Source organism: Mycobacterium sp. ACS1612, assembly GCF_001667505.1.
Classification (GTDB): domain Bacteria; phylum Actinomycetota; class Actinomycetes; order Mycobacteriales; family Mycobacteriaceae; genus Mycobacterium.
The window spans coordinates 1-52,532 of the sequence record NZ_LZHZ01000026.1 but is presented as its reverse complement, the minus strand read 5'-3'; the positions used below and the strand labels follow the sequence as shown (position 1 = coordinate 52,532).

The window sequence follows — 52,532 nt, the reverse complement described above, 5'->3', positions numbered from 1 at the left end:
AGGTGTAAAGCATCAGCCGAAACACTGTCAGCCATCAACCGGAGCCGAAACGTCAAGCATCAACCGACGTCATACAGATAAGGTGGTGCGCCGTCAGGGTTTCGAACCCCGGACCCGCTGATTAAGAGTCAGCTGCTCTACCAACTGAGCTAACGGCGCTGCGTGTGCGACAATAACAGGCCTTGCGGCAAGGGAGAAATCAAGCCCGCGGGCCGCCGCTGGGAGCGACGCCGGCGTTGCGCCCCCGGCAAAATTTGCCCTTAGACTATTGCCAAGAATCCTCAGTGTATGGGTCATGGGTGGGAAGTGGAGCAAAGTATGTGGCAGGTCGGAAGGGCGGCCCGTCCGCGGCGGTGGGGTGCTCGGCTGGTGGCCGCAGCCTTGATCCCCGCCATGGTGCTCACTCTGGACGCATGCGGCAGTAAGCCCACCGCCCCTGCGCAGCCTCAGGTCATCGCGGACAAGGGCACGCCCTACGGCGATCTGCTGGTGCCCAAGCTCTCGGCGTCGGTGAAGGACGGCGCCGTCGGCGTGAGCGTCGAATCACCCGTCACGGTCAGCGCCGAAGACGGCGTGCTGGGCGCGGTGTCGATGGTCAACGAAAGCGACGGCACCCCGGTCGCAGGCCAGTTGAGCCGCGACGGACTGGTGTGGTCGACGGTCGACCCGCTGGACTACAACGAGCGCTACACGGTGCGCGCGCAGTCGCTGGGTTTGGGCGGGGCCACCAGTCAGCAGATGACCTTCGAGACGCATTCGCCGGAGAACCTGACGATGCCCTACGTGCTGCCCAACGACGGCGAGGTGGTCGGCGTCGGCCAGCCTGTCGCGGTCCGGTTCGACGAGAACATCTCCAATCGGGCGGCGGCCGAGAAGGCGATCAAGGTCAAGACCAACCCTCCGGTGGAGGGCGCGTTCTACTGGCTCAACAACAACGAAGTGCGTTGGCGCCCAGCCAGCTACTGGAAGCCCGGCACCGCCGTCGACGTCGCGGTGAACACTTACGGCGTCGACCTCGGCGACGGTCTGTTTGGCCAGGAGAACGTCACCACCCGCTTCACCATCGGCGACGAGGTCATCACGACCGTCGACGACAACTCCAAGACGCTGACCGTGACGCGCAACGGTGAAGTGATCAAGACCATGCCGGTGTCGATGGGCAAGAACAGCACGCCGACCAACAACGGCACCTACATCGTCGGCGACAAGTTCAGCCACATGGTGATGGACTCGTCCACCTATGGCGTGCCGGTCAACTCGCCCAACGGCTACCGAACCGAGGTGGACTACGCCACCCAGATCTCTTACAGCGGCATATTCGTGCACGCCGCCCCGTGGTCGGTGGGCAGCCAGGGCTACAGCAATGTCAGCCACGGTTGCATCAACGTCTCGACGAGCAATGCGCAGTGGTTCTATCAGAACGCCAAACGCGGAGACGTCGTCGAAATCGTGAACACGGTGGGCTCGGTGCTGCCGGGAACCGACGGGTTGGGCGACTGGAACATCCCCTGGGAACAGTGGAAGGCCGGCAACGCCACCATCTGACGTCCGACGGCCGAAGTCTCTTCGCCCGGTTCATGGGCTTTTCTGAGCCATAGCGTCGGGCTGTGGCGGCGTGTAGGCACGGGCACCCGAAGCGAAGGATTAATTTGCCCGTCCGACAATTACTAATTGTCGCCGGCAAATGGTAGACGCATCAAAAAACTAGTGTAGGCAACTAGGTTTTATTTTGCTGAGCGTCTCCTATCCTAAGACTCGGGCCCGCTCAGTCGGTGTAGCGGGGATAGGGAGGGTTTGCAATGAGCAAGAATGCGAAGCAGTCGAGTCGACGCATGGCGAAGACAGCGGGAGTCGGTCTTATCGCCGTTGGACTGTTGCTGGGCGCGCCAGCCGCCATTGCGTCGGCCGACGATCCGGTCAGCGATGCCGGCGCCCAACTCTCGGAGACCGTGCAAAAAGCGGTCGTGGCCGGCTCACAGACGTACCAGCAGGGCGTTGTCGCAGGGTCGCAGACGTACCAGCAGGCTGCGGTGGCCGGCTCGCAGACGGTTCAGAAGGCGGCAACCGCGACGTCCTCGACGCTGAGCGGCGCGCTCAAGGGGCTCTTCAGCTTCGGTAAGTAACGATCCGACGCAAAAGGCCGGAGGGCGGGATACGCCCTCCGGCCGACCGGGGTGGCTGACGGGACTCGAACCCGCGACAGCCAGGATCACAACCTGGTGCTCTACCAACTGAACTACAGCCACCATCGCCGCAAACCGCGCGGCGCCGTTGATATTAGCCGCTGGGGCGCTCTGCGGCCGAATCCATATCCTCCGCCGCGCCGTTGGGGGGCCCCAGTTCGGCGGCGACCTCCGCGATCTCGCTGGTCGACGGTCCAGGCGGCGGCACGAAGGCGGTGCGGCGGTAGTACTGCAGTTCACGGATCGACTCGTGGATGTCCGCCAATGCGCGGTGTGCCAGCCCTTTCTCGGGTTGGCCGAAGTAGATGCGCGGATACCACCGCCTGCACAGCTCCTTGATCGAGCTGACGTCGATCATCCGGTAGTGCAGGAAGTCGTCGAGCTTGGGCATGTCGCGGGCGATGAACCCGCGGTCGGTGGCGATCGAGTTCCCGGCCAGGGGAGCGGTCTTGGCCTGCTTGACGTGGCTACGGATGTAGTCCAGGACCAGTTCCTCGGCGGCTGCCACGTCGACCGTGGACGCGCGCACCTCCTCGATCAGTCCCGAGCGCGTGTGCATATCGGTCACCACCGGGATCATCGACGACAGCGCCGCGTCGTCGGCGTGAATCACCACGTCGATGCCGTCGCCGAGGATGTTCAGCTCCGCATCGGTCACCAGCACCGCGATCTCGATGAGGAAGTCGGTCTTGAGATCAAGGCCGGTCATCTCGCAGTCGATCCACACCAATTCGTCGCGCACAGGGGCAACAGTAAGCCGTCCGGCGACAACCAGCCGCCCACACGCGCCCGAGCGCGCCGAAGCTTAGTAGGGTTCGAGCCATGACGACGGAGTCGGCAGCCACCCCCGCAGAGCAGATCGCCGCAGGTTACGCCACAGAAGGGGCAGCGCTCGAGCTCGGTGCCGTCGTCGTGGACGGGGTTTGCGATGCCGCCGCGCAGGTGCGGATTCCGCTGGCCACCGTCAACCGCCACGGCCTGGTCGCGGGCGCTACCGGCACCGGCAAGACGAAATCGCTGCAGGTGATCGCCGAACAGCTGTCGGCGGCGGGCGTGCCGGTGGTGATGGCCGATATCAAGGGCGACCTGTCCGGCTTGTCGCAGCCGGGTCAGCCGGGCGACAAGATCGAGCAGCGTAACAAGGACACCGGCGATTCGTGGGCGCCGACGGCGTTCCCAGTGGAGTTCCTGTCCCTCGGCACATCGGGTGTCGGCGTGCCGGTACGCGCGGCGATGACCAGCTTCGGGCCGATCCTGCTGTCAAAGGTGCTGGGGCTCAATCCAACTCAGGAGTCCACTCTCGGGCTGATCTTCCACTGGGCCGACCAGAAGGGGCTGGCGCTGCTCGACCTGAAGGACCTGCGCGCCGTCATCCAGTTCCTCACCAGCGACGAGGGCAAGGGCGAGCTCAAGGCCATCGGCGCGGTGTCCGCGTCGACCGCCGGGGTAATCCTGCGGGCGCTGATCAACCTCGAGGCAGAGGGCGCCGACACGTTCTTCGGCGAGCCGGAACTCGAGCCCAGCGACCTGATGCGCACCGATGCGCAGGGCCGCGGCGTCATCACGCTGCTCGAACTCGGCGATCAGGCGGCGCGCCCGGTGATGTTCTCGACGTTCCTGATGTGGGTGCTGGCCGATCTGTTCACCGCCCTGCCCGAGGTCGGCGACGTCGACAAGCCGAAGCTGGTCTTCATCTTCGACGAGGCACACCTGCTGTTCAGCGACGCGTCCAAGGCCTTCCTCGAGCAGGTCGAGCAGACGGTCAAGCTGATCCGGTCAAAGGGCGTCGGCGTGTTCTTCTGCACCCAACTGCCCACCGACGTGCCGAACGACGTGCTGAGCCAACTGGGCGCGCGCATCCAGCACGCGCTGCGCGCGTTCACGCCCGACGATCAGAAGGCGTTGACCAAGACGGTGCGCACGTACCCCAAGACCGACGTCTACGACCTCGAAAAGGCGCTGACGTCGCTGGGCATCGGCGAGGCGATCGTGACGGTGCTCTCCGAGAAGGGTGCGCCGACGCCGGTGGCGTGGACCAGGATGCGCTCGCCACGGTCGCTGATGGGCGCGATCGGCACCGACGCGATCGCCGCCGCCGCGAAAGCCAGTCCGCTGCAGGCGAAGTACGGCCAAACGATCGACCCCCAGTCGGCCTACGAGATCTTGCAGAAAAAGGTGGCGCCGCCACCTGCCGATGCGCCCGCGCCGCCGCCGGTCGAGCCGCCGCCAGCTGCCAGCGCCGAAGGCGAGGCGAAGAGCCGCGACGCGGTCGAGGGCAGCATGGTGGCTGAGGTGCTGCAGAGCTCGGCGTTCAAGAGCTTCCTGCGGTCGGCCGCCACGGTCGCAGGCCGCGAGATCACCCGCAGCATCTTCGGCACCGGCCGCCGCCGGCGCTAGCCGCCGCCGAGTTTCTTGTAGACCGCGCCGACGATCGGCGTCACGATGGCGCGCGGGGTGTAGCCCGACGCCACCGACATCGCCTTCGACGTCACACCCGGCACGACGCGCATTCTGTTGCGCTCCAAGCCATCCAGCGACAGCTTGGCGGTGTACTCCGTCGAGATCCACAAGAAGTCCGGGATCAGCTTCTCCACCAGCGACTGCTCGGTCTCGGCGGGCAGCGTCTCGCGCACCGGGCCGGGCGCCAGCAGCGTGACGTGCACGCCGGCTTTCTTGAGTTCGCCGCGTAGCGACTCGCTGAAGGTGTTCGCGAAGGCCTTGGTGGCCGCGTACGTCGCGTTGTTCGGGATCGGCGAATTGCCTGCTGCGGAACCGGAAATCAGGATCCCGCCCGCTCCGCGCTTCACCATGCCGGGCAACACCGCCAGCGTAAGGTCGTGCACGCCAAGCACATTCAACTGCACCTGGGCCTTTTCGCCCGCCGCGTCCAGCGACGCCACCGGCCCGAACGTAGCCGTACCCGCGTTGGCGCACAGGATCGAGATCTCGCGGCCGGCCAGCTCGTCGCAGAGCTTGGTCCGCTGCTCCGGATCGGCCAGGTCCACCGGCCGCACCTCGACGGTCACGCCGAACTGCTGGGTGATCCGGTCTGCCAACGCGCGCAGGACGTCCTCCCGACGCGCGGTGATGATCAGGTGATGGCCGCGGGCGGCGAGTTCGAGGGCCAGCGCCTCGCCGATGTTCTGCGAGGCGCCGGTGACGACGGCACGGGCATCGGCGCTAGGACCGGGTACTGGCATGGGCCGGACTATATCTTGACGTGCATGAGCCGGTTGCGAGTGCTCGCGTGGGCGTTGTGGGACTGCGGCTCCACAGGCGTCGGCGCGATCGTCGTGACCTTCGTCTTCTCCGTATACCTCACCCGCAACGTCGGCGACGACCTGCCCGGCGACACCAGCCCGGCGAGCTTGCTCGGCTGGGCCTTGTTCGCCTCCGGCGTCGTCGTCGCCCTCCTGGCGCCCCTCATCGGGGTGTGGGTGGACGGACCGCACCGGCGGCGTCAGACCCTGGGACTGCTCACCGCCATGGTGGTGGCGCTGACGGCGTCGATGAGTTTGATCCGCGACGACGTCGACTACCTGTTGGCCGGGCTACTGCTGCTCGGCTTCACCGCGGCCTGCAATGACCTCGCCACCGTGCCGTACAACGCCATGCTGCGCCAGCTCACCACATCCGAAACGTCGGGGCGGGTGTCCGGATTCGGTTGGGCAGCTGGCTATCTCGGCAGCATGACTCTGCTGGCCATCGTCTATGCGGGCTTCATGTCACAGGGCAGTCAGAACGTGCCCGCCGCCATGCTGCTCACGGCCGCATGGATGGCGGTGTTCGCGCTGCCGGTGCTCATCGCGGCCCCGCCGTCGGTCGATCTGGTGCGGGCGTCGCAGTCCGCGGTGGGGGTGCTCGGCGCCTACCGCAAGCTGTGGGCCGACCTGGTCGGCGAGTGGCGGCGCGACCGCAACTTCGTCTACTACCTGCTCGCCAGCGCGGTGTTTCGGGACGGTCTGGCCGGCGTCTTCACCTTCGGCGCGGTGCTGGGCGTCAACGTCTATGGCATCTCAGAAGCCGACGTGCTGCTGTTCGGCATCCTCGCCAACGTGGTGGCCGCCACAGGGGCGGTGGTAGGTGGACTGTTCGACGACCGTGTCGGATCCAAGACCGTCATCCTGACCTCGCTGGCGTCCACGATCGCCGTCGGGACCGCGCTACTGGCATCGTCGGGCGCCGCCGCCTTCTGGGTGTGCGGGCTGCTGCTGTGCCTGTTCATCGGGCCGACTCAGGCGTCGGCGCGCACCCTGCTGCTGCGCATGACCAGCGACGGCAAAGAGGGCGTCGCGTTCGGGCTGTACACGATGACCGGCCGCGCCGTCGCGCCGCTGGCGCCGTTCATGTTCTCGACGTTCGTCGCCCTCTTCGGAGCCGACCGCGCCGGCATCGCGGGCCTGATGCTGGTGCTGGCAATCGGTTTCGCCGCGATGGTCGTCGTACAGGTGCCGCGCAGACACGCCGTCGTCTAACCCACCGCGGTGCAGATGGTCAGCCCTGCGCCGGTGCGCTGCTGGACCTGAACCCCGTCGACGGTGATCGAGCAACTCACTTCCCGCCCGACGTTGATGATGCTGACGCTCGCGGAGTCCTCGGCAGGGTCTGCCAGTTCGACCTCCTTGCTCCACGGCAGCATCACGTTGAACTCGGTCTGCAACACACCACCCGTGTCCACGTAGGTGATGTTGATGGCGCGTCCGTCGCCCGACACGTTGTAGACGACCGTCGAGGTGGCGCCGGGAGTGGACGGACTGGTGGGCGACGGGGTGCTCGGCACCGTCGGCAGCGGGAAGACGGGGATGGTCGGCCGCGGTTGCGTGGTGGGGGTCGGCCGGGTGGTGGTCGGCTCTTGGATCGAGGGCAGCGGCGCCACCACGGTGTCCTGCTTGGAGCTGTTGACGATCACCAGGGCGATCACCAGTCCGATCACCGTGACGATCGCGACGCCCGCGACGATCCACAGCCATCGCGGCGACTTCGGTCCCTCCGGCTCCGGCGGCGGCGGTGCGCCTGGCGGATACTGCCCGCCATATTGGCCGGTGGCGTAGGGGTCGTAGCCGTAGGGCGGGTACCCGGGCAGCCGCTCAGTCGGCGCCGGGTTTACCGGCGCCTGGTAGGTGGGGCCGTAGGGCGCCTGGCTGGCATACGCCGGATCGCTGTATCCGGGATAGCTGTTAGGAAAGGGCTCCGGCCCGTCACGGCGTGGTGAATCGGTCATTCCCACCTCATGGCTGCAGGGTACCTGTGCAGCCGCTCAGTCGATCAAGCACCGGCGCTCACCTCGGACTTCGCGATGTGCCGCCGTCGCGCAGTCCGCCACCGTGCAGAATCGAAACAATGGGAGCGCAGGTCCGTCGCCTCTATGGGGCATCGATGTCGCCCGATGCGACCGCGTTCGCCCATCTGGTCGATGACGGCGGCTTCCCCCGCGCGGTCCAGCGCTTCCTTCGCGGCTGGCGGGCCAGCTCGTCGCGCGACGTCGAACTGCCCGTCGAGGGCGCCGTCACCCGCGTCCTTCATTCCGCCGACGGCCATTGGCTGGCATGTGAGGTGGCGCCCGACGGCGCGACCCGCAGCCAGATCTGGATCGTCACAACTGATCCCGACGATCGCGCGGCGCGGCGCATCGACAACTGGCCTGCAGGTGCCCAGGAAGGCACCGCGGAGCTGATCGCATGGGACGGCACCAAGGTCGCCGCGATCCTCACCGGTGAGGACGGCGTCGGCAGCTCGTGTCTCATCGATCCGTCCGACGGCACCACCGTGGTGCTCGACCGCCGCTCTGGCGGCAGGCTGGTCGACGCGTGGGCGGGGGCATCACTGGTGCGGGTCGGTCCGCGCGGCTACCGCGACCTGATCCTGCTGCGCGGGCTGACCGAAATAGCTTTGTTGCCATACGATCCCGGCTCCACCACCGATGCGGGCATCATCCTCGACGACCACAGCCCGCGGCGGCTGCGGGCGGGGCTGGAGGGCGAACTGACACGGCTCTACCAGCCCGCGAAAGCGTACGGGGTCAACAGCACCGAAGGCTATGTGCGCGCGCTGATCCGCAGCGAGAACGGCGCCGAACACGCCAGGCTGCTCGAGGTCACGGCGACGCCGGACGGGGTGTCCTATCAGGTGGTCGCCGAACGACCGGGTTTCGAACTCGACGAATTCACCGTCAGTGACGACCTGTCGACGGTGGCGATGCTGTGGAACATCTACGGCGCCAGCGAATTACAGATTCTCGAGCTCGCCGATAACACGCTGCACGAGCCAATCCCGTTGCCCGGCATGGTGGCCAGCGAGTTGAGCATCAGCGCCGGCGGCTCGATGCTGGCGATGACGGTCGAAGGTCCGTCGCTGCCGCCGGTGGTCGAGTTGGTCAATCCGCGTACCCGCGAGTGGGAACTGGTCGACAGGGAACCGAGCAGCGGGCCCGTCACCGCGGACCCCACGCTGGAGAGGATCACCGCGCGCGACGGACTCGAGTTCACCGGATGGCTGTTCCGCCCGCCCGACGGCGTCGAATCCATCGGCGCGATGATCTTCCTACACGGCGGCCCTGAGGGGCAGGGCAGGCCGGGCTACAACGAGTTCTTCCCGCCGCTGCTGGAAGCGGGGATCGCGGTGTTCCTTCCGAATGTCCGGGGGTCGGGTGGATTCGGCCGTTCGTTCATGCACGCCGACGACCGGGAACGGCGGTTTGCCGCCATCGACGATGTCGCCGACGCCGTGTGTTATCTCGTCGACCACGGGTTCGCGCCGCGAGACCGCATTGCGTGCTGCGGATGGTCTTACGGCGGATACCTGACCCAGGCCGCGCTCACCTTTCATCCGCAGCTGTTCGCCGCGGGCATCAGCATCTGCGGGATGAGCGATCTGAACACCTGGTACCGCACGACAGAACCGTGGATCGCCGCCGCCGCCCATCCGAAATACGGCCATCCGATCAGCGACCGTGAACTGCTTGACGATTTGTCGCCCCTGCTGCGCGCGCACGCACTGACTGCGCCGCTGCTGCTGGTGCACGGTCTCAACGACACCAACGTGCCACCCACCGAATCGCAGCAAATGTACGACGCATTGCGTGAACTGGGCCGCACGGTCGAACTGTTGACGTTCGACGACGACGGTCATGAGATCGTCCGCCGGGAGAACCGCGCTGTGCTGGTGACCGCCATGAGTGACTGGCTCACCGCGGCGTTCGCGGGCGCCTCGATTTCGTGATCAATCCGTAGCTGACCTGAGGTTTGGACAAATTAGCCGCCGGGTAAACGGTCGCTGCGCGTCAGTCGCTGGCGCGACAACGGATGGAGGCAGACATGCGAGGCGGCGGAATTCTCGGCGTCATTGTGCTCGTCTGGTTGCTGATCGGGGTGGTCGCGGCCTATCAGCGCGACTACTTCAAGAACTCCGAAAACAATTGTGCGACAGCGGGGTCCATCGCTCTGACGGTGGTCGCGGGTCCGCTGAATTACGCGGGAGTCAACCCCAAGGTGACCAACTGCAACATTCCTGAGCCCAGCCAGTAGTCAACTGGCGGTTAACAATTCACTAGAAATGGAGTAACCATGATTGTCCTGGGAGCCATCCTGCTCATTCTCGGGCTGATCTTTGGCATATCGATCCTCACCTACATCGGCGTCGTACTGCTCGTCGTCGGTGCCGTCTTCTGGATCCTCGGCTCCGTCGGTCGCCCGGTCGGCGGCAGGAGAGTTTGGTACTAGCGCTGTCAACGACCGGCCGAGGCCAGTGCAGCGACCGTCATCGCCCGCAGGACGGATCGCGAACTGGCCTCGGCCGTTTTTGCGGTATGGGGCTTGACGCTGTGTGGCGTCGAATTCAACAACCCGAACGCCGCGTGTGCCATTAGGCGGGCGTCCTCCTCGCTCAGCGAGTCGTTCAACTGCCGCAGCACACCCACCCAGATCTCGACGTATTGCCGCTGCGCTTTCCGCACTTGACGCTTGGCCGTCGGCGGTAAGTGCTGAAGGTCGCGGTCCTGGATGCGGATCAGATCCGATTCTCCCAGTGCGAAGTCCAGATGAAAGTCGATGAGCCCGTCCAACGCATCTGCGGCACTGTCGGCCTGGTCGACGACGCTGGTGGCCCCGGCCAGCAGGCGGGCACTGATGCCGACCAGAAGCTCCGCGAGAAGCGCTTCCTTGTTGGGGAAGTGCCGGTATATCGCGGGGCCGCTGACACCGGCGGCCGCCCCGATGTCCTCCAGCCGCACCGCCAGATAGCCCCGTTCGGCGACCAGGCGTTCTGCCGCGGCGATGAGCTGGCTGCGGCGGTCGGATTTGGCCCGGCTGCGTCGCGTCGGGGAACGCGTCGACGTGGCCATTTGCGCCTCCGGCTCGCTAGTGGACAACTCGGTTAATCGTGACTAACATACCACAAAGTTAGTCGTCATTAACTCAAACGAACGGTTCTTATGAGGGCACCGCAGGGCAGTCACCGCGACGAGCATCTCGCGCTGGTCGAACAGTTGCGTGCGAAGTTGGCCGCGGCGGCGCTCGGCGGCCCGGAACGCGCGCGCGAACGTCATGTCAGCCGCGGAAAGCTGCTGCCGCGCGACCGCGTCGACGGTCTGCTCGATCCCGGTAGCGCGTTCCTCGAACTGGCCCCGCTGGCGGCCGACGGGATGTACGACGACGAATGTCCAGGCGCCGGAATGATCGCGGGCATCGGCCGGGTCTCCGGCCGGGAGTGCATGATCGTGGCCAACGACGCGACGGTCAAGGGTGGCACCTACTACCCGATCACCGTCAAGAAGCACCTGCGCGCGCAGGAGATCGCCGGCCAGAACAGGCTGCCCTGCATCTACCTCGTCGACTCCGGCGGTGCGTTCCTGCCCCGCCAGGACGAGGTGTTCCCAGACCGCGAACACTTCGGCCGCATCTTCTACAACCAGGCGAACCTGTCGGCCGAAGGAGTCCCGCAGATAGCCGCGGTGTTGGGGTCGTGCACTGCGGGCGGTGCATATGTGCCCGCGATGAGCGACGAGGCGGTGATCGTGCGCAACCAGGGCACCATCTTCCTCGGCGGCCCGCCCTTGGTGAAGGCTGCAACCGGAGAAGTGGTGACGGCCGAGGAACTCGGCGGCGGTGACCTGCACTCGAAAACCTCCGGTGTCACAGACCATTTGGCGCACGACGACCGTGATGCGTTGCGGATCGTCCGCCGCATCGTCGCGACGCTCGGTCCCCGGACACCGGTGCCGTGGGACGTGTTGCCTACCGTCGACGCCGTCGCGGATCAGACCGAGCTTTACGACGTCGTGCCCGTCGACCCTCGGGTCCCCTACGACGTGCACGAGGTGATCACCCGGATCGTGGACGGCGGTGAGTTCGCGGAATTCAAGGCCGACTACGGCAGCACGCTGGTCACCGGCTTCGCCCGCATCCACGGTCACCCGGTCGGCATTGTCGCCAACAACGGTGTGTTGTTCAGTGAATCCGCGCTCAAGGGCGCGCATTTCATCGAACTGTGCGACAAGCGGAACACGCCGCTGCTGTTCCTGCAGAACATCTCGGGGTTCATGGTGGGCCGTGACTATGAGGCAGGCGGCATCGCCAAGCACGGCGCCAAGATGGTGACCGCGGTTGCCTGCGCCAGGGTGCCCAAACTGACCGTGGTGATCGGCGGATCGTACGGCGCAGGCAACTACTCGATGTGTGGCCGCGCCTACTCGCCGCGGTTCCTGTGGATGTGGCCCAATGCGCGGATCTCGGTGATGGGCGGTGAGCAGGCCGCCTCGGTGCTCGCGACGGTGCGCGGCGAGATGACGCCGGAAGAAGAAGAGAAGTTCAAGGCGCCGATCCGCCAGCAGTACGAGGACCAGGGCAACCCGTATTACTCGACGGCCAGGCTGTGGGACGATGGCGTGATCGACCCGGCGGACACCAGAACCGTACTGGGGCTGGCTCTTTCGATCGTCGCGCAAGCACCGCTGGAAGCGGTTTCCTACGGCGTGTTCAGGATGTGACGATGCACTTCAACACCGTTCTGGTAGCCAACCGCGGGGAGATCGCGGTGCGGGTGATCCGCACGCTGCGCGCGATGGGGATACGTTCGGTCGCGGTGTTCAGCGACGCCGACGCCAACGCCCGCCACGTTGCCGAGGCCGATGTCGCCGTCGGCATCGGGCCCGCGCCTGCGCGGCAGAGTTATCTGGACATCGACGCGGTGGTGGAGGCGGCGCAGCGCACCGGCGCCCAAGCCGTGCATCCTGGCTACGGATTCCTCTCGGAGAACGCACAATTCGCGGCGGCGCTGCAAGCCGCCGGGATCGTCTTCATCGGGCCGCCGGCCGCCGCCATCGAGACCATGGGCGACAAGATCGCGGCGAAGGCGGCCGTATCGGCGTTCGGTGTTCCGGTGGTGCCGGGGGTGTCCCGGCCCGGCCTGACCGATGCCGACCTGATCGCAGGGGGCGACGGGGTCGGCTTCCCGGTGTTGGTCAAGCCGTCGGCGGGCGGCGGCGGTAAAGGCATGCGGGTGGTGCACGACCCGTCGGAACTGGCCGCGGCGCTGGCCAGCGCCCGTCGCGAGGCGGCGTCGGCGTTCGGCGACGACACGCTGTTCCTCGAGCGATTCGTGTTGAACCCCAGGCATATCGAGGTACAGGTGCTCGCCGACGGATACGGCAACGTCGTGCATTTCGGCGAGCGCGAATGCAGCCTGCAGCGGCGTCACCAGAAGGTGATCGAGGAGGCGCCGTCGCCTCTGCTCGACCCGGCGACGCGGGCACGCATCGGCGCGGCGGCCTGTGACACCGCCCGCAGCGTCGACTACACCGGCGCAGGCACTGTCGAATTCATCGTGTCCGCCGACCGGCCCGACGAGTTCTTCTTCATGGAGATGAACACCCGCCTTCAGGTGGAACACCCCGTCACCGAGATGGTCACCGGTGTCGACCTGGTCGAACTCCAGGTTCGCATCGCAGCGGGGGAGAAGCTGCCGATTAGTCAGGACGACATCGTGATGCGCGGTCACGCCGTCGAGGCCCGGGTTTATGCGGAGGATCCTGCGCGCGGGTTCCTGCCCACCGGTGGTGACGTGCTGGGCCTCGCCGAACCCGATGGGCCCGGTGTGCGCGTCGATTCCGGCCTCGCTGTCGGCACCGTCGTGGGCAGTGACTACGACCCGATGCTGGCCAAGGTCATCGCCTACGCCGACGACCGGCCCGCCGCACTACGCCTGCTCGACCGTGCGCTGGCCGACACCGCGGTGCTCGGGATCACCACCAACATCGACTTCCTGCGCTTCCTGCTCGCCGACGACGATGTCGCCGCAGGCCGGTTGGACACCGGACTTCTGGACCGCAGAACGCCGGACTTTGTGGCGGCGCAATGCGGTGACGACGAATTGATCGCCGCGGCAGCATTCAAGTGGCTGCGGTGTTGGCCCGCACCCGCGGGTGACCTGTGGGCGGTGCCGTCGGGGTGGCGGATGGGGCAGCGGGCACCCACGACGTTCCGGCTGCGTGCGGGTGACCGCACCGACCATGTCCATCTCACCGGCACCCCGCATGCCGCCACAGCGCGCGTCGAAAACGGCGAAACACGTTCACTGGCAGCATCTCTCGACGGTGAGCGGCTGAGCGTCACGCTGGACGGCCTGCGCACCGAATACCTGGTGGCCGCCACCGATGGCCAGATCTGGCTGTCTGGCGGCGGTCGCACCGCCTGGGTCGAGGAAGTGCGGGAAGCGCCGGTGCGGCCCGACGACGAACACAGCGGTGACGCCGAGCTGACCAGTCCGATGCCCGGCGCGGTAGTGGCAGTCGGCGTCGGGGACGGCGACAGCGTCGCCACCGGCACCGTCGTCGTCACCGTCGAAGCCATGAAGATGGAGCACGCGCTGACCGCGCCGGTCGACGGCACGGTCGAGCTTCTCGTCGCCGTCGGCGACCAGGTCAAGGTGCGCCAGCCGGTGGCCAGGATCATCACAAGTGAGGAAGACGAATCATGAGCGACTTTTTGGCCACCGGAATGCTGCCGGACCATTACGAACAACTCGCCAAGACGGTCCGCGACTTCGCGCAGACCGTCGTCGCGCCCGTCGCCGCCAAACACGACGAGGAACATTCGTTCCCGTATGAGGTGGTGTCGGGGATGGCCGATATGGGCTTGTTCGGCCTGCCGTTCCCCGAGGAGTACGGCGGCATGGGCGGCGACTACTTCGCGCTCTGCCTGGCGCTCGAGGAACTCGGCAAGGTCGACCAGAGCGTGGCGATCACGCTCGAGGCCGGCGTGTCGCTTGGCGCGATGCCGGTGTACCGCTTCGGAAACGAACAACAGAAGCAGGAATGGTTGCCGCTGTTGGCAAGTGGCAAGGCGCTCGGCGCGTTCGGCCTGACCGAGGCCGGTGGCGGCACCGACGCGGGTGCCACCAGAACCACCGCCAAGCTCGACGACGGGCACTGGATCATCAACGGCTCCAAGCAGTTCATCACCAACTCCGGCACCGACATCACCAAATTGGTCACCGTGACCGCGGTGACCGGCGAAAGCGGTGGAAAGAAAGAGATCTCGTCGATCCTGGTGCCGCTGCCCACCGAGGGATTCACCGCTGAACCCGCGTACAACAAGGTCGGCTGGAATGCCTCGGACACCCACCCGCTGTCGTTCGACGACGTCCGGGTGCCCGCGGAGAACCTGCTCGGCGAGCGCGGCCGCGGCTACGCCAACTTCCTTCGCATCCTCGACGAGGGCCGGATCGCCATCGCGGCGCTGTCGGTCGGCGCCGCCCAGGGCTGCGTCGACGAGTGCGTGAAGTACGCCAAGGAACGTGAGGCGTTCGGCGCGCGCATCGGCACCTTCCAGGCGGTGGCGTTCAAGATCGCACGCATGGAGGCGCGCGCACACGCCGCCCGCACCGCGTACTACGACGCCGCCGCACTGATGTTGGCGGGCAAGCCGTTCAAGAAGGCGGCGGCCATCGCCAAGATGGTGGCCAGCGAGGCCGCGATGGACAACGCTCGCGACGCCACCCAGGTGTTCGGCGGGTACGGATTCATGAACGAATACGCCGTCGCGCGGCACTACCGCGACAGCAAGATCCTCGAAATCGGTGAGGGCACAACGGAAGTGCAGCTGATGCTGATCGCGCGCGAGGCTGGGCTGTGAGCGGAGCGAACGATCCAACAGAAGTGAGCGGTAAGCGGGTAGTCGTCCAACGCGGGCTGTGGTTCGAGGAGTTCGAGACGGGGGTGCTGTACCAGCACCGCCCGGGCCGCACCATCACCGAGGCCGACAACGTGCTGTTCACCACGCTGACGATGAACACCCAGGCGCTGCACCTGGACGCCGCGTTCTCGGATGCGTTGCCGCCGTTCAACCAACGCCTGGTGAATTCGATGTTCACGCTCTCGACGCTGGTCGGGCTTTCGGTGGCTCAACTGACGCAGGGCACCATCGTCGGCAACCTCGGCTTCGGTGAGGTGGCGTTCCCCAAGCCGCTGTTCCACGGTGACACGCTGTACGCCGAAACCGAGGTGACCGACAAGCGGGAATCCAAGAGCCGACCCGGCGAGGGGATCGTGACGTTCGCCCACACCGGCCGCAACCAGCACGGCGACATCGTCGCGACCGCGTCGCGCAAGACCATGGTGCGCATGCGACCCGAGGGAGAGAGTTAGTGGCACTCAGCCAGACGGGACCGGCGTGGTTGTTCTGCCCGGCCGACCGACCCGAACGGTTCGAAAAGGCCGCAGCGGCAGCCGATGTGGTGATCCTCGACCTCGAGGACGGCGTTGCGGCCAAGGACCGCGGGGCGGCCCGCAAAGCACTGATCGAAACGCCTCTCGATCCGAACCGCACCGTCGTGCGCGTCAATCCGAGCGGGACCGCCGACCATCAACTCGACCTCGAGGCGCTGTCCGGTACGGCCTACACCACCGTGATGTTGGCGAAGACCGAAGAGCCGCAGCAGGTTCGGGATCTGGCGCCGCTGGACGTGGTGGTGTTGATCGAGACGCCGTTGGGTGCGCTGGCGGTCAACGAACTGGCGCGGATGGACAACTCGATGGCGCTGATGTGGGGCGCCGAGGACCTGTTCGCGGTGCTGGGCGGCACCGCCAACCGCTACCCGGACGGCAGCTACCGCGAGGTTGCGCGGCATGTGCGGTCGCAGACCCTGCTCGCCGCGAAGGCATACGGACGGATGGCGCTGGATTCGGTGTATCTGGACATCAAGGACTTCGACGGCCTCGGCAAGGAGGTCGACGACGCGGTGGCGGTCGGCTTCGACGCCAAGGTCGCCATCCATCCGTCGCAAGTGGCGGTCATCCGCGCCGGCTATGCGCCGACCCCGGAGCAGGTCGAGTGGGCGCAGGCGGTGCTCACCGCCGCTGCCAGCGAACGCGGTGTGTTCCAGTTCGACGGCCTGATGGTCGACGCTCCGGTGCTTCGCCGGGCGGAGCGGATCGTCGCGTCGGCGCCGCACGATCGTGGCTAGCAGCCATCCTGTACATGCGGGTCGTCCCGCGGAGTTTGGCGGTTTGGGCGACGTCGGTCGGCGTGAATCGGCACACCGCCTAGTACTGCTTTCGGAGGAAACGTCGGCGCGTTTATCAGACCGACGTTCAGGTCTTCCTCGGCAGTGATGGCGTTGAGCGCCAACGAAACTGGATCATTGACAGTCTCTCGGCGATGGCGTGCGCCGAGAGGCTCACTTGGTCACCTCCTGGCCCTTGCCGACGACAGTCACACCGCCGTCTGAGACGACGAATCCGCGCGCCCGATCGTGATCTTTGTCCACCCCCACCTGCGCCCCCTCGGGTACCACCACGTCCTTGTCGATGATTGCGTTCCGTACCACGGCGTTGGCAGCGACAACGGTGTTGTCCATGATCACTGAGCGTTCCACGATGGCGTAGTCCTCTATCCGCGCGCCGGGAGACAGTACTGACTCGCGGACCAGCGCCCCAGAGACGATGACGCCGTTGGCGACCACGCTGTTGACCGCATGGCCGACCCGCTCGCCGTCCTCGTGCACGAACTTCGCCGGTGGGTGCGGCGGGATGTGGGTGAGAATCGGCCACTCGCTGTTGTACAGGTTGAATAACGGCACGACAGCGCACAGGTCCATGTGCGCGTCGTAGTAGGAGTCCAACGTTCCAACGTCCCGCCAGTAGCCGGCGTCGGCGGGGTCCGCACCGGGTACCTCGTTGCGCTGAAAGTCGTAAACCTGTGCCATGCCCCGGTCCACCATCATCGGCATGATGTTGCCGCCCATGTCGTGCTTGCTGGACTCGTCGGCGGCGTCCTTGCGCAGCGCCTCGACCAGCGCGTCGGCCGAGAACAGGTAGTTCCCCATCGATGCGAACGTCTCGTCGGGCCGACCTGGCAGCCCCGGCGGGTCGGGCGGTTTCTCCAGGAACGCCTCGACCCCGAGCCCGTCGGAGGCGGTCTTGATCACCCCGAAGGCGCTGGCCTCCTTCCGTGGCACCGGAATGCCGGCCACCGTGGCGCCCGCGCCACTGTCGAGGTGCTGCGCAATCATCTGCCTCGGGTCCATGCGGTAGACGTGGTCGGCGCCGAACACGATGACCAGATCCGGCTTCTCGTCGTTGATCAGGTTCAGTGACTGGTAGATCGCATCGGCGGAGCCGGTGTACCACTGCGGGCCAAGGCGCTGCTGGGCGGGCACCGGTGTCACGTAGTTGGCGAGCAGGCTGCTCATCCGCCAGGTCGTGGTGATGTGGCGGTCCAGGCTGTGGCTCTTGTACTGCGTGAGCACCGCGATCCGCAGCACCCCGGCGTTGACCAGGTTCGACAACGCGAAATCGATCAACCGATACAGCCCGCCGAACGGAACGGCTGGCTTAGCCCGGTCAAGGGTCAATGGTAAGAGGCGCTTGCCCTCACCACCTGCGAGCACGATGCCGAGCACCTTCGGATCGGCCATTTGACGTCTCCTTCTGTTTCGACGCTTCAATTGGCGCTGTCAGCTTGCCGTGGAGTCCAGAATCTCCTGCAGCGTCGCTCTTGCGCCGTGCTCGGCCAGAGCCGTGCGATAGCCCTCGAAGCTGGCGACGAAGTCCGCGTGCTCCACGACACCGCTCGCTAGCAGCGGCTCGATCCGCAGCGCTTCGGACGGATCGCCCGATACCAGGTGCCGACGCGCTTCATCGTCGAGGCGCGGCTCGGTTGTCTCGAAGGCATTGCCGCTGTCGTCCTGGCCCTGTAGCACGCGGCTCCAGGCGGCAAGGGTAAAGGCGGGGATGCGGTGGTCGATGCCGGCCGCAAGCATCTCCCTGAGCGTGCTGGTGAAATACACGGGCACCTTGGACGCGCTGTCCGAGGCGATGCGCGTCAGCTGGTCGTGCATCGCCTCGTTGGAGAAGCGTTCGAGCACGGTGTTCTTGTAGTCCACGAGGTTCACGTCCCGCGGCTCCTCGAGCAGCGGCAGCACGATCTTGTCGAGGAAGCGTTCTAGCAGCACCGGCACCTGCGGGTCGCGCATCGCCTCGGCCACCTCGTGGTAGCCGAGCAGCAGGGCCGGGTAAGCCAGGGTGAGGTGGCCGGCGTTGAGCACGCGCACCTTCACCTGCTCCCACAGCTTCACTTCATCGCTGAGTTGCACGCCCACTTTTTCGAGCGTGGGGCGACCGTCGGTGAAGCGGTCCTCGATTACCCATTGGGTGAAGTCCTCGGCCACTAGCGGGATTCGGTCGTGCAGTCCGCTGGCCGCGTTGAGACGCGTGGCGTCTTCCGCAGACACCGACGGCGTGATGCGGTCAACCAGCGAGTTGGGAAAGGCGACGCTGGCATCGATCCAGGCGCCGAGTTGTGCGTCACGCGCGCTGGCAAAGCCGACGAAGGCGGCCCGCGCCACTTCGCCGTTGTGTCGCAGGTTGTCGCACGACACGACCGTGAACGGCTTGATGCCGGCCGCGCGTCGCCGCGCCAAGGCTTCGGTGACGAAGCCGAAGACCGTGTGTGGCGCGCCATTGCCGGCGAGGTCGTGGGCCACGTCCGGGTGCTCGGTGACGAAAGCATCCGACTGCGGATCGACGTGATAGCCGCCCTCGGTGATGGTCAGCGAAACGATGCGCAAGTCTGGGCTGGTCAACAGGGCGAGCACTTCATCCGGCTGATCTGGCCCGAGTAGGTAGTCGACCAGCGCACCGATCACGCGCACGTCCGGTTCGCTTTTTGGCGGCGCGATGGTGAGCGAGTACAGGCAGTCCTGGGCAAGGAACTGCGCGGCCTTCTGCCGGCCCCGCTCGCCGCCGCCCAGGCCGATGCCGACGATGCCCCAGTCCTCCTGGCCAGGCAGGGCGAGACAGCGGTCGATGTAGAACGCTTGATGCGCGCGATGGAAATTGCCAACGCCGAAATGCGCGATGCCGCGCTTGAGCCGGCTGCGATCGTAGGGCGGCCCCGTCACCTTGGGAGGCAACTGCGAGAGCGTACTGGCGTTGAGTTCGGTCATGCTGGACTCTCCTTAACAAGCCGACTACGGGTCCGAGTCCCGTCACCGGCTCCAGATCGTCGCTTCGGAAACGCGGTCGTTCGCTTCGCGGTTTCCTATTTCTCGTCAAGCAGGCGGAGGTCGGACGGCTCGCGCAGGAGACCTTCGAGAATCTTGTTGCCCTCGGTGTTGTAGGGCTGGCGCATGTGCTCGTCCCATGCGGCGCGCGAACGGAACATCTCGAGCATCACCCACGTGTCCCGATCGTCCTGGGGCTGGACGAGGTGCATGAACACGCAGCCCGGCTCCTTGAGGGTGTTTTGCCGCATCGACTGCAGCTGCGCCTCAGCTTCGTTGAGCCGGTCGAGCCGAGGCTTGATGGTGACAACCAGGAACAGCGGTTTGTCCTGACTAACCTGGTGGCTCATGAGCCATTCCTTCCGCTGGCGGACCGTAAAGGGACGTCATCGCCCCCCCGGAATCGGGACGGCGATGGAATTTTGCAGCGTGTCGATGAACGACTTCGAATTCTTACTTTGCACGAATGCCGCCACCGCGTCGTAGAGCGCCTGCTGGAAGGCGGATGGCATAAGCTCGCCGTGCGTCATCGATAACAGAATTTTGTCGTGCCACAACGCCTCGGACGCCTGACGCTGATAGGCGGGTAGCGAGGACACATCGACGTCGTTTCGTATCGGCACGGAGCCCTTCACCTTGTTGAAAGCGAGCGACGTCTTGGGATCAGCGATCGTCTCGAGGAACTTGATGGCATTTAGCCCGTCTTTGGCCTGAGCCGACACGACGAAGGTATCCACAATCGCCAGATAGGCGCCCGCAGTCCCGGGATAGGGCACGTATCCGAAGTCCTTGCCTTCGGCGGCGCCGTTCGCAACGAGCTCCCCATAAACGGAATCGTTCATCGACAGGAAAGCGCAATCGCCGGACGCCAACTTCTTCGCCGCTTGATCCCACGTCAGGGCACCGGCACTTGGATCGGCGCGGGACACGACGTCGCCGAATCGGGTCAGCGCGTCTTTGAGCTGCGGACCCGTCCAGTCGAATGAGTCGTCACGAATCTTGGCCCAGCCATCGCGGCCGATGACGCCGAGCAGAGTGTTCTCGAAAAGCTCTGTGGCAGTGAAGCGATCTTTACCGCCCAAGCACAACGGTGTTCGTCCGGCTGCCGCTACTTTGGCCAGGTCACTGGCGAAATTCTCCGAGGTGTAGCCGGCGGCCGGAACAGCGATGCCGGCGTCATGCAGCACGCGCAGGTTGAACCAAAGGTTATTGCCGCGGTGTGACCCGGTGGGCACGCCCCAGGCCTTGACACGATAAGTGGCCGCGTCGAGCAATGTCGCTGGCATGGTGTGGTCCAGGCCCGTGCGTTCGTACACGGCGGACACGTCTGCGATCCGGCCGGCGTCGACCCAAGCGCGAAGCGAACTGCCCAGGAATGTCTGCCACACATCGGGCGGATCACCAGCCCGCAGGCGTGCGGCGAGCGCGACCTGCACATTGCTCCCACCACCACCGGCGATTGCACCATCGATCACATTCACTTTCGGATTGGCTGACCTGAAGGCGTTCAGCAATACCTCGAAAGCCGGATGCTCGGACGGCGACACCCACCACGAGACAACCTCAAGTCGGTCAGTTGCATCTTTGAAGTTGGCCGCTTGTCCGCCACCGCCGCATGCCGCGACGACCAATGCCAGCGCAAGGATCCAGTAGCGTTTCATGCGCGTTCTCCAACCGGGTTCGGTTCCGCCTTCAGATCGAAGAGAGCAAAGCTAGTCACGACTGCGAAGCAGAAAGCAGGTACCACGAACGAGATCGCGGGACTCGTCGCGTCGAGCAGTCGGCCCTGGACCAAAGGCATGATCGCCCCACCCACGATTGCCATCACCAGGCCCGCGGCGCCGAATTTTGTCGCGGGTCCCAGTCCCTTGAGAGCCACCCCGTAGATCGTCGGAAACATGAGCGATAAGCAGAAGGACACTGCGACGAGAGCCACAACGCCGGCCACGTTGGGAGAGAACATCGCAAAAATGCAGAGTAATACCGCGAGCGCCCCGAGAACTGAGAGAACAGCCGTCGCGCGAATCCGCCCGATCACCCAGGTCATGATGAATCGCGAGATAAGGAACACGATCAGGCTCACCTGTAGCAGGAATCCGCCCAACTGCAGCGATCCACCCAGCGCCTGTTGTGAGTACTGGATGAGGTATGTCCATGTGCAGACCTGGGCCGCGACGTTGAAGAATTGCGCTATTACGCCGAACACATAGCGCTTATTCGACACCAGAATCTTCAATGGTGATTTTCCTTCCAGGTCGCCCGACGGGTATTCTTCGACGATTTTCGGGGACTTCTGGAACGCAAAAACAAACGCTATGGCAATCAATACAAATCCAAGACCGAGATAGGGGCCCATCACCGCGCCGAGTTCACCCGCGCGGATCGTCCGTACCTCCGCAGGCGACAGATTCGCCATATTCACCGGCTCGTCCAACTTGGGCAGGATCAGGGTGGCGGCCAGCAGGACACCGATGTTTGTGCCCACAGGGTTGAAGGCTTGCGCGAAGTTGAGCCGCCGTGTCGCGGTTTTTTCCGGCCCCAGCGAAAGGACGTAAGGGTTGGCAGAAGTCTCAAGTATCGAGCAGCCCGCGGCTATGGCGAACAACGCGACCAGGAAGGCTTCGTACGTCATGAGCTTGCTCGCCGGATAGAACGCAAACGCGCCCATCGCGGCAAGCAGAAGGCCTGTCAGAAGACCTGCCTTGTATCCGAACCGCTGATTGATGAACGCGGCCGGAATTGCTAGCAAGAAGTACGCCCCGAAGTACGCCAGCTGAACCAGCGAGGCCTGGAACGTGCTCATATCGAAGATGCGCTTGAAGCCCGCCACCATTGGAGTGGTGAGGTCCGCCGCCACCCCCCACGCAGTAAAACAGCAGATGAGGACGCCGAACAGCACCCACATCTTCGGGTAGACCAAGGCTGGTTTCGCCTTGGTGGTCGGCAATTCGGCGGGTTGATCGGCGTGCTCAGTGGTCGTCATATTCGGCGTCCCCCTCGTCATCGAGAGCCGTTCAGATCCCCCCAGACCTGTGATCTAAATCACGCTACTCAGGTCGTGCTCTTGGGGGAATGGTTCCGGGAGCAGGAGCATCCCGACCGTTCAGTTCCCGTGAGCCGATTCGCCGCCCGCGCAGTGGCCCGTCCGGCCAGCGCGGCGCGCGCGGTGCGACGGTCAGCGCCGCGGACAGCGGCACGTCTGCACTGATGCCGCGCAGTTGCAGAGCAGGCCAAGGTCCCTGCAACGGGACGCCGCATAAGCGTGTTAGAAAACACACACTCAACGGCAACGGCATAATGGAGGTTGCCCCAGTGCTGCGGCGAGCAGAGCGCATCGTCCGGCTAGCTCCACACCCCGGTAGCTAGTGGGATAGCCCCTTACCAGGGATTTTGCTCTGAACGCCTCCGCGCTGAGCACCGCACGGTCTAACGGCGAAACATGCCGCGACTGGGACCTGAAGGAGGCGGTATGGCCGAAGTGTCTGCGGATGCGGAGAGCGTCGATCTCTCCCCGATCCGGCTGGTGGACCCCGATGGGACACCGACAGCCGAGGATCGTTACAGCCGCGATCTCCCACCGGAAACGCTGAGCTGGCTCTACGAGCTGATGGTTGTCACGCGCGACCTCGACAGCGAATTCGTCAACCTGCAACGGCAGGGCGAACTGGCGTTGTTCGCGTCGTGCCGCGGTCAGGAAGCCGCGCAAATCGGTGCAGCGGCCTGCCTGCGCAAGACCGACTGGCTGTTTCCGCAGTACCGCGAGATCGGCGCCTTCCTGCTGCGCGGCATCACGCCGGCTCAGATGGGTGCCGTGTGGCGGGGCAAATGGCACGGCGGACTCGGCTTCACCGACAAGTGTGTCGCCCCGATCGCCATCCCGATCGGCACCCACGGCCTGCACGCGGTTGGCGCGGCGATGGGCGCCCAGCGGTTGGGCGAGGATTCGGTCACGCTCGCATTCCTCGGCGACGGCGCCACCAGCGAGGGCGACGCGCACGAGGCGCTGAACTTCGCCGCCGTGTTCGGTGTGCCGTGTGTCTTCTTCATCCAGAACAACCAGTGGGCCATCTCGGTGCCGGTGGCCCATCAGATGGCTGGGCCGTCGATCGCGCACAGAGCGATCGGGTATGGCATGCCCGGCGTCCGCGTCGACGGCAACGACGTGTTGGCGTGCTACGCCGTGGTCGCCGAGGCGGCACAGCGTGCCCGCGACGGCGGCGGGCCAACGCTGATCGAAGCCGTCACCTACCGGATGGGCCCGCACACCACCTCCGACGATCCGACGCGATACCGGTCGCAGCAGGAGGTCGACCACTGGGCGGCGCTGGACCCGATCGCTCGCTACCGCACCTACTTACAGACCGTCGGCGTGTGGACCGATCGACTGGAGGCACGCGTCGACGCCAAGTCGAAGCGACTGCGAACCGAACTACGCGAATCCATCGTCGGCGCTGAGGACTTCGACGTCGGCGAGATGTTCGACACGGTCTACCACGACATCACCCCGGATCTGGTACGCCAGCGGCAGCAACTGCTGGCCGAGTTGGCGAAGGAGGCCTGACGTGACACAGATCATCGAACGACCCCCGATGCGCGGCGACGACGTACCGGAACCGCGGGGACCGCTGCTCACGTCCGTGCCGACCGTGCCGACGCTGACCATGGCGCAGGCGATCAACCGCGCCCTGCACGATGCGATGGCGGCCGACGACCGGGTGCTGGTGTTCGGCGAGGACGTCGCCACGTTGGGCGGCGTCTTCCGAGTCACCGAGGGGTTGACCGAAACCTTTGGGGAGCGGCGGTGTTTCGACACCCCGCTGGCCGAGTCAGGCATCGTCGGCATCGCCATCGGGTTGGCGATCCGCGGCCTGGTGCCGGTTCCGGAAATCCAGTTCGACGGCTTCGCTGCGCCCGCCTTCGACCAGATGGTCAGCCACCTGGCGAAGTACCGCATGCGCACGCACGGTGATGTCGATATGCCGGTGACCATCCGCATCCCGTCGTTCGGCGGCATCGGCGCGGTGGAGCATCACTCGGAGTCCACTGAGAGCTACTGGCTCCACACCGCCGGCCTCAAGGTCGTGGTGCCGTCGACGCCGTCGGACGCGTATTGGCTACTGCGGCAATCGATTGCCAGCCGGGATCCGGTCATCTATCTGGAGCCGAAGCGGCGCTACTGGACCCGCGAGGCCGTCGACACCGACGCGCCTCCGGTGCCGTTCGGTAAGGCCGCGGTGCGACGGGACGGTGCGGATGTCACCGTGGTGACGTACGGGTCGCTGGTCGCCACCGCGCTCAGCGCGGCCGACATCGCCGACCAACAGGGCTGGAGCCTGGAGGTGGTCGACCTGCGGACGCTGAACCCGTTGGACTTCGACACCGTGGCCGCCTCGGTGCGTAAGACCGGTCGCGCGGTGGTGATGCATGAGGGTCCCCGCACGCTGGGCTTCGGCGCCGAGTTGGCCGCCCGCATCCAGGAGGAGTTGTTCTACGACCTCGAGGCGCCGGTGTTGCGTGCCACCGGGTTCGACACGCCTTACCCGCCGGCGCGGCTGGAGAAGCTGTGGCTGCCGGGCCCCGACCGGTTACTGGACTGCGTCGAACGTGCGATGGGGCAGCCGTGAGTCCCGAAGGCGACGACGAGCGAGGACCGGTCGGCCCACGCCCGCAGGGCAGGGGACGAGGAGGAGTCAAGGCATGAGTGCGGTCAAGGAGTTTCTCGTACCTGATTTGGGCGAGGGCCTCGAAGACGCGACGATCACCGGGTGGAGTGTCGCGGTGGGCGACGAGGTGGAACTTAACCAGACGTTGTGCACGGTCGAGACGAACAAGGCCGAAGTCGAGATTCCCAGCCCGTTCGCGGGCCGGATCACCGAACTCGGTGGCGCCGAAGGGGACACGTTGACCGTCGGGTCGGTTCTGGTGCGCATCGCGACATCGGAGGCCGAGTCGACGAACGGCACTGCGCGCAAACCGGTCCTGGTCGGCTACGGCGCCGACGACGAGATGGACTCCAGCAGAAGGAGATCGGTCGGTGAGCGGCCGCGGGCCAAGCCGCCGGTGCGCAAGCTGGCCGTCGAACTGAACGTCGACTTGTCCGCTGTTGCGGGCACCGGCCCCGGCGGCGTGATCACGCGCGAGGACGTGCTGGCCGCGGCGGGTCGGTCGGCGCCGACTCCGGAGATGCTCGCGGTGCGCGGGGTGCAGGCCGAGATGGCGCATCGGATGACACTGTCCCGCAAGCAGATCCCCGATGCACATGCCGGCGTCCAGGTGGACTGCACCAGCCTGCTCGAAATGCGTGACCGGTTCCGCGACGCGGTGGACGACGAATCACCGGTCACCCCGTTCGTGCTGATTCTGCGGCTGCTGACCATCGCGCTGCGCCGTCACCCCCACCTGAACGCGACATGGCTGGAGACCACCGACGGCCCGCAGATCCACCTGCATTCGGCGGTGCATCTGGGGTTCGGGGTGGCCGCGCCGCGCGGGCTGCTGGTGCCCGTCATCACCGACGCGCATGCGAAGACGACGCGCGAGTTCGTGACCGTGGTGGCACAACTCATCCGCGACGCACGGGCGGGCACGCTGAAACCGTCGCAGTTACAAGGCTCGACGTTCACCGTGTCGAATTTCGGCGCACTGGGGTTGGACGACGGCGTGCCGGTGATCAACTACCCGGAGGCCGCGATCCTGGGAATGGGATCGCTGAAGCCGCGCCCGGTGGTGGTGGACGGCGACGTGGTGGCTCGGCCGACGATGTCACTGACATGTGCGTTCGACCACCGTATCGCCGACGGCGCCCAGGTCGCCGCCTTCCTCACCGAACTGCGCGACCTCATCGAGACGCCCGAACTCGCGCTGCTCGACCTCTAGCAGGGTTGGCCAGGAGGTGTGTAGTACGGCACGCCTTCTGCGGTGTAGCACGGGATCTCGCCGGGCACGTACGGGACGTGCTGCGAAGCGATGGCCACCGCCGCCGCGTCACCCGCGATATTGGTGCAACCCCCGACGGAGAAGTGGCGTCCGCCCCCGGCCGCGCACACGTCCGCGTCGGCGACTGGCGCCATCACCACCGGCACCACGGCCATCCCCATGGCGGCGCACACCGCTGCTGCCAGCTTTTTCATCTCGCGCTCCTTTGCTGACCCCGACTACTGCAGCGTATGCGCCTCTTTTGACGATGGGGTCATTTTCGCTGCGCGGCGGCCAACCTCTCGGCGAATTCGGGCGAGGTGATCGAAGTGGCTTGCGGTCCCAGTTCGGTGTCCACCGCGATGCGATGTTGATCGGTGTCGACGACGCCCGGATTGGCGGTCGCGCGCATCGACGCCTTGGTGGCCAGGACCACGTCGCGGGGCGCGGCGGCAGGTCCGGCGGCGAGTTCACGCGCGGCCGCCACAGGATCGTCGGCGATCTGCAGTGCAAGCCCGTAGCGCACCGCGGCTTCGGCGTCGAACCGCATCCCGAACAGCAGGGAGGCGCGGGCTACCTGCGGGCCGACGGCGCGCTGCAGCATCCAGGTGGCGCCCCCGCCGGGGTGAATGCCAAGCTTCTGGAAGCGTGGGTCGAAAAGTGCTGCGGGACCAGCGATTCGGACGTCAGCGGCCAGGGCCAGGTTCAATCCGGCGCCGACCGCCGCACCGTTGACCGCGGCGATGGTCGGCAATGCGCAGTTGGCCACCGCGAGAAAACCGTCGTAGATCGTACGTAGGCCGTCCTCGGTGGCCGCGCCGAGCGCGGTGAGGTCCGCGCCGGCGCAGAACGCCTTACCCGCGCCCGTGACGATCAGCGCGTGCACATCGGGGTTGGCCTCGGCGGCGTCAACCGCTGCACGCAGGGCGGCCGAGATCTCCGCGGTGACGGCGTTGCGGCGCTCGGGGTCGTTGACGGTGACGAGGGCTACGTGGTTGTCGACTTGGACCAGAACTGGATCGGACACGGCCTCAGCCTAGTGACCGGGTCAGGTCGGTCACCCGGGTGAATCGGGTCGTGGGGTGATGACCATTCATCCCACGTCGGTAGAGGCTGCTCAGCAGATGGTCAGATCGGTAAGCACTGGCTGCGCCGACCGCCCGTGCAACGCCATCATCGCAAGTGGAGAAACCAGATGAAGCACCGTCAATGTCGACGATCGCCTGCGGTGTCCGGCGCGGCGAGAACACCGTGGCTACTGCATCGAATGCGGGAAGCTGCCGCAACTGGCTGGCGTCCAATCCATCGAAAAGCGGACTCCGCGACGGACACCGTCCCGACGATCGATGATCAACTCAACACGCTCAAGCCCGTCTGCAGCGCCCAGCGGGTGTCGACCGGAACTACATGTGGCGCACCGGCGGTAGCCGTCGCCGAGATACACGCCATCGACGGATGCGAACAGCCGGGGTTGAGCCCAACCGGCGACCTCATCGAGATCCTCTGCCAACCCTGCCTGACAGCTTTGCAGGGGGCGATTGCCACTTACGTGGGCGACAAGCGTGAGACGGCGTCACAATCGGGGACCCGCCCGGTGTGCAGCACCTGCGGACGTCTCACCCAATACCTGCCCAGCGTGTTCACTGTGCGCCCGATCGGGTCCAGCGGACGGACGCCATGACCCGGCTACGCGTCGTCCTCCTCGTTGTGGCTGTGCTGGCCGGAGACTACGCGGCCCTGATGTTGATCGATTGTCAACTGACCCATTTCGGCGTGGCCGCGGCCATCTGTGCAGGATCCTCGCTCCTGGCCGCCCTGATCGCCTACGCCAGGGGACGGTACGAGCTGGCCAGCCGCTGCCGCGCGGCGGTGAGACAGAAAGCGGACATTTCCGAACGCAGCGGACAGCAGGCTGCCACCGCAGCATCTGCACATTGCCCACTGGGCGGTACACGCCAAAAGCAGTGCGATTCACCGGGATTCGCCAACCGACAGGGCGCGCGCTGCTGTCAAGCATGCGCGGCGTTCACAGCCTGACATGAGAACGTCTGCTGCGCAGTCGAAATTGCAGCGCTGGTCGAAGTAGTCTCTCGACGCGGCCGAATCGATCACAGATGTTCAGACGCACCTGGCGCGGGCTCGCAGGGAAAAACCCGCGACCTGTGGTTGGCGTGCCACTGGATTCTTGCCATGCGCAACAACAGCAGGACGCGGGGATGGGAGCGCGCCTAGACTGATTGCCAGCCTTAGCGGTGGCAATTAAATCGTGGAAAACACCACTTGGAAGCCGTCCGCCCGCTGGATACACACTGGTGGGCGGCGGTCGGAGTGAGCGTCGCCAGGGCATCAGGAAAGGTTCGCATTCCGCCGATTCGTGGGCGGGTGCATGAGCTCGAGGCGATCGGTGCGCTGATTGCGGCGGTGGCTCAGGGGCGCGGTGGTGTACTGGTCATCGACGGCCCGCCTGGCATCGGAAAGAGCCGGTTGTTGACCGAGGTGTTGGCGCTTGCTGGGAAAGCCGGTGTTCGGGCGCTGTTCGGTGAGGCGTTTGAGTACCAGCAGACGGTGCCGTTTTTCGCACTGTTCATGGCGACGCTCAACGCCGATCCTCCTGTCGGTGACGCAGAGGCTTTGCGCAAGTTGGGCGGCTCTGAGGATCTGCGCTATTGGGTGGTGCACGACCTAGCGGACGCGATTCGTGCGGCGGCTGTGCAAACGCCTCTGGTGATTGTGTTGGAGGACATTCACTGGGCAGATAACGGAACCCTGATGTTTTTGCGGTCGCTCGCCAGAGTGCGCTCGGACGCGCCGGTGTTGTGGGTGTTGACCGCCCGCACCGGGGCCGGTGGGCCTGCCGTGCAGGAGACGTTGTCGGTGCTGCAACGCGCGAATGCCACATTCTTGCGATTGGAGGCCATGACGCCGGATGCGGTCGCAGACATGGTCAGCGACGCCGTGCGCGCGAAAGCCGATGCGTCGCTGCTGAATATGGCCGCCAAGGCGCATGGAAACCCGTTTCTGGTCAGCGAACTCGTCGGGGGGCTAGGCGAGGAGGGCCGGCTCAATCTGTCTGACGGCCGGGCGATGGTCACGGGAGACCAGTTGCCGCGGCGTTTGGGTGCCACCATGCATCAGCGGCTGGATCTGCTTTCCGCTCAGGCGTCAGAGGTCGTGCGGGTGGCCGCGGTGCTGCCGGACCGGTTCTCGGCCGGGCTGTTGGCGGCGATGCTCGACCGTCAGCCGGTGACGTTGCTGTCGGCGCTGGAGGAGGCGGTGCGTGCGGGTCTGCTCATCGAAGACGGTGACCATTTGAGGTTTCGGCATGACCTGTTGCGTGAGGCTACCCGGCAGTCGTTGCCGCAATCGCTGCGCCGTGCGATGGAACGCCAGTCGGCCTCGGTGATGTTGGGGATGGGCGCGGCCCCCGCTGAGGTGGCTACCCAGCTGGCTCGTAGCGCAGAGCCCGGAGATATAGAAGCGGTGAATGCGTTGCGCCAAGCCGCCCAATCGTTGGGGCACAGTGATGCCGGTGGAGCTGCGGACCTGACAAAGCGCGCACTGCAACTGATGCCCGCCGACCATGGGGATTACGGGTCACTCGTCGCCGAAACCGTGGAGTGGCTCAATCGGGCCAGTCGCTATGGCGAAGCGCAAGAGCTTGGAGCCGTGGCACTCGGGCAGGCGGCCTTGCCTGAAGCCGAGGCCGAGATCCGCCTCCGCCTTCAGACGCATACCAAGCACACCACCCAGTGGCGGGTAGCGCAGAGCCGTCGAGCGCTGCAATTGAGCGGCATCAGCGAAGTCACTCGGGCGCGGCATCTAGCGTGGCTGGCCTACAACCTGGTGTTGGAAGACAGAAGTGGGCAATGGCGCACCGCAGCCGACGAAGCCACCGCCGCTGCGGCAGCCACCGGTGATCTCGAAGCCACCATCGTCGCCGGGGCCACCCACGCTTTGCTCGATTCCGGTGAGGGATACGCGATCCGCGCAATAGGCCGCCTCGAACAGCTTCGCCAACTCGCGTACACCAACGAGACGGCGTTGGCGCATGCCTATGCCGGAATGTTCCACGCAGACCTGCTGGCTGTCGTCGGCCGATTGGAGGACGCGACCGCGAGGGTTGCCGAAGGCATCGGGCAAGCCCGCCGGGAACGCAACTCGTTGGCCCTCGCTACCTGGACCGTCTACAGCGGGTGGGTCCACCTCGCCGCCGGCCGGCTGTCGGCTGCTCGAGAAGCCGCTGAGTCGCTGCCGCCCCCACAGCCGACCGGCGCGACCGAACAGGATGTACATCGTATGCTGACCCTCGCCGAGGTCGCGGCGCACACCGATGACCGAAACTTGCTGCAGCAGACGGCCAATGACGCGCGCGATGCCCACTCCATCGGTTCACCTGGCCAACGTCGAGCATCCGCGTATGTGCTGACGCGAGCGGCGTGGTACCGCAATGACATTCATGAAGCAGCACGCTGGCTTGGCGACATCAACCTATTGGGAACCCCCCTTTTTCCCCATGCATTGGTTCGGCTGATCTTGGGCGCCCGGGTGGCCTCGGCCGCCGGTGATGCCGGTTTGCGCGCACGCGTCTTGCAAGCCAGCGAGGTGCTGGAGCGTGAGCAGCCACCGGCGCCGCTGTTGGCGACGGTGGCCGGATATGCCCGCGGGATTCTCGAGCGTGACGCGCCAGCATTGCTGGCTGCCGCGGAAGTGCTCCGCGCGTCTTCGCGGCCACTCCTCTATGCGAGTGCTGCCGAGGACGCGGGGCGGGAGTTGAGTCTTGCGCAGCGCGACGCTGAGGCGCTTGACCAGCTCAATGCGGCGTTCGACACCTACACCGAGTGCGGGGCAGTCGCCGATGCCCGTCGGGTGGGCCGGAGGCTGCGTAAATTGGGCGTGGACCGGCGCATCGTCACACAGCCGCGAGCGAAAACAGGCTGGGACAGCCTCACCGATTCTGAACTCACGGTCGTCAATCTCATCGCCGAAGGGGCGACCAACCGAGAGGTGGCACAGCGACTGCACCTGTCCGCCCATACGGTGAAAACCCACCTGCACAATGCGTTCGCCAAGCTCGGCGTCACTTCCCGCGCCCAATTGAGACAGCTCATGCGCGGCGCTGACTAACCGTCAGCAGATCCAGCAGGTGACTAGTGCAGGCCTAGAATGGCCTGCACTAGAACGGCAGTCCGATCAACGGTAGACAGGACACCCGATGGGGCCTCCAACCGGTCTCTTCGACATCGGTGGCCAACGTCTGGTCACTCCGATTCGTGGACGGGTGCACGAGCTTGCGGTGGTCGGTGCGCTGATTGCGGCGGTGGCTCAGGGGCGCGGGGGCGTATTGGTGATCGAGGGGCCGCCGGGCATTGGGAAGAGCCGGTTGTTGACCGAGGTTTTCTCGCTTGCCGACGAGACCGGTGTTCGGGCGCTGTTCGGTGAGGCATTCGAGTATCAGCAGACGGTGCCATTTTTCGCGCTGTTCATGGCGACGCTCAACGCCGATCCTCCTGTGGGAGACGCCGAGGCGTTGCGCAGGTTGGGCGGCTCGGCGGATCTGCGCTACTGGGTGGTGCATGATTTGGCCAACGCAATCCGTGCAGCGGCCGCGGACACCTCGTTGGTGATTGTGTTGGAGGACATCCACTGGGCAGATACCGGCACGCTGTTGGCGCTGCGCTCGCTGACCGCCGCGGCGCGGGATGTGGCGGTGCTATGGGTCTTGACTACCCGCACCGGCGCCGGTGGGCCTGCGGTGCAGGAGACCTTGTCGGTGCTACATCGCGCGGATGCCACATTTCTGCAATTGGGTGCCATGACGCCGGATGCGGTCGCCGACATGGTCAGCGACGCTGTCCGCGCGAAAGCAGACGCGTCGCTGTTGAATCTGGCCGCCAAGGCGCACGGAAATCCGTTCCTGATCACCGAGCTTGTGGAGGGTCTGGGCGAGGAGGACCGACTGAACGTCAGCGGCGGGCGTGCAGTGGCCACTGGGGATGCGCTGCCGCGGCGGCTAAGCGTCGGTATGCAGCAGCGACTCGACCTGCTCTCCAAGGATGCTTCCGAGGTGGTGCGGGTGGCCGCGGTGCTGCCGGACCGGTTCTCGGCGGGCTTGCTGGCCGCAATGCTGAGCCGCCAGCCGGTTTCGTTGCTGTCGGCACTCGAGGAGGCGGTGCGCGCGGATCTATTCGTCGAAGACGGTGAGCAGTTGAGGTTTCGGCACGACCTGCTGCGCGAGGCCACCCGCCAGTCCCTTCCCCAGTCGCTGCGGCGGGCGATGGAGCGCCAATCGGCCTCGGTCATGCTGAGTCTCGGCGCAGCGCCCGCCGAGGTGGCCATCCAGCTCGCGCGCAGCGCCGAGACGGGAGACCGAGAGGCGATCGAGGCGCTACGGCAAGCGGCGCAATCGGTAGGCCGCGGCGATGCGAGCGCGGCCGCGGACTTGAGCAAGCGCGCATTGGAACTGTCACCCTCCGATGCCGCCGAGCATGGGTCTGTGGTCGCGGAAACGGTGGAGTGGCTCAACCGGGCAGGTCGCCACGGCGAGGCCGAAGACTTGGCGGTCGTGGCGCTCTCACGTGCGGCGTCGCCCGAAATCGAGGCCGAGATCCGCCTCCGGCTCCCGGCGCACACCAGGCACAGCACTCAGCGGCGCGCGGAGGAGAATCGCCGGGCGCTCGAGTTGGGCGGCATCAGCGAGGTCACCCGGGCGCGGCATCTGGCGTGGCTGGCCTACAACCTTGCGTTACAGGACAAGAGTCGGCAGTGGAGCACGGCAGCCGACGAGGCGGCAGCCGCCGCGTCAGCCACCGGTGATCTCGAAGCCACGATCATGGCCGAGATCACCCTCGCGCTGCTCGATATTGGTGCGGGGCAGAGGCTTCGGGCACTAAGCCGCCTCGAACAGCTTTGTTCGGGTAGCTACACCAACGATGCAGCCTCGGCGCATGGCTATGCCGCGATGCACTACGCCATCCTGCTGACGGTGTTCGGCCGGTTGGACGACGCCGCAGGGCGGGTCGCCGACGGCATAGGACGAGCCCGCCGGGAAGGCAACGCGATGGTTCTCAACATGTGGGCTGTTATAGGTGGGATTGTTGAGCTCGCTGCCGGCCGGTTGTCGGCCGCTCGGGACGCGGCTGAGCCTCTGCCGCGCCCTCAACCGACAGGCGCGAGCGAGCCTGACCTGCTGCGCATCGTGATTCTGGCCTCGGTGGCGGTACGCACGGATGACCGAAACGTGTTGCAGCAGATGATTAATGACGCAGAGGACGCCTACTCCACTGGCTCGCCTGCCATCCGTCGAGGAGCTGCGTATGTGCTCGCGATGGCCGCATGGCAGCGTGATGACGTTCATGAAGCCGTGCGGTGGCTTGGCGGTGATATCGCCCTACTCGGAACACCGATGCAGGCCTATGCCTTCGACCGGTTGATCCTGACCGCGCGCGTAGCCTCGGCCGCCGGTGATGCCGGTTTGCGCGCACGCGTCCTGCAGGCCAGCGAGGTACTGGAATGCGAGCAGCCCGCGGTGCCGCTGTTCGCAGGGGTGGCCGGATATGCCCGCGGGATTCTCGAGCGTGACGCGCCAGCATTGCTGGCTGCCGCGGAAGTGCTCCGCGCGTCTTCGCGGCCACTCCTCTATGCGAGTGCTGCCGAGGACGCGGGGCGGGAGTTGAGTCGTTCGCAGCGCGACGCTGAGGCGCTTGACCAGCTCAATGCGGCGTTCGACACCTACATCGAGTGCGGCGCAACCGCCGATGCCCGCCGAGTCGGCCGTGCGCTGCGCAGGCTGGGCACCGAACGGCGCATCGTCACACAACCCCGAGCGAAAACCGGTTGGGAGAGTCTCACCGATTCGGAACTCACGGTGGTCGAGTTGATCGCAGAAGGCGCAACCAATCGCTCTGTGGCGGAGCGACTGAAGTTATCGCCTCACACGGTGAAAACGCATCTGCACAATGCCTTCGCCAAGCTTGGCATCGCGTCTCGCGCCGAATTGGCGCAGTTCATCCGCCCGCCATCCGATTGACCAGCCGGTCAATACATGGAGCCAGGTAGTTCTACGCCGACCCACTGCTAAAGATCGCCCGTTGGTCGATGGTGAAGGCTGTGTGCGCCTGTCAACGTGGTCAGTGAACCCTTGATCGCCGCAACCGCTCCGTTTTGGCGGCCGCCGGAGACCAACGGACACAGAGGAATTGATCATGAGCACATTGCTGGGAATATTGACGATGATACCGGTCGTGTTCGGCGTAAGCGGGTACGCGTTGGTGTCCCGACACTATTGAGCGGGCGAAGACGCGAATTTCACTCCTTCTTGAGACGCTCGAAGTTCGAGCCCAGCGCTGTGATCAAAGTCAGCAGTCAACGCATGGTGGAGGAAGAGGAGAACCACGGTGAGGGGGCACGGTGTTAGCGCGGGTCAACACAACATCGTCGAGCTGTCGGCAGAATCTGAGTCCGGCGACGGCTCAGGTGGTCAGTGCCGTAGATCACCCGCAATGATTCTGCGGACCGCGCCACTCGAAGCGATGCGATCACCGTGTGGCATGTCCGGTTCGGTGGCGCATAGCGACAACGCTGCCGAAGAGGCAGCTGCGCAGGCAGTTCTGCTCGGGACCAAGCTGCATGTTCCGGCTGTTGGCGCCCACCTGCTTGAGCGGCCGGGTCTATTGGAGGCGTTGTCGGCGGGACGGACCCGTAGGTTGACATTGTTGAGTGCACCTGTGGGTTGGGGCAAGACGACTTTGTTGGCGCAGTGGGCGTGCAGTAATGTTGAGTGCCAAGGTTTTTCGTGGTTGTCGCTTGATCGTTCTGACAACGACCCAGTGTGGTTTTGGATGTACGTGGTCGCTGCACTGCAGAAGATCAGTCCAGCCATCGGAGTTCGCGCGGTGGAGTTGTTGGTGATGGGTGCTGACCCAATCCAGGTGGTACTGCCTACTCTGATGAACGATTTGGATTCTTTCGCTGAGCCGATGGTGCTGGTTCTTGATGACTACCACTTGGTGCTGAATCGGGCGGTTCACGAGCAGTTGGCTTTTGTCATCGACCGGATGCCTGCGAATATGCATGTGGTGGTGGCAACCCGGTCGGATCCGATGTTGCCGTTGGCGCGGTTGAGGGCTTGCGGTGATTTGACCGAAATGCGCAGCGATGATTTGCGTTTCAGTTCGGAGGAGGCCGGTCGGTTGCTGAGCGACGTCCTCGCACTCGATGTGGCTCAGGCGGATATCGAACTTCTGCACCGGCGCACCGAAGGGTGGGCTGCGGGCCTGTATCTTGCTGCTCTTTCCGTCGCCGGCCGTGCTGACGCCGCGGGGTTTCTCAGGACGTTCGCCGGTGACAACCGTCATATCGTCGATTATTTGATGACCGAAGTCCTCGACGGCCAGCCGCCGCACCTGCGCGGCTTTCTGCTACGCACTTCGGTGTTGGATCGGCTCAACGGTCCGTTGTGCGACGCGGTATTGCAAACGTGTGGTTCGGCGGCGGTGTTGGAAAGAGCGGAGCGCGAGAACCTGTTCGTGGTGCCGATGGACGCGTCGCGTCGCTGGTACCGGTACCACCACCTGTTCGGCGAGTTGCTGCGCGCGGAATTGAGTCGCAGCGAGCCCGACTTGGTCAACATTTTGCATCGGCGCGCTGCGGCATGGTTCGAGGGCGAGGGCTTGATCGATGAGGCGGTGCGCCACTTGGTCGCGGCGGGCGACGTCGCCGGGAGTGCCGATCTGATCGCTGCGGACTGGATAAACGAATTCAACAACGGCGGGCTGTCCACCGTCTCGGGCTGGCTTGATCTCCTCCCCGAGCGGACTATCCGACAGGATCCGCGGCTGAGCGTGGCGCGTGCGTGGATCGCGTTGAACGTAGGTCGGTTCGACGACGCGCGTTATTGGATTCACGTGGTCGAAAACGAATCCGCAGCCGACACCGCCGACGATCCCGGCATCGGTGCTCAGCTGGTCGTCCTGCATGAGGTTCACGCGTTCAAGACAGGCGACGTCACCGGGGCGCTCGAGGCGGCTTGCCGCGCGAAAACGCTCGATTTCAAGAATGCGCAGCAGGCACGGTCGGCGGCGTGCTCCATCTATGGCTCCGCGCTGTACTTCTCCGGCAGCATCGGCGAGGCCCAAGCCGCCTTCCGCGATGCCGCGCAGTTGGCGGAGAAGCTCGGGGATCGGCGGCGCGGCATCTATTCGTTGGGTTATCTGTCCCTCATTGCGGCGGAATCTGGTCAGCTCGCAGAGGCCGAGCACCAAATTCGTCGGGCAACCGGCATCGCTACGAATCTGGCCAGTGGCGAGCACTTCGTCAATGCGATCGTGTCGTTAGCGGCGGCCATGATCCTCGACGGGCGCGGCCAGAAGGCTGCTGCCGCGGACGCGGCTGAGCGGGCTGTCAGCTTGGCTCGCGCGGGAGCCGGATTCCTGGAACTCGCGAAGGCGCTGGTAGTCAGGGCCGCGATCGCCGAGGACCTGGGCGATCACCAGACCGTGACGGCGAGCCGAATGGAGGCCGACACGCTGCTTCGGCGTTGTGCGGACGCCGATATCGCGCGAACGATGCTCACTTCTTCTCCGCGCAGCGCGTGCGTTGCGGCGCGTCCTCGAAACCGGAGCGATGCTGTCGTCGAAGAGCTCACCGCCAAAGAACACGAGGTTCTTCGGCTGCTGGCTACCCGGCTGTCGCGCCGCGAGATCGGCCAGAGGTTGTACGTCTCGATAAACACGGTCAAGAGCCACCAGCGCGGCCTGTACCGCAAACTCGGCGTGGAGAACCGCGCTGTGGCGGTCAAACGGGGCCATGAACTCGGCCTCCTCTAGCTCGCCAACTGATGCGGCATGAAGCCCGTCCACCAGTAATCACCCGGGTGAAGAGGGCGCAGGGTGATGACCAGTCACCCCACTCGGCGCAAACCTGATGGAGACCGGGCCTTCGGACGCCGAGGCGATCAGATCGAAGAGGACTAGACGATGCATTCAGGCGGCGATGCGCTGAGTCGTCCGAGCGAAAAGCGTTGATGTACCGGGTCCGTGACGTGATCATCGTCGGGTCAGGTACCGCCGCCTGCGCCGCGGCGATCTACTCCGCACGGGCAGGACTCGACACCCTGGTCATCGAGGGGCATCAGCCCGGTGGTGCCTTGATGGCCGCAGGGCGGGTGGAAAATTACCCCGGCTTTGCCACGCCTGTAGGTGGACCTGACCTCGCCCGCGCGATGCGCGCACAAGCCCGCCGATTCGGTGCCGAATTCCACGCCGGCGACGTCGACGGTTTCGATCTCGAAGGAGAGGTCAAGTCGGTCGCGGTCGAGGATGACCTGTGCCACGCCGGAGCGCTCATTCTCGCGATGGGTTCAGTGCATCGGTCACTCGGTGTGCCCGGGGAGCGTGAGTTGCGCGGCCGCGGAGTCAGCGTCAGCGCCAAGCGAGACGGTGACCAGTTCGCGGGCCGCGAAGTCGCCGTAGTCGGAGGCGGCGATGCGGCCGCAGAAGAGGCCATTTTTCTGTCGACTCTGGCCCGCCGCGTGATCGTCATCCACCATCGGCCTCAGTTGCGCGCGTCGAGAGGCATCGTGTCCCGGTTGCGCGCTCAGCCCAATGTAGTTGTCCTCCAACGCACCGAAGTGCTCGAAATTACGGGGCGACACCACGTCACCGGGGTGCGTGTGCGCGGTGCCCAAACGGTCTGCGACATCGACCTGGATGCGGTGTTCGTGGCCGTCGGTCAAACTCCCAACTCTACTTCACTGGACGGACTGATTGACCTCGATGCCCGCGGCTACGTCCGCACCAGAGACCAGAGCACCCACACCCATGTCGATGGTGTTTTCGCCGCAGGCGACCTGATCGACTGTCGGTACCGCCAAGGGGTCACCGCTGCCGCCAGCGGCTGCCGGGCCGCCCTCGACGTGCAGAGCTGGCTCGCTCAGTCGCGTTCTGCCCCAATCAATGTCACCCTCAGAAAGGACAACGCTAAAGCATGACTCAATCCTCACCGATCACAGTTACCGATGCCTCATTTGCGGCCGACGTCCTCGACAGCGCCACGCCGGTACTGGTGGACTTCTGGGCGCAGTGGTGCGGCCCTTGCCGTGCCGTGGCGCCAGTGCTCGAAGAAATCGCCGCCGAGAACGGCGATCGCCTCACCGTCGCCAAGCTCGACGTCGACGCTAATCCCACGACCACTCGGCAATACCAGGTGGTGTCGATCCCTACCATGATCGTCTTCAAGGGAGGCGACCCGGTCGCCCGCCTCGTTGGCACACGCGGGAAGACCGCCCTCCTAGCCGAACTCAGTGATCATCTCTGAAAAACCCAGGCGTTATCAGCCACACCTATAAGGAGAAACAAATGGTCATCAATACCTTTCGTGAGGTTGTCGATATCCTCGATGCGGCCGTCAACGGTCCAGAAACTGTGGTAGGCCCACCGCATCACGCCTTCTGGCGCGGTGTCACTCGGGATGAGTTCGTCACTATGAAGCTGCTCGGGCATCCGATCCTGGTGTCCGGCGACGGGGCGCACTCGAATTTGATCTTGTCTCTAAAAGGCGAGCCACCGTTCGGATCGGGACCCGGTGCGGAATTTCCGCGCATGCCAGTCGGTTTCGACCCGGTGCCGGACGACTCCATACGGGCGATTGAACAATGGATCAACGATGGCTGCCCCGATGTCTCGAACGCCGCCGAATCTGCTTGACCGCTGAAACCAGTGTTGACTGACGCCTACCTTCTCGGCGGTGTGCGCACACCGTTCGCTCGCTACGGCGGGTCTCTGTCGCATTTACGCCTCGACGACCTGTTGGGCCTGGCCTTGGTCGGGGCCTGCGAACGCGTCGGTGTCGATCGTGACCAGATCGAAGACATCATCGCCGGTTGCGTGAATCCCGCGCACGAAGGCATGGGAGACCTGGCCCGCTGGGCCGCGCTGGCCGCCGGGTTCCCAGACGGCGCGGCGGGGGCCACCATCAATCGGTTCTGCGGATCCTCACTGAGCGTCATGGCCATGATCGCGCATGCGATCAAAGCAGGCGACCTCGGTGTCGGGATCGCTTGCGGCGCCGAGTCTATGTCGCGCTCCGGGTTCGCGTACATGAAAGGCGAAGCCCCGTTCAGCCCAAGGGGACCCCAGTTGCTGCTCGACACCATGTGGTCCGGTGCAGGCGGCCCACCCAATCCGGCCTTGTTGGGCCGCAATGCATACATCGGCATGATCGAAACCGCCCAGAACGTCGCTGATCGCTACCAACTCAGTAGGGAAGAGATCGATACATTCGCGCTGCGCTCCCAACAGCACGCCCGTGCCGCCCGCGACTCGGGCAGACTCGCCAAGGAAATCATGCCTGTGACCATACCGGGGACCCGAAAAACCCCGCAGCGCACCATAAGTCACGACGAATTCATCCGTGACGACACCACGCTCGAGCAGTTGGCCGCCCTACCTGCCCAGCCTGGAACCACCCAGATGACGGCGGGGAACTCCACACCGCTGTCCGACGGGGCCGCTGCACTGATCCTGGTATCGGCCGCACGAGCCGCCGACCTCGGCGTCGTCCCACTGGCCCGGGTGGTGTCCTCGGCGGTCTACGGCAATGACCCACTACTGATGGGGATTGCCCCCGCCTGGGCGCTACCGCTGGCGCTACGACGCGCGGGCTTGACGCCCCAACAGATCGATGTTTGGGAAATCCACGAGGCCTTCAGCGCGCAGGCCCTTGGAGTACTGCGGGAGTTGCCCAACCAACTCGACGGATTCCGAGTTCCCGACGACAAACTCACTCCCAACGGGGGTGCCGTGGCCATCGGGCATCCATTCGGCGCTACCGGTGTACGTTACGCGCTGACCCTTGCCATCGAGCTACGCGAGCGACAGCTACGTTACGGTGCCATCGGTGTCTGCATCGGATCCGGCCAAGGCGTGGCAATGGTGCTGGAAAACCCCCAAGCCGCTTGACCGAAATCGGTAAACGGGGCCACACCCTCGCGGATATGGCCCCGTCGACGTTCGAATCCGTTGGCGCTGAACAACTCAGCCCGGCGGTGGAGGCACCGGTGGCGGCGGTGCGTCCGGCGGGGGCGGCGGATCTGGCTGGAACTGCACCAACCCTGGCGGAATGTTGGTGCCCGGCGGCGGCGCGGTGCCCGGCAGTGGTTCACCCAGTTGCTCCTGCGGTACCTGGCCGAGCAGTCCACCCTTGAGCATCCCGGCGCGGTACATGTCGATGTACCGGCCCAACCACTGCCGACGGGTGACGTCGGCATTCTCCTGGCCCGGATCGACGCCGAACTCCTCGCACTTGCCCGGCGCCGACGGCTTCAAACACTGCTGGACGCCGTAGGCGTTGTTGAACACGTTGAGATTCGGTACAGCGCCCGGGCTACCACCGGGAGGGGCGGGAATCGGGTTCTGGCCAAGCACCGTGCTTGCATCCATGCCCGTGACCGGGGGCGCACCGAGGGCATCGGGATTGGCCTGCTGCCCCGTCTGCGTCAGCACTCCGAGGCCCTCCGGTCCCAGCGGAGCGCCACCCATCATCGGCACCGTCTGACCCGGCGGCGGTGGCGGCGCGGGGTCACCCGGCGCGGGCGCGGGATCCGGCGGTGGGTCGGCGGCTGCGGTCGCCGCGAAGGCGACCGCAGCACCAACCGTGATGAACCCGGCGGCCGCAATGTTCGCGACAGCCAACGCTTTTCGGTTCAAAGGCATACCTGACGTCAGACCGCTTTGGTGACGCCGTAGTAGGCCGCCACGTCGTCGGTATCGGTGGTCGAACTCGTCAGCGTGGCGTACGACCGGATGAAGGACTGACCCACGCAGCCGTCGACCTTGACGTGGGTGTCCTTCAGCGTGACGCGGACCGGCGCGGCCTTGAACGTCTTCTTGTCGACGGTGACCGTCGACACCGTGCCCGGCTTCGGGTGGATTTCGATGGTGCCGGACAGCGGGAAGCTGATACCGGTCGGGATCAAGCCGCCGGTGATCGACGAACCCGAGGTGCTGATACCGGCCTGGCCGATGAGACGGACCTGGCCGAGTTCGATGCCGCAACCGATCTGGTAGCCGGCCTCCAGCGTGCCGCCGCTCAGCGTGGTCTTGCCGCTGCCGGTGACCGTGCCGGTGAAGGTGCCGCCCACCAGGTACTCGCGCGAGGAGACCGCCGTCGTCAACGGCGCCACTGGCAACTGGGTCTCGTCCTTGGCGACGACGGTCAGCACCCAACCGTCCGGGGAGGTCACCACGGTCGGGGGAGAGGATTCGACAACGCCGGTGTCCGGCGGTGGGCCGTCATCGTCGGGGTCAGCCGACGCGATCGGCGCGAGACCGAGCGGAATCAGCGAGCAGAAAGCCAGTGCGACAAAGCGATTCACGATTGTTTTCTTTCCTTCGAGATCGACGTGGATTAAACGGCCTTGGTGACGCCGAGGTAGGTGATGACGTCGTCGGTGTTGTCGGTCGAGCTCGTCAGCGTTGCGTACGAGCGGATGAAGGACTGGCCGGCGCACTGGTCGGTCTTGATCCGCACACCCGTGATCGTGATGCGGGTCGTATTGCCCTTGAACGACTTCTTGTCGATGGCTACGGTCGTCACGGTGCCGGGCTTGAGGTACACCTTGGCCTGCAGGCTGACACCGAAACCGCCTGTTCCGTTGCCTGTGAACGGGATCGAGATGCCCGGAGTGAAGCTCGCGCCCGGGTTGACCTCCGTTTCGTCGGAAATGATGCCGCAGCCGATCTGCTCGCCTGCCTCCATCGATCCGCCGTTCAGCTTGGTCTTGCCGCCACCGCTGATCTTGCCGGTGAAGGTACCTGCGATCAGGTATTCGCGCGACGAGATCGCGGTGGTCAGCGGGGCGACCGGCAGCTGGGTCTCATTGCTGCCGACCACCTCGAGGTGCCAACCGTCCGGGGTGTCGAGCACTCCCGGAGGACCTGACGGGACGGCGCCTTCTGGCGGCAGTGGGTTGGTGGCGTTCACAGGTACCGCCGGATCGGCTGGCGGAGGCGGGTCGGCGTGCGCGAGGGGCGCGACGGTCGCGACCGGTATCGCAACGCAGACGGATGCCAACATGGCAAAGCGATTCAACATGTTTGGGGTAGCGCCTCTCGTGGTCTGGACACAACGGATTCATAACGGGTGTGTCGCGAGGGAGCCTCTAATGGTGGGGTTTCCAAACGGTGAACGGACCCCGAACAGTTCGCGCCGCGTTTCCGTCTAACAAGCGTCCGCAGCCGGCGCTTCTTCGCCTATCACATGCAGCTGAAAAGCCCCTCACAGGCGCACGAAAGCCGATGGACGGCAAGTGGATAGTGTCCATTCGCCGTCAATTCACCATCCGGACACCTGGCCCGCAGACCGTGGTTTTCGTTCCGTATCGCCCTCGAGGCAGCACGGGGCTCGTCGACGTGGCTGGGCCGATCGCTACAACGCGTCGTAGCGGGTCAGCGCAAACAATCAGACCCGCGAGACCGAATCAACCGGAGGAAACTTGAAGTCACCACACGTGTGCGGGAGAACCATTGCCGTGTCTGTGGTCGCCGTCGGGATCGGGTTGGCGGTCGCGCCGATTGCGATGGCCGACGACGCCGACGGCGCAGGGGATCAGTCGTCGCCGCCAGTGGTGGTGACCGCGGTGGACCCATCGGACGATGCGAGCCAGCCCGCGGTGTCGGCGTGCGGAGCCTTCGCTCAGGTGCTTGACGATTCGTCGAACTACTACGGGGACTTCGCCGACTCGATCGAGGGGTCCAACTACTCGGATCCGGCCGTCGACACCAGCAATTTGACGGGCAGGACCGCCCTTCGGCAGGCGGCGGCCGTGGCGATGCAGGCGGCGGGCACCCCTGGGCTGGACCCGTCGATCGCGAATCCGATGCGGATCTGGTCGTTGGGGGCAAGCAAGCTGCTCGTCAAGATGGGACTGCGGATCCCAGGGGACAGTCTGAACAGCACCGCAACCGAGATGAACAATCAGGCCGAGCAGGTTCAGGAAGCGTGCGCTGCGGCGGGAACGCACGCGTAACAACGTGATGCGCAACGTTTTTGGGGCGCTTTGCGCGCTCAGTGTCATGTTGACCGGCTGCGGCGGCGGCACGGTGTCGGGCGCAGCCGTGCCGACGAAGTCGGTGCCAGATTCGGTGTTGACGGAGTCACTGCTCAGCGCTGAGGAATTGAACACGGTGATGGGCACGACCGGCATGACTCCGCACACGCCCGTGTCGCAGATGAGCGACAACCGCAATCTGCTGCCGAACCTGAACTGTCTGGGCGTGTGGCAGGTCAATCAATCGTCGATCTACGAGTCGAGCAACTGGAAGTCGGTGCGCCAGCAGCTCGTTCGCACACCGGACAACGAGCATTGGAACTATCTCGTGGTGCAGTCCATCGTGTCCTACCGCACCGCCGACGCGGCGCACAAGTTCTTGACCGAGTCGGCTGACCGATGGTCGAAGTGCACCAATCACACACTCAACATCCAACTCAACGGACAGGCTTTGCCGAAGTGGGTCAGTGGTGACCTCGCGAAGAGCGATACCCAACTTGCGATGCCATTCGTGCGTGGCAGCGGCGATCAAACCAGGTCCTGCCAGCATTCACTGACGCTGGTGGCGAACTTGATCCTCGACGTACAGGCGTGTAGGCCGCAACAGCAGTCCGCAGACGGCGATGCCGTCGCTGTTGCAGGCAAGATCACGTCGAAACTTCCCCGCTGAGCCGAGGTTGCCCGCTAGGACTTGTCGGGTTTTTCGTCCTTGCCGGGCTTCGGCGCGTCCTCTTTGTGAGTCGACACGCCACTGTCGTCCGGCTTGGTCTTGGTCGGGTTGTCAACGGCCACATCGGAATCCGACTTTGACGGCGGGTTGTCCTCGGCGGTGGCCGCGGGCACGGCCTTCTTGCTGTCGCGCACGACGTGGCGCTTCGGCTGCTTCTTCTCGACCGTCGGCTCTTCGGTGGCGATCTTCGACGTGGATTCGGTCTCCCGGGTTGCCGAGGACACCGAGGTTGCCTGGCTCGCCGGGGTCGTGTGGTCGACGGCGGTCGAGACCAGTTGAGGCAGCGACGAGAACGGAGTCGCGGGCTGGTACTTGCTCGGGTCGGCAGGGATGGGGTTGCCGTGCGGATATGCGGAGTTGACGATCGCGGTCAGCACCGGTTCCGTCAGGTCGGCGATCGCGTCGCCGAACGGCACCACGTCGCGAATCAGATTCGTCAGCGGCAGTCCGTTGGTCGTGTAGGTGACGTACGTCGTCTTCCCGCGCTGTGTCACGTACGCGGCGACCCGGTCGCCTTCCGGGACATCGGCGCACCGCGCGTCCGGGCAGGCCAGGACGGCACCCTTGTCCGTAACGCCGCAGGTGTTGGCGCTCCCGCATGTGACGGAGGGTGATCCATCGGGATTGACCGGTAGATCGAGGTCATTCTGGTTGAGGCGGCGGTACAGGTATGCGACAAGGGAGTTGACTGCGGCGACGGGGTTGAGCACGTCGGCGGGCGCGTTGGAGTTGTAGTCATACTGGTAGCCGACGTCGACCACGCCGAGGGCGTCGGTGTTGGTGGGCGACGGGATCGGGTTGACGCCGATGAGGGCGAACCACGGATAACGGGTCCCGAAGCCGCCGTCGGGCCGGGCGACATTGTTGTCGAGAATGAACACCGTCTTGGTGAGCACGGGATCCTTCGTGGCCTGCAGCGCCATCAGCAGCAGGCTGGCGTTGGCCGCGCCCCAGCCCGACGAGAGCACCGCGTTGTCCTCGCCTGAATGGGCTTGCAGCGCCTCGTTGATGCCGAACGGGCCGGTGAAGAAGTTGACGTGCTCGAGGTCGTCGCCGGAGTTGTAGGGCGGGGCGTTGAACATCCCGTTGAAGAAGTTCTCGTTGCCGCTGCCGTCGGGGTGGGTCGAACTGCCGACGACGATCAGGGCCGTCAGGTCGACCAACGGAGTCGAGATAGACGCCGGTTGTGTGGCAGCAACCGTTGCTACGGTCGTTGCAACGCCGACGGCTACGATCCCGACGGCGACCCTGTTCACGCGCTTTGATTTGGTGTTGCTCACTCCCGGCTCCCCTGGATGTCCTCGGTAGCAACCTACCGCGCCGGCCGCGCGTCGAGCGAGTCGCGGTCCCATCGAAAAGGTCGGCGTCACGGACAGAGCATCCGCGACGCCGACCTTCGGTGGGCCTACTTCTTGCCGGCCCCGTGTTGCGCCTTCTTGGTGCTGCTCGCGTGGCCCTCGCCGGTGCCCTTCTTGTGGTCGGTGTGGCCGGCATGCTTGGTGCCGGTTGCCCCCGAGTCCTTGGAGTCCTTGGAGTCCTTGGAGTCCTTGGCGTCTTTCGCGTCCTTGGTGTCGGAGGCGTCCTTGGTTTCCGTGGCGGTCGTCCCGGTCGTGGCCGCCCCCGTTGTGCCCGTGCCGGTTTCGTGTGTCTCGGTGCCGGTGGCTGCGGTTCCCGTTGCAGCCGTCGCGCCCTTGGTCTCGCTACCGGAGGTGGTCTTCGGGGTCGTGGTAGCGGACCCCTTGACCTTTGTGGCGTCACTGTCGGTGACGCTGGACGCCGCCATCTCGGTCGTGCTCTTCTCGGTCTTGGTGGGCGTGCTCAATGCCGCTGACAGCGCCTGCAGTTCGATGCTGCTCCGACCGGTCGTCAGTGCACTCGCGGTCACGCCGCTGAGGGCGCTGCCAACCATCGAAGCCACCGTCGCAGGCAGTGCCAGCACCTTGTTGATGGCGGCGAGTTCATTGGTGAACGCCGTCTGCAGCAGCGCAGGAATCTTTTCGAACTGGCCCTGGAAGAACGCGCCGGTGGCCGAGTTGACCGGAGCCACGAAGGCGGCCAGATTCCCCAGCGTCGACGCGACGGTGAAGTAGAGCTGGAACGGCAACTCGGCGATCGGCACCAGGCCGCCGGCTGAAGCCGTGGGCGTGGCCGCGGCCGGCGACGCCACATCCTTGGCCAACGCATTGGTGGTGGTGACGGCGCTGAGCCCGTTCACCAGCGTGGTTGGCAACGCGATAACGGCTTGGATCGCCTTGGCCTCGGCGGCGACGGCCTGCTGCAGCAGCGGCGGGATCTTTTCGAACTGGCCCTGGAAGAACGCGCCGGTGGCCGAGTTGACCGGGGGCACGAAGGCCGCCAGATTGCCCAGCGTCGACGCGATGGTGAAGTAGTACTTGAACGGAAGTTCGGCCAGCGCCAGCGGATTCACCGATGCGGCCAGCGTGTAGTCCGAAGTGACCACACGAACGGGCGGGCTTTCCTCATGCGCGGCGAGCTGAACTTGCGGCTCGACCGTGCCCGAAGCAGCAGCGATGCAGATCGTGCTGGCTCCGGCCATCAGCGCAGTGGACTTACTAACTTTCACGTCGACCCCTGTGGGTAAGAAGAGGCAAAGAATTGGACACGCAGAAACTAGCCGAGAGTCGACGTTTTCACTAGTAATGATTGAGCGCTTTTCCTGGTCATTTTACCGACGTATGGAATTCGACCGGTAACCGACGCGAACTCGCAAACTGAATTTTGCCTTCCGTTCATCTGACGACACGAGTTACATTGCCGCACAACAGGTATGGCCGCTCTATTGCTGAGAATTAGCCGTTATCTTGCTGTCAAAAAACGATTCTCTGACAAAAACAGCCCCCCGCCATTGCAACGGCGGAGGGGCTGCTTTTGTCGAATATCAGAACGGCTGGTTCGGCCCGCCCTCGGTGGGGTTGTCGAAGTCATCCGTACCGGCCGCGCTGTGGGCGACGTCGTGGCCCTCGCCGACGCGCACGCATCCGGCGGTGCATTCTTGCATCACCACCGCGTGAACGCCGTCCGACACCACCCGCCACTTCCACGCGGTCTGGATGGTGTCTAGGTTGGCCAGCATCACGTCCCGCTCGCCGACGGTGCAGTGCAGCGTCCGGGTCGCGCTGTCGCACGTCTCGTGGAGCAGTTCGTTCTCCGTGAGACCGAGAGGGTTGCGGATCAACCGAACACCGAACCGCTCGATCTTGTCGTGTGCTTTCAGTCGCTCGCAGATGCCGGTCAGGATCGCTTCATCGTCATCGCTCAGTGGCTCGGCGTCTCCGAAGTCGTCCGGTTCCGCGAACTCCATGCCGACCACGGCTACGCCGTCGGAGGGCGCATCGTCGAACCGAAATGCGGTGGTGCTCAGTCCCGTAGCGGCGAAGTCCGCCCGCATGGCAGGAGTGGTTTCGGTGCGTCGCGGTGAGTGCATGGAGTGCTCGACGAACACTTCGCCAGGTAGGGGCTCGAAATGCTTGTGAAGCAACCAGATACCGAAACGCTGCCACGCCTCGGAACTGCTGAGGTACTCGCCCAACTCCGCGAGGCAGGCGCGGTCATCATCGCTCAGGTCGCCGACGTCGGTGGTGTCCATGTGGCGCAGCGCCGCATAGTCCTGCACGCCGTGATCGCGCAAGGTAAGCATCCAGTGGTCTCCTTAACTGTGTTCTTGCTGAAGAGATCTCCAACCCAAGCGGTGGATTAGCGGGATGCTAGCAAGGGAACAACAACGGCTCTTCTCTTCGCAGCGAACCTCGGTACCGTCCAGGTTCGGTCCACCAACCGTTAAGCCAGAGTTTGGAAAACGTTGGGCATCAATATTGCTCGGGCACTATTTAAGGTGACTGGTCGAACTGCAGGCGGTGCAACTCGGCGTAGACACCGCCCCTTTGCAACAGTTCGGCCTGTGTGCCGTCCTCTGCCACCAGGCCGTCCCTGACGACGATGATCTTGTGCGCGTCGTGCAGTGTGCTGAGGCGGTGGGCGATGATGACCACCGTGCGGCCTTGCATCAGTCGTTCCAGAGCCTCGATGACGAAGTGCTCGGATTCGGCATCGAGTGCGGCAGTTGGCTCGTCCAGGATCAGGATGGGGTTGTTGCGGATCAGTGCTCGAGCGATCCCGATCCGTTGCCGCTGACCACCGGACAGCGTCGAACCGCGGTCGCCGACCAGGCTGTGGTAACCGTCGGGCATGCGCATGATGAACTCGTCGGCGTTCGCCAGTTTGGCCGCCAAAACGATTTCGTCATCGCTGGCGTCGGGCCTGCCGAACGCTATGTTGTCGCCAATGGTGCCGCGCAACAGCACCGTGTTCTGGAGCACGAAACCGATCTGGGTGCGTAGACCGTGCAGGGTGTAGTCGGTGATGTCGACTCCGTCGATCGTGATCCGACCGCCTGATGGATCGCGGAAGCGCGGGATGAGGCTCACCAGAGTTGACTTGCCGCTGCCGGTGGGCCCGACGATCCCCACCATCTGCCCCGGGCCGATCGTGAACGAGATGTCCCGCAACACCGGCGTCTGGGCGTCGTAGCCGAACGAGACGTTCTCGAACGTGATCTCGCCCTTGAACGGTGGCGGTTCGATTGGGGCCGCGCGCTCCGGGATCACAGTGTCGGCGTCGCAGACGGCCGTGACACGCTGAAAGCCAACCGACACCTGGGCCAGGGTGTTGGTCATCTGCGACAGCGCGCGTACGGGTTGGAAGAACCGCGCGAGATAAGCGAGGAAAACGGTCAAAGCGCCTGCGCTCATCGTTCCCGCCAGGATCAGCAACGCGCCGCGCCAGAGCACCAGGCCTGTGCACACCGCGATCACCAAACTCACTACGGGCGAAAGCATTGCCGACAACCGTCGGGTCCTGAGCCAGGCAGTCACGGTGTCCTTGCTGGATTTCTGAACCTGGCGATCCTCGTAGTCCTCCCGCGAATACGCCTGCACCACTTCGATCGACTGCAGACCCTCCTGCAGCGTGGAGAGAAGGTCGGACTGGCGGGTGCGCACTTCGATGACGGCCGTCTTGATGGCTTTGTTGACGCGGATCAGGAACACGATCAGCAGTGGGGCCACGGCAAGGGCGATCAGTGCGAAATCCCAACGCAGCACCAGCATCACCACGGTCATCACGACCAACGTCAGCGCATCGGTGAGCAGGTTGAGGGTGGAAGTCGACGCAAAGCTCTGGATCGTCTGCACATCTGTTGTAAGTGTGCTGAGAATGGTGCCGATCCGGTTGTGGTCGTAATACGCGAGCGACAGTTCCTGTAAGTGGTGATAGATACGAACCCGTAGGTCGTTGCCGATGTTTTGCCCGAGCTTCTCGGTCGAATAGCTGGCGACGTAGAAGGCGGCTCCGCTCACGACAGCGATTGCCACCGTGGCGATCCCGGCCGCGGCGGCGATGTCGGTCTTCGTGCTGCCCCCGACCATCGGAAACAGCCAGACGATCCACGACGGCGGGCGGTGGCTCCCGACGACGTTGTCGAGAATCACCTTGAGCGGCCACGGCGCCGCCAGCGTCATGGCCATCGACACGAAGGTTGCCGCGATGATCACTGCGAAGGTGGATCGGTAGGGACGCAGCAGGTCTCGAAGCAGTGGCGGCACGGTTGGCGTCTCCTGGTTCGCAGACAATCTTCAGCCGAACCGTAACAGCGGCGTGCTGTCGGCGTCGCGCTTGTTTGAACGTTGTTCAGATGGAGGGTCGATACTGCGCGAATTCTCCGTGGTCTGTTGGAGGGGTGGTCGGTTGGAAAGGTTCAAGTCGTCGATCGACTGGGGCGACCAGGTCGTGCTGTCCGCATTGTGGGTGCTGCAGGCGTGGGCGCTCAGCGCGCTGTGCGTGGTGGTGATCGGTGCGCTGCTGATTCGATACACCATGTGGGCCAATCGGTTCTGGCGCGTCACCGGCGGTTACTTCACCGGCGCCGCGAGCCTGCCCGTCTGGATCACCCTTGCGGTGTTACTGGGATCGGTGATGGTGGAGGTGCGCATCGCCGTCCTGCTCAGCTACTACAACAACGACGTCTACTCGGCGTTGCAGGTGGCGTTTCAGGGTGTGGGCGCGCACAATGCCGCGCAACGCAACTCAGGAATCCACGGGTTCTGGACCGCGATCGTCATCTTCTGCATCCTGGCCGCGATCCATGTCGGCCGCATCGTGGTCGACACGTACCTGACGCAGCGGTTCATCATCGGATGGCGGGTGTGGTTGACCGACCGGATGATGGGGGACTGGTTGGCCGGTCGCGCCTATTACCGTGCCCGCTTCATCGAATCTGCCGTCGACCACCCGGGTCAACGCATCCAGCAGGACATCGACGTCCTCACCACCGGGGTGGGCACCGGCCCCAACGTCCCGTCGTATTACTCGCAGAGCATTCTGCTGTTCGGGGCGATCAATTCGGTGGCCTCGGTGGCGTCGTTCACCGTGATCCTCTGGCGACTGTCGGGCTCGTTGATGTTTCTCGGTATCGAGATTCCAAAAGCGTTGTTCTGGATCGTGATTGCCTACGTGCTCACCGCGTCGTTCGTCGCTTTCCGGATCGGACATCCGCTGATCCGGTTGAGTTTCCGCAATGAGCAGACGAACGCGGCGTTTCGGTACGCCTTGATGCGGCTGCGGGATTCGGCTGAAGCCGTCGGCTTCTACCGCGGCGAGAAGGCCGAACGTGACCTGCTCGACAAGAGGTTCGACGCCGTCATATCCAACTATCGGCGTTATGTCCGAAAGACTCTCGGGCTGATCGGCTGGAACTACACCGTGACCGAGACGATCCTGCCGCTGCCGTTCGTGCTACAGGCGCCGCGGCTGTTCGCGGGCACGATCAAGCTGGGCGACGTGATGCAGTCCGCCGGTGCGTTCGGCAAGATCGAGTCGGGAATGTCGTTCTTCCGCAACGCGTACAGCCAGTTCGCCAGCTACAACGCGGCCGTCATCCGGCTGGACGGGCTGGCGGAGGCCAACGAGCGGGCGCGTGCGCTGCCGGTGCTGCCGAGTGAGCCCAGTCCGGACGGATCCGTCGAACTGCTCGGCGTTGCGGTCCGCACCCCGGCGGGTGAGAACCTGATCGGCCCGCTCGATCTTCGCCTCGAGCGCGGTGAGTCTTTAGTCATCACGGGGCCTTCGGGCAGCGGCAAGACCACACTGCTGCGCAGCCTCGCCGAGTTGTGGCCCGCCGCGACCGGGGCTTGGCGCAGGCCCGCAGGTGCGCACGCCACGATGTTCGTCTCGCAGCTGCCGTACCTGCCGCTCGGCGATCTGCGCACGGCGCTGTCGTACCCGGCCAGCGGTGGCGACGTCGCCGACGACCGGCTGCGCGAAGTGCTCGGCCAGGTTTCCCTGCCGCACTTGCGCGCATGTCTCGACGACGAGCAGGACTGGGCGAAGGTGCTCTCGCCGGGGGAGCAGCAGCGCGTGGCGTTCGCCAGGGTGCTGTTGGCTCGGCCCGAGGCGGTATTCCTCGACGAAGCGACGTCCGCCCTGGACGAGGGGCTGGCGGTCGCGCTGTACGAACTGCTGCGCGCGGAGTTACCCGAGACGGTGGTGGTGAGCGTCAGTCACCACAGCGCGCTGGAGGCGCTGCACGATCGTCGCCTCGAGATGCTGACCTCGAAGCTATGACCCACCGCGTTGTTGTTGGGCCGCCTGTGAGAGCGCGTTGAGCAACGGGTTCTGCGCCATCGCCTGACGCCGCTCTTCTTCGGACAGTTGATAGAACATCCACATGCCCCACGCGGCGGGCCGGATGTAGACGTTGACGCTCTGCTTCGCGCCGGTGCTCTGCTGAAGCACAGCGGGGATGCGGACCGCCCGGTCCAGGGTGGCCGAGCTGAGGAGTTCCTCGGAGATCTTGTCGACGTCGACCCCGTCTTGAAGCTCGTAGACCGACGGCTGATTGGTCATGCTTGCAGTGCTCTGGAGGGCGAGAAACCACGGCATCAACGTGTCCTTCTGTCGCTGCGATTCGACGTCAGCGTAAGGCATCGCTTAGCCGCCTCGTGCCGCGATGGCCGCGTCGACGCCGATCGGTACCGGCCCAGACGCGCTCGTACCAGCGGTAATGGAGCACCCCTGTTCAGAGTCGGTTGACGGTTGACGGATCTGTTTCGGCTGATCCTTGACACTCTGGGTTATGGGTTTAGGGCTG

Annotated in this window: 44 protein-coding genes and 2 tRNA genes; 25 read left to right on the top strand and 21 right to left on the bottom strand. The window is 65.1% G+C overall.

Annotated features, from left to right (window positions below):
• Positions 1-83: 83 nt before the first annotated feature.
• Positions 84-159: transfer RNA gene (locus A5724_RS10860), tRNA-Lys, on the bottom strand.
• Positions 160-318: 159 nt separating this feature from the next.
• On the opposite strand from A5724_RS10860, the gene A5724_RS10855 reads away from it, so the two are divergent.
• A complete protein-coding gene (locus A5724_RS10855) occupies positions 319-1,545 on the top strand; it encodes an Ig-like domain-containing protein (protein ID WP_067800668.1) in 1,227 nt (408 codons plus the stop codon).
• Between the two features lie 254 nt (positions 1,546-1,799).
• Positions 1,800-2,123 carry a hypothetical protein gene (locus A5724_RS10850; protein ID WP_156752227.1) on the top strand — a complete coding sequence of 108 codons (324 nt, stop codon included), beginning with the start codon at positions 1,800-1,802 and terminating at the stop codon, positions 2,121-2,123.
• Between the two features lie 50 nt (positions 2,124-2,173).
• On the opposite strand, the gene A5724_RS10845 is transcribed toward A5724_RS10850, so the two are convergent.
• Together A5724_RS10845 and orn are read right to left on the bottom strand one after the other, a co-directional pair.
• Positions 2,174-2,246 (bottom strand) — tRNA-His (locus A5724_RS10845).
• A gap of 31 nt (positions 2,247-2,277) precedes the next feature.
• A complete protein-coding gene (gene orn / locus A5724_RS10840) occupies positions 2,278-2,925 on the bottom strand; it encodes an oligoribonuclease (protein ID WP_067800645.1) in 648 nt (215 codons plus the stop codon).
• An 80-nt stretch (positions 2,926-3,005) separates the two neighbouring features.
• On the opposite strand from orn, the gene A5724_RS10835 reads away from it, so the two are divergent.
• Positions 3,006-4,580 carry a helicase HerA-like domain-containing protein gene (locus A5724_RS10835; protein WP_067800643.1) on the top strand — a complete coding sequence of 525 codons (1,575 nt, stop codon included), beginning with the start codon at positions 3,006-3,008 and terminating at the stop codon, positions 4,578-4,580.
• Here the strand turns inward: A5724_RS10835 and cmrA are convergent.
• The gene (gene cmrA / locus A5724_RS10830) at positions 4,577-5,383 is read right to left on the bottom strand and encodes a mycolate reductase (RefSeq protein WP_067800639.1); all 807 of its coding nucleotides are present in this window, start codon (positions 5,381-5,383) and stop codon (positions 4,577-4,579) included. The genes A5724_RS10835 and cmrA overlap by 4 nt on opposite strands.
• 24 nt (positions 5,384-5,407) lie before the next feature.
• Here cmrA and A5724_RS33700 point away from each other — a divergent pair, with 24 nt between their 5' ends.
• On the top strand, positions 5,408-6,658 hold the full coding sequence (locus tag A5724_RS33700; protein ID WP_067800635.1) for an MFS transporter: 1,251 nt from the start codon (positions 5,408-5,410) through the stop codon (positions 6,656-6,658).
• Here A5724_RS33700 and A5724_RS33695 read toward each other — a convergent pair.
• Positions 6,655-7,404 carry an MmpS family transport accessory protein gene (locus A5724_RS33695; protein ID WP_156752226.1) on the bottom strand — a complete coding sequence of 250 codons (750 nt, stop codon included), beginning with the start codon at positions 7,402-7,404 and terminating at the stop codon, positions 6,655-6,657. The two genes, A5724_RS33700 and A5724_RS33695, sit on opposite strands and share 4 nt — an antisense overlap.
• A 119-nt stretch (positions 7,405-7,523) precedes the next feature.
• On the opposite strand from A5724_RS33695, the gene A5724_RS10815 reads away from it, so the two are divergent.
• From A5724_RS10815 to A5724_RS33690, 3 genes are all read left to right on the top strand, one after another.
• Positions 7,524-9,401 (top strand): alpha/beta fold hydrolase, encoded by a 1,878-nt coding sequence (locus A5724_RS10815; protein ID WP_067800629.1) that lies wholly within the window; start codon positions 7,524-7,526, stop codon positions 9,399-9,401.
• An 83-nt stretch (positions 9,402-9,484) separates the two neighbouring features.
• Positions 9,485-9,706 carry a hypothetical protein gene (locus A5724_RS10810; protein WP_197518613.1) on the top strand — a complete coding sequence of 74 codons (222 nt, stop codon included), beginning with the start codon at positions 9,485-9,487 and terminating at the stop codon, positions 9,704-9,706.
• Between the two features lie 39 nt (positions 9,707-9,745).
• Positions 9,746-9,901 (top strand): DUF6131 family protein, encoded by a 156-nt coding sequence (locus A5724_RS33690; protein WP_101946508.1) that lies wholly within the window; start codon positions 9,746-9,748, stop codon positions 9,899-9,901.
• A 5-nt stretch (positions 9,902-9,906) separates the two neighbouring features.
• Here the strand turns inward: A5724_RS33690 and A5724_RS10805 are convergent, their stop codons facing one another.
• Entirely contained in the window at positions 9,907-10,521 is a 615-nt protein-coding gene (locus tag A5724_RS10805; protein ID WP_067800628.1) for a TetR/AcrR family transcriptional regulator, read from the bottom strand.
• Positions 10,522-10,611: 90 nt separating this feature from the next.
• Between A5724_RS10805 and A5724_RS10800 the strand changes: the two genes are divergently transcribed.
• The 5 genes from A5724_RS10800 to A5724_RS10780 are packed head-to-tail and all read left to right on the top strand — an operon-like array spanning position 10,612 to position 16,640.
• Positions 10,612-12,165, top strand: coding sequence for a carboxyl transferase domain-containing protein (locus A5724_RS10800; RefSeq protein WP_067800626.1), 1,554 nt, complete (start codon positions 10,612-10,614; stop codon positions 12,163-12,165).
• A 2-nt stretch (positions 12,166-12,167) separates the two neighbouring features.
• Positions 12,168-14,153 carry a biotin carboxylase N-terminal domain-containing protein gene (locus A5724_RS10795; protein WP_067800623.1) on the top strand — a complete coding sequence of 662 codons (1,986 nt, stop codon included), beginning with the start codon at positions 12,168-12,170 and terminating at the stop codon, positions 14,151-14,153.
• The gene (locus tag A5724_RS10790) at positions 14,150-15,310 is read left to right on the top strand and encodes an acyl-CoA dehydrogenase family protein (protein ID WP_067800621.1); all 1,161 of its coding nucleotides are present in this window, start codon (positions 14,150-14,152) and stop codon (positions 15,308-15,310) included. The genes A5724_RS10795 and A5724_RS10790 overlap by 4 nt, the downstream gene beginning before the upstream one ends.
• Complete coding sequence (locus A5724_RS10785; RefSeq protein ID WP_232004783.1) at positions 15,307-15,822, top strand: MaoC family dehydratase; 516 nt, start codon at positions 15,307-15,309, stop codon at positions 15,820-15,822. Before A5724_RS10790 ends, A5724_RS10785 begins: the two co-directional genes overlap by 4 nt.
• Complete coding sequence (locus A5724_RS10780; RefSeq protein ID WP_067800611.1) at positions 15,822-16,640, top strand: CoA ester lyase; 819 nt, start codon at positions 15,822-15,824, stop codon at positions 16,638-16,640. The genes A5724_RS10785 and A5724_RS10780 overlap by 1 nt, the downstream gene beginning before the upstream one ends.
• A gap of 213 nt (positions 16,641-16,853) precedes the next feature.
• Here the strand turns inward: A5724_RS10780 and glgC are convergent, their stop codons facing one another.
• From glgC to fucP, 5 genes are all read right to left on the bottom strand, one after another.
• The gene (gene glgC, locus A5724_RS10775; protein WP_067800609.1) at positions 16,854-18,092 is read right to left on the bottom strand and encodes a glucose-1-phosphate adenylyltransferase; all 1,239 of its coding nucleotides are present in this window, start codon (positions 18,090-18,092) and stop codon (positions 16,854-16,856) included.
• Between the two features lie 39 nt (positions 18,093-18,131).
• Entirely contained in the window at positions 18,132-19,622 is a 1,491-nt protein-coding gene (locus A5724_RS10770; RefSeq protein ID WP_067800606.1) for a mannitol dehydrogenase family protein, read from the bottom strand.
• 95 nt (positions 19,623-19,717) lie between these two features.
• Positions 19,718-20,029, bottom strand: coding sequence for a putative quinol monooxygenase (locus tag A5724_RS10765; protein ID WP_067800601.1), 312 nt, complete (start codon positions 20,027-20,029; stop codon positions 19,718-19,720).
• Between the two features lie 36 nt (positions 20,030-20,065).
• Positions 20,066-21,340, bottom strand: coding sequence for an ABC transporter substrate-binding protein (locus A5724_RS10760; RefSeq protein WP_067800596.1), 1,275 nt, complete (start codon positions 21,338-21,340; stop codon positions 20,066-20,068).
• A complete protein-coding gene (gene fucP / locus A5724_RS10755; protein ID WP_067800593.1) occupies positions 21,337-22,662 on the bottom strand; it encodes an L-fucose:H+ symporter permease in 1,326 nt (441 codons plus the stop codon). The genes A5724_RS10760 and fucP overlap by 4 nt, the downstream gene beginning before the upstream one ends.
• A 486-nt stretch (positions 22,663-23,148) precedes the next feature.
• Between fucP and pdhA the strand changes: the two genes are divergently transcribed.
• From pdhA to A5724_RS10740, 3 genes are all read left to right on the top strand, one after another.
• Positions 23,149-24,240, top strand: a complete 1,092-nt coding sequence (gene pdhA / locus A5724_RS10750; RefSeq protein ID WP_067800592.1) for a pyruvate dehydrogenase (acetyl-transferring) E1 component subunit alpha — start codon at positions 23,149-23,151, stop codon at positions 24,238-24,240.
• 1 nt (position 24,241) lies between these two features.
• A complete protein-coding gene (locus A5724_RS10745; protein ID WP_067800590.1) occupies positions 24,242-25,303 on the top strand; it encodes an alpha-ketoacid dehydrogenase subunit beta in 1,062 nt (353 codons plus the stop codon).
• Positions 25,304-25,376: 73 nt separating this feature from the next.
• A complete protein-coding gene (locus A5724_RS10740; RefSeq protein WP_067800588.1) occupies positions 25,377-26,555 on the top strand; it encodes a dihydrolipoamide acetyltransferase family protein in 1,179 nt (392 codons plus the stop codon).
• Here the strand turns inward: A5724_RS10740 and A5724_RS10735 are convergent.
• Positions 26,552-26,809 (bottom strand): hypothetical protein, encoded by a 258-nt coding sequence (locus A5724_RS10735; RefSeq protein WP_067800587.1) that lies wholly within the window; start codon positions 26,807-26,809, stop codon positions 26,552-26,554. The genes A5724_RS10740 and A5724_RS10735 overlap by 4 nt on opposite strands.
• 59 nt (positions 26,810-26,868) lie before the next feature.
• Positions 26,869-27,621, bottom strand: coding sequence for an enoyl-CoA hydratase (locus tag A5724_RS10730; RefSeq protein ID WP_067800582.1), 753 nt, complete (start codon positions 27,619-27,621; stop codon positions 26,869-26,871).
• A 1,355-nt stretch (positions 27,622-28,976) separates the two neighbouring features.
• Between A5724_RS10730 and A5724_RS10720 the strand changes: the two genes are divergently transcribed.
• From A5724_RS10720 to A5724_RS10690, 7 genes are all read left to right on the top strand, one after another.
• Entirely contained in the window at positions 28,977-31,718 is a 2,742-nt protein-coding gene (locus A5724_RS10720; protein ID WP_232004782.1) for a LuxR family transcriptional regulator, read from the top strand.
• 88 nt (positions 31,719-31,806) lie between these two features.
• On the top strand, positions 31,807-34,620 hold the full coding sequence (locus tag A5724_RS10715) for a LuxR family transcriptional regulator (protein WP_067800573.1): 2,814 nt from the start codon (positions 31,807-31,809) through the stop codon (positions 34,618-34,620).
• Between the two features lie 520 nt (positions 34,621-35,140).
• Positions 35,141-37,417 (top strand): LuxR C-terminal-related transcriptional regulator, encoded by a 2,277-nt coding sequence (locus A5724_RS10710; protein ID WP_067800662.1) that lies wholly within the window; start codon positions 35,141-35,143, stop codon positions 37,415-37,417.
• A gap of 197 nt (positions 37,418-37,614) precedes the next feature.
• Positions 37,615-38,580, top strand: a complete 966-nt coding sequence (locus A5724_RS10705; protein ID WP_067800570.1) for an NAD(P)/FAD-dependent oxidoreductase — start codon at positions 37,615-37,617, stop codon at positions 38,578-38,580.
• On the top strand, positions 38,577-38,906 hold the full coding sequence (gene trxA, locus A5724_RS10700) for a thioredoxin (RefSeq protein ID WP_067800566.1): 330 nt from the start codon (positions 38,577-38,579) through the stop codon (positions 38,904-38,906). The genes A5724_RS10705 and trxA overlap by 4 nt, the downstream gene beginning before the upstream one ends.
• Before the next feature lie 41 nt (positions 38,907-38,947).
• Complete coding sequence (locus A5724_RS10695; protein WP_067800562.1) at positions 38,948-39,295, top strand: hypothetical protein; 348 nt, start codon at positions 38,948-38,950, stop codon at positions 39,293-39,295.
• 15 nt (positions 39,296-39,310) lie between these two features.
• Positions 39,311-40,549, top strand: a complete 1,239-nt coding sequence (locus tag A5724_RS10690; protein ID WP_067800659.1) for a thiolase family protein — start codon at positions 39,311-39,313, stop codon at positions 40,547-40,549.
• Between the two features lie 75 nt (positions 40,550-40,624).
• Here A5724_RS10690 and A5724_RS10685 read toward each other — a convergent pair whose 3' ends face one another.
• The 3 genes from A5724_RS10685 to A5724_RS10675 are packed head-to-tail and all read right to left on the bottom strand — an operon-like array spanning position 40,625 to position 42,683.
• Complete coding sequence (locus A5724_RS10685) at positions 40,625-41,302, bottom strand: hypothetical protein (RefSeq protein WP_067800559.1); 678 nt, start codon at positions 41,300-41,302, stop codon at positions 40,625-40,627.
• Positions 41,303-41,310: 8 nt separating this feature from the next.
• Complete coding sequence (locus A5724_RS10680) at positions 41,311-41,967, bottom strand: MspA family porin (RefSeq protein ID WP_067800656.1); 657 nt, start codon at positions 41,965-41,967, stop codon at positions 41,311-41,313.
• 29 nt (positions 41,968-41,996) lie between these two features.
• Positions 41,997-42,683: an MspA family porin gene (locus A5724_RS10675; RefSeq protein WP_067800552.1), complete on the bottom strand. Its 687-nt coding sequence runs from the start codon at positions 42,681-42,683 to the stop codon at positions 41,997-41,999.
• A gap of 436 nt (positions 42,684-43,119) precedes the next feature.
• Here A5724_RS10675 and A5724_RS10670 point away from each other — a divergent pair, with 436 nt between their 5' ends.
• Both A5724_RS10670 and A5724_RS10665 read left to right on the top strand, forming a co-directional pair.
• A complete protein-coding gene (locus A5724_RS10670; RefSeq protein WP_156752224.1) occupies positions 43,120-43,617 on the top strand; it encodes a hypothetical protein in 498 nt (165 codons plus the stop codon).
• 46 nt (positions 43,618-43,663) lie between these two features.
• Complete coding sequence (locus A5724_RS10665) at positions 43,664-44,308, top strand: sensor domain-containing protein (protein WP_232004779.1); 645 nt, start codon at positions 43,664-43,666, stop codon at positions 44,306-44,308.
• 14 nt (positions 44,309-44,322) lie between these two features.
• Here the strand turns inward: A5724_RS10665 and A5724_RS10660 are convergent, their stop codons facing one another.
• The 4 genes from A5724_RS10660 to A5724_RS10645 form a co-directional block, all read right to left on the bottom strand.
• A complete protein-coding gene (locus A5724_RS10660) occupies positions 44,323-45,531 on the bottom strand; it encodes a PE-PPE domain-containing protein (RefSeq protein ID WP_232004778.1) in 1,209 nt (402 codons plus the stop codon).
• Positions 45,532-45,773: 242 nt separating this feature from the next.
• On the bottom strand, positions 45,774-46,925 hold the full coding sequence (locus A5724_RS10655; protein WP_067800543.1) for a hypothetical protein: 1,152 nt from the start codon (positions 46,923-46,925) through the stop codon (positions 45,774-45,776).
• A gap of 342 nt (positions 46,926-47,267) precedes the next feature.
• Positions 47,268-48,026 (bottom strand): hypothetical protein, encoded by a 759-nt coding sequence (locus tag A5724_RS10650; RefSeq protein ID WP_067800541.1) that lies wholly within the window; start codon positions 48,024-48,026, stop codon positions 47,268-47,270.
• 190 nt (positions 48,027-48,216) lie between these two features.
• Positions 48,217-49,989, bottom strand: a complete 1,773-nt coding sequence (locus tag A5724_RS10645; protein ID WP_067800538.1) for an ABC transporter ATP-binding protein — start codon at positions 49,987-49,989, stop codon at positions 48,217-48,219.
• 142 nt (positions 49,990-50,131) lie between these two features.
• On the opposite strand from A5724_RS10645, the gene A5724_RS10640 reads away from it, so the two are divergent.
• A complete protein-coding gene (locus A5724_RS10640; protein ID WP_067800535.1) occupies positions 50,132-52,006 on the top strand; it encodes an ABC transporter ATP-binding protein/permease in 1,875 nt (624 codons plus the stop codon).
• Here A5724_RS10640 and A5724_RS10635 read toward each other — a convergent pair.
• The gene (locus A5724_RS10635; protein WP_369830620.1) at positions 52,001-52,369 is read right to left on the bottom strand and encodes a hypothetical protein; all 369 of its coding nucleotides are present in this window, start codon (positions 52,367-52,369) and stop codon (positions 52,001-52,003) included. The genes A5724_RS10640 and A5724_RS10635 overlap by 6 nt on opposite strands.
• Positions 52,370-52,532 lie beyond the last annotated feature (163 nt).

Excerpts from the sequence above, each read along its gene's own strand:
- A5724_RS10855 (WP_067800668.1), top strand. The coding sequence starts at position 319 with ATGTGGCAGGTCGGAAGGGCGGCCCGTCCGCGGCGGTGGGGTGCTCGG.
- A5724_RS10850 (WP_156752227.1), top strand. The coding sequence starts at position 1,800 with ATGAGCAAGAATGCGAAGCAGTCGAGTCGACGCATGGCGAAGACAGCG.
- A5724_RS10835 (WP_067800643.1), top strand. The coding sequence starts at position 3,006 with ATGACGACGGAGTCGGCAGCCACCCCCGCAGAGCAGATCGCCGCAGGT.
- cmrA (WP_067800639.1), bottom strand. The coding sequence starts at position 5,383 with ATGCCAGTACCCGGTCCTAGCGCCGATGCCCGTGCCGTCGTCACCGGC.
- A5724_RS33700 (WP_067800635.1), top strand. The coding sequence starts at position 5,408 with ATGAGCCGGTTGCGAGTGCTCGCGTGGGCGTTGTGGGACTGCGGCTCC.
- A5724_RS33695 (WP_156752226.1), bottom strand. The coding sequence starts at position 7,404 with ATGACCGATTCACCACGCCGTGACGGGCCGGAGCCCTTTCCTAACAGC.
- A5724_RS10815 (WP_067800629.1), top strand. The coding sequence starts at position 7,524 with ATGGGAGCGCAGGTCCGTCGCCTCTATGGGGCATCGATGTCGCCCGAT.
- A5724_RS10810 (WP_197518613.1), top strand. The coding sequence starts at position 9,485 with ATGGAGGCAGACATGCGAGGCGGCGGAATTCTCGGCGTCATTGTGCTC.
- A5724_RS33690 (WP_101946508.1), top strand. The coding sequence starts at position 9,746 with ATGATTGTCCTGGGAGCCATCCTGCTCATTCTCGGGCTGATCTTTGGC.
- A5724_RS10805 (WP_067800628.1), bottom strand. The coding sequence starts at position 10,521 with ATGGCCACGTCGACGCGTTCCCCGACGCGACGCAGCCGGGCCAAATCC.
- A5724_RS10800 (WP_067800626.1), top strand. The coding sequence starts at position 10,612 with ATGAGGGCACCGCAGGGCAGTCACCGCGACGAGCATCTCGCGCTGGTC.
- A5724_RS10795 (WP_067800623.1), top strand. The coding sequence starts at position 12,168 with ATGCACTTCAACACCGTTCTGGTAGCCAACCGCGGGGAGATCGCGGTG.
- A5724_RS10790 (WP_067800621.1), top strand. The coding sequence starts at position 14,150 with ATGAGCGACTTTTTGGCCACCGGAATGCTGCCGGACCATTACGAACAA.
- glgC (WP_067800609.1), bottom strand. The coding sequence starts at position 18,092 with ATGGCCGATCCGAAGGTGCTCGGCATCGTGCTCGCAGGTGGTGAGGGC.
- A5724_RS10770 (WP_067800606.1), bottom strand. The coding sequence starts at position 19,622 with ATGACCGAACTCAACGCCAGTACGCTCTCGCAGTTGCCTCCCAAGGTG.
- A5724_RS10765 (WP_067800601.1), bottom strand. The coding sequence starts at position 20,029 with ATGAGCCACCAGGTTAGTCAGGACAAACCGCTGTTCCTGGTTGTCACC.
- A5724_RS10760 (WP_067800596.1), bottom strand. The coding sequence starts at position 21,340 with ATGAAACGCTACTGGATCCTTGCGCTGGCATTGGTCGTCGCGGCATGC.
- fucP (WP_067800593.1), bottom strand. The coding sequence starts at position 22,662 with ATGACGACCACTGAGCACGCCGATCAACCCGCCGAATTGCCGACCACC.
- pdhA (WP_067800592.1), top strand. The coding sequence starts at position 23,149 with ATGGCCGAAGTGTCTGCGGATGCGGAGAGCGTCGATCTCTCCCCGATC.
- A5724_RS10740 (WP_067800588.1), top strand. The coding sequence starts at position 25,377 with ATGAGTGCGGTCAAGGAGTTTCTCGTACCTGATTTGGGCGAGGGCCTC.
- A5724_RS10735 (WP_067800587.1), bottom strand. The coding sequence starts at position 26,809 with ATGAAAAAGCTGGCAGCAGCGGTGTGCGCCGCCATGGGGATGGCCGTG.
- A5724_RS10715 (WP_067800573.1), top strand. The coding sequence starts at position 31,807 with ATGGGGCCTCCAACCGGTCTCTTCGACATCGGTGGCCAACGTCTGGTC.
- A5724_RS10710 (WP_067800662.1), top strand. The coding sequence starts at position 35,141 with ATGTCCGGTTCGGTGGCGCATAGCGACAACGCTGCCGAAGAGGCAGCT.
- A5724_RS10705 (WP_067800570.1), top strand. The coding sequence starts at position 37,615 with ATGTACCGGGTCCGTGACGTGATCATCGTCGGGTCAGGTACCGCCGCC.
- trxA (WP_067800566.1), top strand. The coding sequence starts at position 38,577 with ATGACTCAATCCTCACCGATCACAGTTACCGATGCCTCATTTGCGGCC.
- A5724_RS10695 (WP_067800562.1), top strand. The coding sequence starts at position 38,948 with ATGGTCATCAATACCTTTCGTGAGGTTGTCGATATCCTCGATGCGGCC.
- A5724_RS10685 (WP_067800559.1), bottom strand. The coding sequence starts at position 41,302 with ATGCCTTTGAACCGAAAAGCGTTGGCTGTCGCGAACATTGCGGCCGCC.
- A5724_RS10675 (WP_067800552.1), bottom strand. The coding sequence starts at position 42,683 with ATGTTGAATCGCTTTGCCATGTTGGCATCCGTCTGCGTTGCGATACCG.
- A5724_RS10665 (WP_232004779.1), top strand. The coding sequence starts at position 43,664 with ATGTTGACCGGCTGCGGCGGCGGCACGGTGTCGGGCGCAGCCGTGCCG.
- A5724_RS10655 (WP_067800543.1), bottom strand. The coding sequence starts at position 46,925 with ATGGCCGGAGCCAGCACGATCTGCATCGCTGCTGCTTCGGGCACGGTC.
- A5724_RS10650 (WP_067800541.1), bottom strand. The coding sequence starts at position 48,026 with ATGCTTACCTTGCGCGATCACGGCGTGCAGGACTATGCGGCGCTGCGC.
- A5724_RS10635 (WP_369830620.1), bottom strand. The coding sequence starts at position 52,369 with ATGCCTTACGCTGACGTCGAATCGCAGCGACAGAAGGACACGTTGATG.